56 protein-coding genes (1 of these 56 running past the window's edge) are annotated in these 56,723 nt (G+C 68.6%); 33 read left to right on the forward strand and 23 right to left on the reverse strand.

The window, feature by feature from the left end; all coding sequences use genetic code 11:
• Positions 1-711: reverse transcriptase domain-containing protein (locus AOM45_RS29050; RefSeq protein ID WP_156249746.1), on the forward strand; the 711-nt coding region annotated here is incomplete at its 5' end.
• On the opposite strand, the gene AOM45_RS29055 is transcribed toward AOM45_RS29050, so the two are convergent.
• Entirely contained in the window at positions 644-1,465 is an 822-nt protein-coding gene (locus AOM45_RS29055) for a DUF5753 domain-containing protein (protein WP_156249747.1), read from the reverse strand. The genes AOM45_RS29050 and AOM45_RS29055 overlap by 68 nt on opposite strands.
• A 170-nt stretch (positions 1,466-1,635) precedes the next feature.
• Between AOM45_RS29055 and AOM45_RS29060 the strand changes: the two genes are divergently transcribed.
• Together AOM45_RS29060 and AOM45_RS29065 are read left to right on the forward strand one after the other, a co-directional pair.
• Complete coding sequence (locus AOM45_RS29060) at positions 1,636-2,025, forward strand: hypothetical protein (RefSeq protein WP_236703868.1); 390 nt, start codon at positions 1,636-1,638, stop codon at positions 2,023-2,025.
• Between the two features lie 21 nt (positions 2,026-2,046).
• Positions 2,047-4,086 carry a TerD family protein gene (locus AOM45_RS29065; protein WP_051784325.1) on the forward strand — a complete coding sequence of 680 codons (2,040 nt, stop codon included), beginning with the start codon at positions 2,047-2,049 and terminating at the stop codon, positions 4,084-4,086.
• 134 nt (positions 4,087-4,220) lie between these two features.
• Here AOM45_RS29065 and AOM45_RS29070 read toward each other — a convergent pair whose 3' ends face one another.
• On the reverse strand, positions 4,221-5,189 hold the full coding sequence (locus AOM45_RS29070) for a hypothetical protein (RefSeq protein ID WP_030471259.1): 969 nt from the start codon (positions 5,187-5,189) through the stop codon (positions 4,221-4,223).
• Between the two features lie 145 nt (positions 5,190-5,334).
• Here AOM45_RS29070 and AOM45_RS29075 point away from each other — a divergent pair, with 145 nt between their 5' ends.
• The 5 genes from AOM45_RS29075 to AOM45_RS29095 all read left to right on the forward strand — a co-directional run bounded on the left by AOM45_RS29075 (position 5,335) and on the right by AOM45_RS29095 (position 11,242).
• Positions 5,335-5,979 carry a dTMP kinase gene (locus AOM45_RS29075; protein WP_030471260.1) on the forward strand — a complete coding sequence of 215 codons (645 nt, stop codon included), beginning with the start codon at positions 5,335-5,337 and terminating at the stop codon, positions 5,977-5,979.
• A gap of 76 nt (positions 5,980-6,055) precedes the next feature.
• Positions 6,056-6,886 (forward strand): SAM-dependent methyltransferase, encoded by an 831-nt coding sequence (locus tag AOM45_RS29080; RefSeq protein ID WP_201780089.1) that lies wholly within the window; start codon positions 6,056-6,058, stop codon positions 6,884-6,886.
• 186 nt (positions 6,887-7,072) lie between these two features.
• Positions 7,073-7,750: an MtrAB system response regulator MtrA gene (gene mtrA, locus AOM45_RS29085; RefSeq protein WP_030471262.1), complete on the forward strand. Its 678-nt coding sequence runs from the start codon at positions 7,073-7,075 to the stop codon at positions 7,748-7,750.
• Between the two features lie 10 nt (positions 7,751-7,760).
• Positions 7,761-9,509, forward strand: coding sequence for an MtrAB system histidine kinase MtrB (gene mtrB, locus AOM45_RS29090; protein WP_051784326.1), 1,749 nt, complete (start codon positions 7,761-7,763; stop codon positions 9,507-9,509).
• Positions 9,506-11,242, forward strand: coding sequence for an LpqB family beta-propeller domain-containing protein (locus tag AOM45_RS29095; protein ID WP_030471264.1), 1,737 nt, complete (start codon positions 9,506-9,508; stop codon positions 11,240-11,242). Before mtrB ends, AOM45_RS29095 begins: the two co-directional genes overlap by 4 nt.
• 736 nt (positions 11,243-11,978) lie before the next feature.
• Here AOM45_RS29095 and AOM45_RS29100 read toward each other — a convergent pair.
• Positions 11,979-12,584, reverse strand: coding sequence for a ComF family protein (locus tag AOM45_RS29100; RefSeq protein WP_030471265.1), 606 nt, complete (start codon positions 12,582-12,584; stop codon positions 11,979-11,981).
• A gap of 942 nt (positions 12,585-13,526) precedes the next feature.
• Here AOM45_RS29100 and hpf point away from each other — a divergent pair.
• The gene (hpf, locus tag AOM45_RS29105; RefSeq protein ID WP_030471266.1) at positions 13,527-14,195 is read left to right on the forward strand and encodes a ribosome hibernation-promoting factor, HPF/YfiA family; all 669 of its coding nucleotides are present in this window, start codon (positions 13,527-13,529) and stop codon (positions 14,193-14,195) included.
• Between the two features lie 397 nt (positions 14,196-14,592).
• Positions 14,593-17,535, forward strand: coding sequence for a preprotein translocase subunit SecA (gene secA / locus AOM45_RS29110; RefSeq protein ID WP_030471267.1), 2,943 nt, complete (start codon positions 14,593-14,595; stop codon positions 17,533-17,535).
• A gap of 118 nt (positions 17,536-17,653) precedes the next feature.
• On the opposite strand, the gene AOM45_RS29115 is transcribed toward secA, so the two are convergent.
• Positions 17,654-18,070, reverse strand: a complete 417-nt coding sequence (locus AOM45_RS29115) for an Rv3235 family protein (protein WP_156094196.1) — start codon at positions 18,068-18,070, stop codon at positions 17,654-17,656.
• Between the two features lie 67 nt (positions 18,071-18,137).
• Here AOM45_RS29115 and AOM45_RS29120 point away from each other — a divergent pair, with 67 nt between their 5' ends.
• The gene (locus AOM45_RS29120; RefSeq protein WP_030471269.1) at positions 18,138-18,548 is read left to right on the forward strand and encodes an HAD-IA family hydrolase; all 411 of its coding nucleotides are present in this window, start codon (positions 18,138-18,140) and stop codon (positions 18,546-18,548) included.
• An 84-nt stretch (positions 18,549-18,632) separates the two neighbouring features.
• The gene (locus tag AOM45_RS51155) at positions 18,633-18,938 is read left to right on the forward strand and encodes a hypothetical protein (protein WP_156094197.1); all 306 of its coding nucleotides are present in this window, start codon (positions 18,633-18,635) and stop codon (positions 18,936-18,938) included.
• Here AOM45_RS51155 and AOM45_RS29125 read toward each other — a convergent pair.
• Complete coding sequence (locus AOM45_RS29125) at positions 18,920-19,678, reverse strand: TrmH family RNA methyltransferase (protein ID WP_030471270.1); 759 nt, start codon at positions 19,676-19,678, stop codon at positions 18,920-18,922. The two genes, AOM45_RS51155 and AOM45_RS29125, sit on opposite strands and share 19 nt — an antisense overlap.
• Positions 19,679-19,783: 105 nt before the next feature.
• Between AOM45_RS29125 and AOM45_RS29130 the strand changes: the two genes are divergently transcribed.
• Genes AOM45_RS29130 through AOM45_RS29140 form a run of 3 tightly spaced genes read left to right on the forward strand, consistent with a single transcriptional unit; the run spans position 19,784 to position 22,341 of the window.
• On the forward strand, positions 19,784-20,449 hold the full coding sequence (locus AOM45_RS29130; protein WP_030471271.1) for a phosphotransferase: 666 nt from the start codon (positions 19,784-19,786) through the stop codon (positions 20,447-20,449).
• Positions 20,450-20,458: 9 nt separating this feature from the next.
• Complete coding sequence (locus AOM45_RS29135) at positions 20,459-21,853, forward strand: WS/DGAT/MGAT family O-acyltransferase (RefSeq protein WP_030471272.1); 1,395 nt, start codon at positions 20,459-20,461, stop codon at positions 21,851-21,853.
• The gene (locus tag AOM45_RS29140) at positions 21,850-22,341 is read left to right on the forward strand and encodes a DUF6912 family protein (RefSeq protein ID WP_030471273.1); all 492 of its coding nucleotides are present in this window, start codon (positions 21,850-21,852) and stop codon (positions 22,339-22,341) included. The genes AOM45_RS29135 and AOM45_RS29140 overlap by 4 nt, the downstream gene beginning before the upstream one ends.
• Positions 22,342-22,497: 156 nt before the next feature.
• Here the strand turns inward: AOM45_RS29140 and AOM45_RS29145 are convergent, their stop codons facing one another.
• The gene (locus AOM45_RS29145; protein WP_030471274.1) at positions 22,498-22,884 is read right to left on the reverse strand and encodes a VOC family protein; all 387 of its coding nucleotides are present in this window, start codon (positions 22,882-22,884) and stop codon (positions 22,498-22,500) included.
• Positions 22,885-22,920: 36 nt separating this feature from the next.
• On the opposite strand from AOM45_RS29145, the gene pruA reads away from it, so the two are divergent.
• The gene (gene pruA, locus AOM45_RS29150; RefSeq protein WP_030471275.1) at positions 22,921-24,549 is read left to right on the forward strand and encodes an L-glutamate gamma-semialdehyde dehydrogenase; all 1,629 of its coding nucleotides are present in this window, start codon (positions 22,921-22,923) and stop codon (positions 24,547-24,549) included.
• On the opposite strand, the gene AOM45_RS29155 is transcribed toward pruA, so the two are convergent.
• The 4 genes from AOM45_RS29155 to aroA are packed head-to-tail and all read right to left on the reverse strand — an operon-like array spanning position 24,546 to position 28,034.
• Positions 24,546-25,274: an NAD-dependent epimerase/dehydratase family protein gene (locus AOM45_RS29155; RefSeq protein ID WP_030471276.1), complete on the reverse strand. Its 729-nt coding sequence runs from the start codon at positions 25,272-25,274 to the stop codon at positions 24,546-24,548. The two genes, pruA and AOM45_RS29155, sit on opposite strands and share 4 nt — an antisense overlap.
• Before the next feature lie 22 nt (positions 25,275-25,296).
• The gene (locus tag AOM45_RS29160) at positions 25,297-25,752 is read right to left on the reverse strand and encodes a hypothetical protein (protein WP_030471277.1); all 456 of its coding nucleotides are present in this window, start codon (positions 25,750-25,752) and stop codon (positions 25,297-25,299) included.
• Positions 25,753-25,764: 12 nt separating this feature from the next.
• Positions 25,765-26,763 (reverse strand): ribosome small subunit-dependent GTPase A, encoded by a 999-nt coding sequence (gene rsgA / locus AOM45_RS29165; RefSeq protein ID WP_030471278.1) that lies wholly within the window; start codon positions 26,761-26,763, stop codon positions 25,765-25,767.
• A 2-nt stretch (positions 26,764-26,765) separates the two neighbouring features.
• Positions 26,766-28,034, reverse strand: a complete 1,269-nt coding sequence (aroA, locus tag AOM45_RS29170; protein ID WP_030471279.1) for a 3-phosphoshikimate 1-carboxyvinyltransferase — start codon at positions 28,032-28,034, stop codon at positions 26,766-26,768.
• Between the two features lie 85 nt (positions 28,035-28,119).
• Here aroA and AOM45_RS29175 point away from each other — a divergent pair, with 85 nt between their 5' ends.
• On the forward strand, positions 28,120-28,866 hold the full coding sequence (locus AOM45_RS29175; protein WP_030471280.1) for an SOS response-associated peptidase: 747 nt from the start codon (positions 28,120-28,122) through the stop codon (positions 28,864-28,866).
• Complete coding sequence (locus AOM45_RS29180) at positions 28,863-29,474, forward strand: alpha/beta hydrolase family protein (protein WP_030471281.1); 612 nt, start codon at positions 28,863-28,865, stop codon at positions 29,472-29,474. The genes AOM45_RS29175 and AOM45_RS29180 overlap by 4 nt, the downstream gene beginning before the upstream one ends.
• Here the strand turns inward: AOM45_RS29180 and AOM45_RS29185 are convergent.
• The gene (locus AOM45_RS29185) at positions 29,471-30,328 is read right to left on the reverse strand and encodes a DUF7916 family protein (protein ID WP_030471282.1); all 858 of its coding nucleotides are present in this window, start codon (positions 30,326-30,328) and stop codon (positions 29,471-29,473) included. The genes AOM45_RS29180 and AOM45_RS29185 overlap by 4 nt on opposite strands.
• A 64-nt stretch (positions 30,329-30,392) precedes the next feature.
• Between AOM45_RS29185 and AOM45_RS29190 the strand changes: the two genes are divergently transcribed.
• Both AOM45_RS29190 and AOM45_RS29195 read left to right on the forward strand, forming a co-directional pair.
• Entirely contained in the window at positions 30,393-30,935 is a 543-nt protein-coding gene (locus tag AOM45_RS29190) for a DinB family protein (RefSeq protein ID WP_030471283.1), read from the forward strand.
• Positions 30,936-31,061: 126 nt separating this feature from the next.
• Positions 31,062-31,574, forward strand: coding sequence for a hypothetical protein (locus tag AOM45_RS29195; RefSeq protein WP_030471284.1), 513 nt, complete (start codon positions 31,062-31,064; stop codon positions 31,572-31,574).
• Here the strand turns inward: AOM45_RS29195 and ybaK are convergent.
• Positions 31,571-32,047 (reverse strand): Cys-tRNA(Pro) deacylase, encoded by a 477-nt coding sequence (gene ybaK / locus AOM45_RS29200; protein WP_030471285.1) that lies wholly within the window; start codon positions 32,045-32,047, stop codon positions 31,571-31,573. The two genes, AOM45_RS29195 and ybaK, sit on opposite strands and share 4 nt — an antisense overlap.
• 50 nt (positions 32,048-32,097) lie before the next feature.
• Between ybaK and AOM45_RS29205 the strand changes: the two genes are divergently transcribed.
• Together AOM45_RS29205 and rsrA are read left to right on the forward strand one after the other, a co-directional pair.
• Positions 32,098-32,763 carry a sigma-70 family RNA polymerase sigma factor gene (locus AOM45_RS29205; protein WP_236703869.1) on the forward strand — a complete coding sequence of 222 codons (666 nt, stop codon included), beginning with the start codon at positions 32,098-32,100 and terminating at the stop codon, positions 32,761-32,763.
• Positions 32,760-33,020 carry a mycothiol system anti-sigma-R factor gene (gene rsrA / locus AOM45_RS29210; RefSeq protein WP_030471287.1) on the forward strand — a complete coding sequence of 87 codons (261 nt, stop codon included), beginning with the start codon at positions 32,760-32,762 and terminating at the stop codon, positions 33,018-33,020. Before AOM45_RS29205 ends, rsrA begins: the two co-directional genes overlap by 4 nt.
• Before the next feature lie 63 nt (positions 33,021-33,083).
• On the opposite strand, the gene AOM45_RS54040 is transcribed toward rsrA, so the two are convergent.
• Complete coding sequence (locus AOM45_RS54040) at positions 33,084-33,158, reverse strand: 50S ribosomal protein bL37 (RefSeq protein ID WP_369809028.1); 75 nt, start codon at positions 33,156-33,158, stop codon at positions 33,084-33,086.
• Positions 33,159-33,212: 54 nt separating this feature from the next.
• Between AOM45_RS54040 and AOM45_RS29215 the strand changes: the two genes are divergently transcribed.
• Positions 33,213-34,691, forward strand: coding sequence for a sensor histidine kinase (locus tag AOM45_RS29215; protein ID WP_030471288.1), 1,479 nt, complete (start codon positions 33,213-33,215; stop codon positions 34,689-34,691).
• Positions 34,692-34,833: 142 nt separating this feature from the next.
• Here AOM45_RS29215 and AOM45_RS29220 read toward each other — a convergent pair whose 3' ends face one another.
• Both AOM45_RS29220 and AOM45_RS29225 read right to left on the reverse strand, forming a co-directional pair.
• A complete protein-coding gene (locus AOM45_RS29220; protein WP_015104912.1) occupies positions 34,834-35,088 on the reverse strand; it encodes a WhiB family transcriptional regulator in 255 nt (84 codons plus the stop codon).
• 244 nt (positions 35,089-35,332) lie between these two features.
• On the reverse strand, positions 35,333-36,268 hold the full coding sequence (locus tag AOM45_RS29225) for a diacylglycerol/lipid kinase family protein (RefSeq protein ID WP_030471289.1): 936 nt from the start codon (positions 36,266-36,268) through the stop codon (positions 35,333-35,335).
• A gap of 249 nt (positions 36,269-36,517) precedes the next feature.
• Here AOM45_RS29225 and AOM45_RS29230 point away from each other — a divergent pair, with 249 nt between their 5' ends.
• From AOM45_RS29230 to AOM45_RS29240, 3 genes are all read left to right on the forward strand, one after another.
• Positions 36,518-36,946: a hypothetical protein gene (locus AOM45_RS29230; RefSeq protein ID WP_035912523.1), complete on the forward strand. Its 429-nt coding sequence runs from the start codon at positions 36,518-36,520 to the stop codon at positions 36,944-36,946.
• 82 nt (positions 36,947-37,028) lie between these two features.
• The gene (locus tag AOM45_RS29235; protein WP_030471291.1) at positions 37,029-37,736 is read left to right on the forward strand and encodes a S1 family peptidase; all 708 of its coding nucleotides are present in this window, start codon (positions 37,029-37,031) and stop codon (positions 37,734-37,736) included.
• Positions 37,737-37,902: 166 nt separating this feature from the next.
• Complete coding sequence (locus AOM45_RS29240) at positions 37,903-38,682, forward strand: SAM-dependent methyltransferase (protein ID WP_269083666.1); 780 nt, start codon at positions 37,903-37,905, stop codon at positions 38,680-38,682.
• Here AOM45_RS29240 and AOM45_RS29245 read toward each other — a convergent pair.
• Entirely contained in the window at positions 38,679-40,151 is a 1,473-nt protein-coding gene (locus AOM45_RS29245) for a glycoside hydrolase family 28 protein (RefSeq protein WP_030471293.1), read from the reverse strand. The genes AOM45_RS29240 and AOM45_RS29245 overlap by 4 nt on opposite strands.
• Before the next feature lie 144 nt (positions 40,152-40,295).
• Between AOM45_RS29245 and AOM45_RS51920 the strand changes: the two genes are divergently transcribed.
• Positions 40,296-40,799: a hypothetical protein gene (locus tag AOM45_RS51920; RefSeq protein ID WP_030471294.1), complete on the forward strand. Its 504-nt coding sequence runs from the start codon at positions 40,296-40,298 to the stop codon at positions 40,797-40,799.
• A gap of 63 nt (positions 40,800-40,862) precedes the next feature.
• Here AOM45_RS51920 and AOM45_RS29255 read toward each other — a convergent pair whose 3' ends face one another.
• The 3 genes from AOM45_RS29255 to AOM45_RS29265 form a co-directional block, all read right to left on the reverse strand.
• Positions 40,863-41,276, reverse strand: a complete 414-nt coding sequence (locus tag AOM45_RS29255; RefSeq protein ID WP_236703871.1) for a DUF5684 domain-containing protein — start codon at positions 41,274-41,276, stop codon at positions 40,863-40,865.
• Between the two features lie 127 nt (positions 41,277-41,403).
• Complete coding sequence (locus AOM45_RS29260) at positions 41,404-41,877, reverse strand: GNAT family N-acetyltransferase (protein WP_030471296.1); 474 nt, start codon at positions 41,875-41,877, stop codon at positions 41,404-41,406.
• Complete coding sequence (locus tag AOM45_RS29265; protein WP_030471297.1) at positions 41,877-42,473, reverse strand: histidine phosphatase family protein; 597 nt, start codon at positions 42,471-42,473, stop codon at positions 41,877-41,879. Before AOM45_RS29265 ends, AOM45_RS29260 begins: the two co-directional genes overlap by 1 nt.
• Before the next feature lie 68 nt (positions 42,474-42,541).
• Between AOM45_RS29265 and AOM45_RS51165 the strand changes: the two genes are divergently transcribed.
• Positions 42,542-42,703 carry a hypothetical protein gene (locus AOM45_RS51165; RefSeq protein WP_156094199.1) on the forward strand — a complete coding sequence of 54 codons (162 nt, stop codon included), beginning with the start codon at positions 42,542-42,544 and terminating at the stop codon, positions 42,701-42,703.
• A gap of 360 nt (positions 42,704-43,063) precedes the next feature.
• On the forward strand, positions 43,064-45,601 hold the full coding sequence (locus tag AOM45_RS29270) for an alpha/beta hydrolase family protein (protein ID WP_051784327.1): 2,538 nt from the start codon (positions 43,064-43,066) through the stop codon (positions 45,599-45,601).
• A 38-nt stretch (positions 45,602-45,639) separates the two neighbouring features.
• Here AOM45_RS29270 and fxsT read toward each other — a convergent pair whose 3' ends face one another.
• Both fxsT and sodN read right to left on the reverse strand, forming a co-directional pair.
• Complete coding sequence (gene fxsT / locus AOM45_RS29275; RefSeq protein WP_162185728.1) at positions 45,640-48,000, reverse strand: FxSxx-COOH system tetratricopeptide repeat protein; 2,361 nt, start codon at positions 47,998-48,000, stop codon at positions 45,640-45,642.
• A 131-nt stretch (positions 48,001-48,131) separates the two neighbouring features.
• On the reverse strand, positions 48,132-48,539 hold the full coding sequence (gene sodN / locus AOM45_RS29280; RefSeq protein WP_030471300.1) for a superoxide dismutase, Ni: 408 nt from the start codon (positions 48,537-48,539) through the stop codon (positions 48,132-48,134).
• 73 nt (positions 48,540-48,612) lie between these two features.
• On the opposite strand from sodN, the gene AOM45_RS29285 reads away from it, so the two are divergent.
• On the forward strand, positions 48,613-48,915 hold the full coding sequence (locus AOM45_RS29285; RefSeq protein ID WP_030471301.1) for a S24 family peptidase: 303 nt from the start codon (positions 48,613-48,615) through the stop codon (positions 48,913-48,915).
• On the opposite strand, the gene AOM45_RS29290 is transcribed toward AOM45_RS29285, so the two are convergent.
• The gene (locus AOM45_RS29290) at positions 48,905-49,504 is read right to left on the reverse strand and encodes a dTDP-4-dehydrorhamnose 3,5-epimerase family protein (RefSeq protein ID WP_030471302.1); all 600 of its coding nucleotides are present in this window, start codon (positions 49,502-49,504) and stop codon (positions 48,905-48,907) included. The genes AOM45_RS29285 and AOM45_RS29290 overlap by 11 nt on opposite strands.
• Before the next feature lie 383 nt (positions 49,505-49,887).
• On the opposite strand from AOM45_RS29290, the gene AOM45_RS29295 reads away from it, so the two are divergent.
• Complete coding sequence (locus AOM45_RS29295; protein WP_030471303.1) at positions 49,888-51,036, forward strand: NAD(P)-dependent malic enzyme; 1,149 nt, start codon at positions 49,888-49,890, stop codon at positions 51,034-51,036.
• 235 nt (positions 51,037-51,271) lie between these two features.
• A complete protein-coding gene (locus tag AOM45_RS29300) occupies positions 51,272-54,436 on the forward strand; it encodes a bifunctional diguanylate cyclase/phosphodiesterase (protein ID WP_030471304.1) in 3,165 nt (1,054 codons plus the stop codon).
• A gap of 43 nt (positions 54,437-54,479) precedes the next feature.
• Here the strand turns inward: AOM45_RS29300 and AOM45_RS29305 are convergent, their stop codons facing one another.
• Positions 54,480-56,030 (reverse strand): bis-aminopropyl spermidine synthase family protein, encoded by a 1,551-nt coding sequence (locus AOM45_RS29305; protein ID WP_051784329.1) that lies wholly within the window; start codon positions 56,028-56,030, stop codon positions 54,480-54,482.
• 132 nt (positions 56,031-56,162) lie between these two features.
• Here AOM45_RS29305 and AOM45_RS29310 point away from each other — a divergent pair, with 132 nt between their 5' ends.
• On the forward strand, positions 56,163-56,723 hold the 5' portion of the coding sequence (locus AOM45_RS29310; RefSeq protein ID WP_030471306.1) for an ABC transporter ATP-binding protein. The gene runs 522 nt beyond the window's last position; only the first 561 of its 1,083 coding nucleotides appear in the window; it begins with the start codon at positions 56,163-56,165; the stop codon falls past the right edge of the window.

Raw genomic sequence — 56,723 nt, forward strand, 5'->3', positions numbered from 1 at the left:
GCGGACGGCCGCCTTGTGCAACGGGATCGCGGCACCCCGCAAGGGTCCGCGGTCTCACCGGTGCTGGCGAATCTGTTCCTGCACTACGCGTTCGACGCGTGGATGGCACGGGAGTTCCCGACCGTCCCGTTCGAACGGTACGTCGATGACGCCGTCGTGCACTGCGCCAGCAAGGCCCAGGCCGAAACTGTGGCCAGGGCGATAGCGCAGCGGATGGAACAGGTCGGGCTGCGACTGCACCCCGACAAGACGAAGATCGTGTACTGCCAGGACGGCAAGCGGCGAGGCTCGCACGAGCACACGTCGTTCACATTCCTGGGATTCACGTTCCGGCAGCGGCGGGCGCGGGGCAAGAACGGGAACTTCAACAGGTTCTTGCCCGCGATCAGCAAGGACGCCCTGAACAAGATCAACGCGGAAGTGCGGTCCTGGCGGCTGCACCGACGTACCGGTCACTCCTTCGCCGACCTCGCAGGCAGGATCAACCCTGTCGTGCGAGGCTGGATGCAGTACTACGGAGCGTTCTACCGCTCCGCCCTGTATCAACTCCTGTCGCGCATCAACGCCTACCTGATGCGCTGGATCCGTAAGAAGTACAAACGGTTGCGGGCCAAGAAGAAATCCTTCCAGTGCTGGTGGGGAATCACGCAGCGACACCCCCGCATGTTCGCGCACTGGACCTGGGTAACTTCGGTCCCGCGCGTCTGGTGACCAGAGTGACAAGAGCCCGGTGACGGGAGACTGTCACGCCGGGATCTGTGGGAGCCCAGGGGTGAAACTCCCCTGGGCTACCCGACCTCAGGGCCAACGCATCTAGGTGCTTGAAGATCGACTTGCAGTGCTTGACCCCAGGCAGGTCCTGCACGAACACCATGGCGAGGTCTGACTCTGTATAGGCGACGGGGCTGCGCTTCTCCCACTCCCACAGCACATATGGACCTGTGAAGGCTCCGGCCGCGCCACTTGCAGCGGACACGATTCGGATGACGTGGGTGTGGAAGAGCAGCTTCATGAGCTGGTCTTCCATGACCTCGTCACTGCCCACCTTGAGTCGCAGAGCGTTTTCATGGATGTAGAAGGTGCACTGCGGGCGATCTGGCCGCCGGAGAATGGCCTGTCGTTCCATCCGGAAACGGACGTGAGCCTCGATCTCGTCCGGGGCGATCGTTCCGCAAGCCTCGATGAGCGCTGTCGCGTACTCCTCGGACTGAAGCAGGCCAGGAATGCTCGTCATGTTGTAGGAAGTGATCTTGTCAGCGCTCGACTCGGCCATCGTGACTGTCCGCAGGTTGGTCGGGACTTGCACGAAGTAGTTGTCGAACGCCAACCGGTAGCGGTTGAGGAAGTCCTCGATGAAGGTCTGCGGGCGCCCGCACCTGCCGAGGTACTGGACGATGTCGATCTCGCTCGCCCGCACCTTGCCGTGCTCGATGTTGGAGACCTTCCCCGGATCCCACCCGAGCATCCGGGCGATCTTCCGCGAGCGGAAGGTCGTGAAGCGCTCTCGCACCTGTCGCAGCTCATCACCCAGGTCACGGCTGTACGGAGTGGACGGATCGCCGTTCATGGACTCGACGTTAGGCGATGGAGGAAAAACAACAGCGTGCCCAAACGGGTGGAATTACGCTGCGAACCGTGAACGAGTTCGGCTTCACGACGGAGATGCACGACGTGTGGTCGTGCGATGCCATCGTGCCGTTGATCGACGGTAAGCCGCTCACCGAACTGATCGACGCTTTTGAGACACGGGCCAACATGAAGCCCGCCGGCGAGATGTACGGCGGCTTCACCTCCGAGGCGCGAGACGCCCACTCGTTCCGGCCCGGCAAGAGTCGGGTCGTGCTCGCCTGCTCGTGCGGCGACACCGGGTGCTGGCCGTTGCTCGCGGACATCGGCGTCGACGGCGACACGATCGTCTGGAACGGGTTCCGCCAGCCGCGCCGCAAGGACCGCGACTACAGCGGCTTCGGGCCGTTCCGGTTCGACCGCGCGCAGTACGGGAAAGCCCTTTCGGAACTCGTTTGACGTGCGGGTTTTACTGGCCTGGTGCGGACGACCATCATCAAGAAGACCCTGCGCGTGCCCCTGTCGGACGGCGCCGCGGGCGATGGCGGCACGACCGCCAGACAGCTCGACGCCGCGCTGCTGAAGGTGGGCTTCAAGGCCTCGCGCGAGCTGCTCGAACACGTTTCCGGCACCGCTGACGCCGTGGAGTACTCCCACGAGATCGTCCGGGCGGTCAAGGAGCTCGTCGGCGCGCAGGCCCAGCACAACCCGTACTTCAAGGACTTCCCGCGCAACGTGCCGGACACCGTCGAGTTCTGGCTGGAGTGCATCGGGGACGTCGCCGAGTTCACCGGCAACCTCCTCGACCTGCCGAAGTACGGCCGCGTCCAGCACACGTACGACGAGATGCTCGCAGCGCACGACGAGCTGATCCCGTCGCTCAAGGACCGCGTCACCGTCCTGCACCTCGGCGGCACCCTCGACGACGAGATCACCCGCCTGTACCTGGAGCTCGCCGCGAGCCCGATTCCGCTCGGCGAGGCCGACCGGGCGTTGCTCGGGGAGCTCGCCACGCAGCGCCTCGACCTCGCCCCGGGAGACGTGCCGACCAGGGAGAACCGCGCGATTCTCAACGCCGCACGCCTCGTCGCGCAGCGGCCGCTGACGGGGATCGACACGGTGACGGACGTGCTGCGCCTGGCGAGCGAGGCGTCCGGGGGTGACGTCACGCTCCGGGAGCCCACCCGCTTCCGGTCCTTTCGCAGGGCCGAGCGCCGGGCGTTGCTCGCCGCGTTGAACGAGGTGGCGCCGAGCAAGTTCGGCGACGTCCACCAGCACCGCGAGGCGTGGAAGCGGTTGGGGGAGCGGCTGCACCCGCACGAGTACCCGTTCGAGCACGCTCAGGACGTGTTCGCGGTGGCGCGCAAGGAGAAGACCGTCCGGTCGTTCGCGGGTCAGGTGGAGGTCGCGTTCGCGGAGGGCGACGCCGACCTCGCGCTGCGCATCCTCGCGAAGGCACCCGGCATGTTGTTGCGCCAGGTGGACCGGTTGGTCAGGCACGGCGCCTCGAACGTCGAGGAAGCCGTCCGAGCCGCCGCGCCCGACGTGTCCGGCCGCGTGCTGGTGTCGGTGCTGGAACACCTGGCGAACCGCGAAAAGCCCGATGCGGCAAGGGTGTTCGCGAACCGGGGCCGCAAGGTGTGGATCGAGGACGACACCCGACCGCCGCTCGACCCCGCGGCCGTCGCCGCGATCACCGCGGTCGTCGAGGACGAACTGGTGCGCAGACTGCCGGACTTCTCCGAGCTGGTCGTCGACCCGGAGGTCCTCGACGTCGTCGTGCCGATGTCCGGCACGGCCACCGAGGACGGCTTCGGGGTGCTGCCGCGCGGGTCGAAGCTGTGGTTCGAAGGTGATGTCCTGCGGTTCTTCGTGCACTGGCGGCAGCGCGCCAAGCGGACCGACTACGACCTGTCCGCGGCGTTGCTCGACGAGAACTTCGAGTTCAAGGGGCACGTGTCGTGGACGTGGCTGAAACGCAAGGGCGCCTACTACTCGGGTGACGTCACGGAGGCCGCGGACGGTGCCACAGAGTTCATCGATCTGCACGCAGACGCGCTGCACGCGAAGTACGTGGTGCCGCAGGTGAACATCTACTCGGGGGAGGGGTTCGACGACGTCGCCGAGTCGATGTTCGGGTTCATGAGCCGCGACCTGGACCAGATGGGCAAGCCGTTCGAGCCGAGCACGGTGCGGGCGCGTTCAGCCATGCGCGGCAAGGGAAAGGTCGCGTTGCCGATGATGTTCGAACGGGAGGGCGACAGCTGGTACGGCACCTGGCTGCACCTCTACCTGCGCGGCACGTCGTGGGGCAACCGGGTCGAGCAGAACCGCGACCTGGTGAAGCTGATCGCCTCGGCGGCGTTGCACCGCAAGTACTTCACCGTGCGCAAGCTGGCGGAGCTGTTCGAGCACAAGGGTTCCACATCGGACGCTCCGACCATCCACATCGGACTTTCGCAGTCGGAGACCGGCGGTGTCACCACTGTCGCCCAACTGGGAAACATGCTGTCGGACTGAGGGTTTCGCTGCTACCGTTGCAGACGCGAGGCCATGAGAGAGCTTCCTGCTAATTCTGGGCCCGGTCTGGCCTTCGGGCCGCCGGTTTTAGCCTTCTCGCTTTCCTCGCACCCAAACTTGCGCCGTGGGCTGGGCTAACTCCATTCGACGGCGATGCCCGCGATCCCCGGCCCCACGTCGCCGAAGTACGCGCTGACGACCCCGCCGAGCCCGCACACCAGCTCCTCGACGTCGACCGGCGTGGCGTCGGCCGAGGCGCGGAACTGCTTCATGCAGCGCGCGGGCATCGCGCGCCGGTGGAACGACAGCTGCACGAGGTACGAGCCGCACATCTCGCGGAACGTCCGGTGGTGCCCCTGCGTCGCGCTGCCGGTGTCGTCGACGATCGTGAAGCTGAAGACGTGCTCCTCACCGGCCGCGAGCCGCCGGTCGAACAGCATTTCCACGGCCAGCTTGCGGGAAGCGCTTTCCCGGCGCAGGCGCCCCTGCCGGCAGCCTTCGCCTGCTCTGACCAAGGCGTTCTCGATCAACGATCCCTCGTCGCCGTGGTGCACCGCCAGGTACCTGTCCGGGCCCTGACGCACCGCGCGCACGACCAGCCGTGTGGTGATGGAGCGCTGTTCGCGGTGCATGCCGATCTGGACCGTGTCGTGCACGGACAGCACTTCGAGCTCCGCGTTGCCGCGCGCGGCCTCCGGGACGGAGTCGAACGACGCGAGCAGTGGTGCGGGCTCCGGCCAGGTCGCCACCGGTCGTGGTGCGTAGGTGTTGGCCGTACGCGGTCCGATGAGGTCCAACAAGGACGACGGCGGTAGGCGCAGCACGGACTCCAGCGCGCGCACCGTGCTGATGGCGCGCGGCACCTCGGGATGGCGCAGACCTCGTTGCCAGTAGGAGAGCGTCGACTGGCCTACCTGGACACCGAGTTGTTCGAGGTGAGCGCGCAGCCTGGCGAGCGAGAGGCCACGGTGGGCGATCGCCTCGCGCAGTGCGCGGTGGAACGGCCCGTAGCGCAGCGTCTCGGCGAGCGGGGTCGGCAGACCCCCGGTCGGGTGACCGATCGGTTCGTCGACCGATCCGGCGTGCCCGGATTCCGCGGCCACCGCGGCACCTACCCTTCACACACGCGCCGTGTGACTGTTCACCGTAGTCACTCGTTCTGGTGATCGAAAGATCGGATTTCGCCCGTGTGGGGGACGTGGAACGGCCGTGTGAGTGGCGGAACGGTGTGGAGTTAGGGTTCGCGGCGTGGGAAAGCTCGTCGTGATCGAAGGCCTGGACGGGGCCGGCAAGCGCACGCTCGCCAACGGATTGACCGAGGCGCTGAGTGCGCAGGGCAGGACCGTGGCCACTCACGCGTTCCCGCGCTACGGCCAGAGCGTGCACGCTGACCTGGTCCGCGACGGCCTGTACGGCAGGCTCGGCGACCTCAGCGACTCCGTGTACGGCATGGCCGTGCTCTACGCGCTGGACCGGCGCGGGGCGGCCGACGAGATCCGCAAGGACCTCGAAGAGCACGACGTGGTCCTGCTCGACCGCTACGTCGCCTCCAGTGCCGCGTACAGCGCCGCTCGCCTCCACCAGGACGAGAACGGCGAGTTCGTCCGGTGGGTGTACGAGTTGGAGATCGAGCGCTTCGGGCTGCCCGTTCCCGATCTTCACCTGCTGCTGCGCGTGCCCGTGGAGGTCGCGGCCGAACGAGCCGCGCAACGCGAGCAGGACGACGACTCGCGCGCGAGGGACCTCTACGAGTCCGACGGCTCGTTGCAGGCTCGGTGCGGAATCGTTTACGACGGATTGGCGAAGATCAACTGGCTGGCCCCGTGGCAAGTGGTCGACGGGCGGTCAAACGTGAACTTTTCTTCCCTTCTGGGACGACTCTTCACTCCTTGAGTGGTCGCTCACGTGCGTACCAGTTGACACGATCGTGTGTCCGGTACGTCACTGTGAGTGAATAGGAGATCACGATTTGAAGCGTGTTCTGCAGCGCCCCCCGGTCGGTGTAGCTCGTACGGCTGTCCTGATCGCTGCCGCCCGCGCACAGGAACAAGGTCATCTCCGCCGCCTCTTCGACGACCCCCTGGCCGCAGGACTCGTGGAGGCCGCCGGCTCCGCGAGCGACCTGAACGGCGTCCGCACCCTCGCAGGCGACCACTTCGTCCTGCGCACCCGGTACTTCGACGACGAGCTCCTCGCCGCGGCCAAACCCCAGGTCGTGATCATGGCGGCGGGCCTCGACACCAGGGCGTTCCGGCTGCAGTGGCCGCCGGGTACGACAGTCTTCGAGCTCGACCTGCCCGAGCTCGTCGCGTTCAAGGAAGACGCCCTGCACGACTTACGTGCTCAACCCCTGTGCGAACGGATCGTCGTCCCGTGCGACCTGCGCGACGACTGGGCGACAGCGCTGATCCGCGCGGGGTTCGACCCGAAGAGGCCCACGGCATGGTTGCTGGAGGGCCTCTTCATGTTTCTGCCGCCGGACGCCGGTGAGCAGGTCATGTACCTGGTGAGCGCGCTGTCCGCCCGCGGCAGCACGCTCGCGCTCGAACACGTCAACCGCGAGTTCCGCGAGTTGCCGCAGATGAGAGCCGTGCACGAGCGGTTCGGCACGATGAACGCGCGCTGGCAGTCCGACGTGGAGGACCCGGTCGAGTGGCTCGGCGGCCACGGCTGGCACGCCACCGTGACGCACCAGATCGACCTCGCCGCACGGCACGGCCGCGCGGTCCCGGCGATCACCGATCCGCGGAAGGTGGGTGACGCGCGCATCTGGCTGGCCTCCGCCGTCCGCACGGCCTGACAAACACCAGGTAACGAAAGGTGACCGTCGCGCGGATAACCCGGCGACGAGCAGGCCGAATCGGGCGAGGTGGGGCACGTGGAGCGAGGGTTCCAGCCGGTAACCGAACGACCGCACATCGCCACCAGCGGCAACGGAACATGGGCGGTGCGCGAACGCGCGACCGGCAGTGCGACGATATTGAGTATGAAGGCACGCGTGCTCGTCGTCGATGACGACCCCGCCCTGGCGGAGATGCTGACGATCGTGTTGCGCGGGGAGGGCTTCGACACCGCGGTGGTCGCCGACGGTGCCCGTGCCCTGCCCGCGCTGCGCGAGCTCAAGCCCGACCTCGTGCTGCTCGACCTGATGTTGCCGGGCATGAACGGCATCGACGTCTGCAAGGCGATCAGGTCCGAGTCGGGCGTGCCGATCGTGATGCTCACCGCGAAGAGCGACACGGTCGACGTGGTGCTGGGCCTCGAGTCCGGCGCGGACGACTACGTCGTCAAGCCGTTCAAGCCGAAGGAGCTGGTGGCCCGCATCCGGGCGCGCCTGCGCCGCACCGAGGCCGAGCCGTCCGAGGTGCTGCAGATCGGCGATCTCACCATCGACGTCCCCGGCCACGAGGTGCTGCGCGAGGGCAGGCCGATCCAGCTCACGCCGCTGGAGTTCGACCTCCTCGTCGCGCTGGCCCGCAAGCCGCGTCAGGTGTTCACCCGCGAGGTGCTGCTGGAGCAGGTGTGGGGTTACCGCCACGCCGCCGACACGCGCCTGGTGAACGTGCATGTGCAGCGGCTGCGTTCCAAGGTCGAACGGGACCCGGAGCACCCCGAGGTGGTGTTGACTGTCCGCGGTGTCGGGTACAAGGCCGGCCCTCCGTGACAGGTGGCGTATGAAGTTCGTTGGACCGGTCGTCGCGAAGGCGCAGTTCCTCGTCGAGGAAGCGCGGAAGCGATGGGCCGCGTTTGGTGATCTGTGGCGTCGTTCGCTGCAGTTGCGCGTGGTCGTGTCCACGCTCGCGCTGTCGTCCGCCGTGGTGTTCGTGCTGGGCATGGTGCTGCAGATGCAGATCACCAACCAGCTGCTGAACACCAAGGACGAGGCCGCGGTGCGTCAGGCCATGGCCTCGCGCAACCTCATCCAGTCCGACCTGGTCGGCCTGAACCCCGGCCCGGACAGCGTGCAGACGCGGTTCACGAGCGCGATCAACAAGCTCGCCGTCGGTGGCACCGGAACCGACGCCACGACGGCGGGCGCCGGCGCGTTCGAACCCGTGCTGGCAGACGGGCTGGGCTCGAGCGGTGCCGGGCGCGTGCCGTCCGTCGGTCCGCTGGAGGACGTTCCGCGCGCCCTGCGCGAGATGGTCGAGAACGGCGACGAGGGCACCCAGATCCACACGGTGCAGCGCGGCAACACGCCGACCACGTTGTTCGTCGTGGGCCTGCCGATGAGCACGTCCGCCCGCTCGATGCAGCTGTACCTGATCTTCCCGCTGACCTCCGAGCAGCGCACCGCAGAGGTGGTGCAGTCGACGCTCGTGGTCGGCGGCATCGTGCTGCTGATCCTGCTCGCGCTGATCGCGAACCTCGTGACGCGCCAGGTCGTGCGCCCGGTGCGGCAGGCCGCGGAGGTCGCGGAACGGTTCGCGGACGGCACCCTGCACGAACGCATGCACGTCGTCGGCGAGGACGACGTGGCACGCCTGGCCGAGTCATTCAACGAGATGGCCGAGTCGATCCAGGCCCAGTTCAAGCAGCTGGAGGAGTTCGGCCAGCTGCAACGCCGGTTCACCTCGGACGTCTCGCACGAGCTGCGCACACCGCTGACGACGGTGCGCATGGCCGCGGACGTCCTGCACGCCTCGCGTGAACAGTTCCCCGCCGGCCTCGCGCGCTCGACCGAGCTGCTGGTCGACGAGCTCGACAGGTTCGAGTCGCTGCTGGGCGACCTGCTGGAGATCTCGCGGCTGGACGCCGGTGTCGAGGAGCTGACCGCCGAGCAGGTCGACATCCGCGTGCTCGCACGCCGAGCGCACGACTCCGTTCGTGCGATCTCGACGAGCGCGGGCTCGCCGGTCGTGCTGGACCTGCCGGACACCGAGCTGACCGCGGAGCTGGATTCCCGCCGCGTGGAACGGATTCTGCGCAACCTGCTCGCGAACGCCATCGACCACGGCGAGGGCCAGCCGGTCGAGCTGACCATGCGCGGCAACGAGAACGCGGTCGCGATCACCGTGCGAGACCACGGAGTCGGTCTGCGGCAAGGGGAAGCCGAGCTGGTCTTCAGCCGCTTCTGGCGCGCCGACCCGTCCCGCAACCGCCGCACCGGCGGCACGGGCCTGGGCCTGTCGATCTCGCTGGAGGACGCCCGGCTGCACGGCGGCTGGCTGGAGGCGTGGGGCGAGCCCGGCCACGGCGCCGTGTTCCGCCTGACGTTGCCCCGCAGGCACGGCGAGGAACTGCGCGAGAGCCCGTTGCCGCTCGCGCCCGCGATCGAGCTCGCACCCGTTGCGGTGGTGGAGGAACCGGTCGTGCACACCGAACCGGACGAGGTGGAGCTGACGCCGGAGGAGATCACCTGGCAGCCCGCCGAGCCCGTGGACGGGCCCGCCAAGGACGAGGTTTCGGAGGAAGTGCGGTGAAACGGCTGGCTGTGCTGGCGCTCGTCCTCGTGACCCTGTCCGGGTGCGCCGCGATCCCGACGAACACGCAGCCGAAGCCGATCGGCCCCAAGGACAGCAAGACGACGAACACCGTCACCGCTCCCGAGCCGCGGCAGAACCTCGACCCGATCACGCTCGTCCGCGACTTCATCGACGCGACCTCGAACCCCGACCGCGACTTCGCGGCCGCCCGCGCCTACCTGACACCGGACGCCGACAAGAAGTGGGACACCAAGAACCCCACGATCATCGAGAGCGCGTTCGCGACCGTGCCGACGCCACTGGGGCCGCAGGACAAGACGACAACCGTGCTGCTGCAGGGCAAGTACGTCGGCCGCCTGGGCAACGACAACTCGTTCGTGCCGCGGCTCGACGACCTCAAGCAGATGCTGAAGCTCGAGCGCAACAACGAGAACCAGTGGCGGATCTCCGAACCGCCGCCGGGCGTGTACATGCCGCAGAACCTGTTCAACAGCAACTACCGCCGCGTGACGCTTTACTTCTACAACCGCGAGTTCAGCGTCCTCGTGCCGGACCCGCGCTACGTCGTCATCCCGCCGGCCACGAGCATCCCGACGCGCGTGACGGAGCTGCTGATCAAGGGCCCCGGCGACGCGGTGCGCGACACGTTGGTGAGCGCTCTGGGTCCGGACACCGACGTCTTCTCGGAGACGAAGGAGGCCGACGACGGCGCGCTGGAGGTCAACCTCACCAAGGTGGGCAAGGACCTCACGCCCGAGAAGAGCAAGCAGATCGTGGCCCAGGTCGTGAAGTCGTACTCCGGCGTCACGACGTCCCGCGTGCGCGTCCTGGTCGACGGCCAGCAGATCCTCCCGGATCAACGCGACTACCGGCCGTCCGACGTCTCGGCCACCGCGGGCGAGTCGTTGCTGGCCCTGAACGCGAACCTCCAGGGCATGCTCGTGGTGGACGGCTCGATCCGCTCCCTCACCGACGGCAACCCGATCAAGGGCCCAGCAGGCACCGGCGCGTACGGCGCGGTGTCGGCGGCCCAGTCCCTGGACGGCTCACGTCTCGCCGTGGTGTACCGAGCGGGCGGCGGAATGCGTCTGCGCGTCGGCGAGCTGGAGCAGGAACTGTCCGAAGTGGACCAGCGCGCAACTACTCTGTCGAGACCGACCTGGCTGCTCTCCAGCGGCCCGAAGGAACCGGGAGCCGAGGTGTGGACGGTCGTGGACGGCGCCTCCGTGTCCCGCGTGACCCGTTCCGACAACGGCAGCTGGACGGCCAAGGGCGTCAACATCACCGAGATCTCCCCGTTCGGCGCCATCAGCGAACTGCGCCTGTCCCGCGACGGCACCCGCGCGGCCCTGGTGATCGCCGGTCGGTTGTACGTGGCCTCCGTGGTGCGCCACGACCAGGACGTGGCCCTGCGCTCGCCCCGGCAGATCCAACCGTCGACGCTCGGGTCGTCCGTGGTGTCGATCGACTGGCTGTCGCAGGACGTGCTGGTGGTTTCGTCTTCGTTGACCGCGTTGCCGGTGACCAAGGTGTACGCGGACGGGTACAAGTTGGACCGGTACAGCCAGTCGAACCTCACCGTGCCGGTGGGGTCGGTGGCCGCGGCGCCGGCTCGGCAGGTGCAGGTGATCGACCCTTCCGGGTTGTGGTCGGCTTCGGACATCACTGATGTCTGGAGGGCCAGCGGGATTCGGGTTTCGGCTGGGGCGTTGGTGTTTTATCCGGGGTGATTTGGGGGGCGCGTCGGGTCCGTGGGTGGCGCTCTGGTTGGCGGCGTTCCCGGCTGAGTTGGCGGGTTTCTGTTGGGGTGCGGTGGCGCGCTGGTTGCGTAGCGTTCCCCGGTTGCGTTGGCGGGTTCCTGTTGGGGGCGCGCCTGTTCCGTGGCGTTCCCCAGGTTGCGTTGGCGGGTTCCGGTTGCGGTCGCGCCTGTTCCGTGGCGTTCCCCGGGTTGCGTTGGCGGCTGGCGGGTGCGTGTGTTTTCCTGGGAGGCTCTGCCCCCAGACCCCCGGCAATCTGATCAGGGGGTTAGCGCCGTTCGCGGGTTGATGGCACGCCTGTTGCTTACGGCGGCTGCCTGTTGCGTAGGTGCTTGCGTTGGCGGTGGGGTCCCGTCACGAGTCGCACCAGGAGCGAGCCACGATTGAGGAGGGATGTCAACTCGACGAAAAGCGTGTCGAGTTGACATCCCTCCTCAATCGCAGCAAGAGCTGTGGCGCGACTCGTGACGGGACCCCACCGCCGGGCCCGCTTGCTCTGGGCGTGGGGAGGGCTCGCCACCCTGGGCCCGGCGCGGCCCGTCGCGGTCCGTCGCGTCCCATTGCCGCGTCCAACCCTCGGCGTTTCAACCCACCGCGTCTCAGTCCTGGCGTTTCAACCAGCGGGTCCCACTCCGGCGTCTCAACTTGCCGCGTCCCCTCCCGGCGCCTCAACTTGCCGCGTCCGCACCCCAGACATCCCGGCCCCGCCCTAATGCGGCCTCGCAGACGTCAGCGCCACCACCGCGTGCGTCCGCACCCCGGCCCGCCGCAACGCCCGCACACAAGCCGCAGCCGTCGCCCCGGTGGTGATCACGTCGTCCAGCAGGACCGTCGTCCCCGGTGGAGGCCGCCCGCAAACCTCGACCCGCCCCTCCAAGTTCCGACGCCGCGCCCCAGCGCTCAACCCGACGGAATCGACCACCCCAGGGGCGAGCCGCAGCACCGGCGCCACCGCCGCGATCTCCACGGCGCGTGCCACCCTCAGCATGTGGTCGCCCCCGCGCACCCTCGCGGCGCTCACACGGGACGGTGCCGGCACCAGCGTCCACGGCGCGGGGCCCACCGAGACCAGTGCGGCCGCCACCATCGCGCCGAACCACGCTGAGAGGGCTCGTGCGCCCCGTTCCTTGAAGGCGAGCACGAGTTCCCTTGCGGCGCCGTGATAGGCGGCGAGCGTCCACACTGGCGGGCCGACACCTGGGACTCTGATGGCGTTGGGTGGTCCGAAGCCGTCGAGGCACGCCGCGCAGCACGTGGCGCCGCGGCGGCCGCAGCCGGCGCAGGAGGTCGGCAGGAGCAGGTCGAGTGCTGTCATGCACCCAGGATGGCGGCGGGGTCCGACAAAAATGGGACGAGGACTTTCGGCACCGCCCACAAGGGTGAAGTTCGTGTTGCGTTGTCGATCACCAGCACGTCCGGGGCGCGCCGGAAACCCCTGCTCGGCAGCACTTCTGTGACGACGTCCCAAGATCCGGTTACTCGTTTCGACCCGTTTGTCCCAGCGACTGTTGAGGCGAGGTTTCAGAACTGAGACGTCCGCACGTTGGTCGCCGCGACGCCACCGCAGCGTCCGCCACCCACGAGCGCACCCACCACCCCAGACCCTCCGAGGACGCCCCACGGAAGTTAACGACTATTCACATCTGGATCTGACCAGCGGTTATTACCGCAATAGCCGTCGACGGTGATCAACGGTCTTGTCCGGCATTGGGCGAAATCAGCCGTTCAGCCCGGCGTGACTGGGTCGTGATCGGGCGGTGGAACCGATCGGTTCGCTCGCAAGAAGTGCCGTTCGGCCCCGTGAAGTGGATCGGAATCGATCTCTTCGAAGTTTCGGGAACATGACGCGCGGGTCGGCCGTTGGCTGGGTATGAGGCCGCGACTGGGACCGTTCGACGCAGCGAAGCTGCCGTCGAGTGCCGGTTCGCGGCTGCGCCGTACGGGTGAGCGGGATGCCGGTGGACCTGGTTCGGGGCACGCTCGGGACACGACTCGCAACGCGCTGTCGTCGCGCTGCGTAGTCACCAAAAAATCTGCGCGTTCCCCCGGCAAGGGGGCTTACGCGACGGTGAATCCCAAGCTAACGTGCACCGCTATCAGCGTTCCCGGCCCGCGGGGAGGAGGCGAACAGCCCATGACCCTGGCGCCGTGAGAGCTGAGGGAGACGACCCTCTGCGACACATCTGCGATCCATGATCGCCACGGCGCTCTGAATGCAGTCCAGCCATAGCTCGCAGCAAAGCGAGGGAGGTCGTGTATGGACATCGTCGTTAAGGGCCGCAACGTCGAGGTGCCCGATCACTACAGGGTGCACGTCGCCGAAAAGCTGGCCCGGCTTGAGCGCTACGACCGCAAGGTCATCCGCTTCGACGTGGAGCTTTTCCACGAGCCGAACCGCCGACAGTCGAAGAACTGCCAGCGGGTCGAAATCACCGGCAAGGGACGTGGACCTGTGGTCCGTTCCGAAGCCTGCGCGGGTGACTTCTACGCCGCGCTCGATTCTGCGGTCGCGAAGCTCGAGAACCGTCTGCGTCGGTCGCACGACCGCAGGCGCGTCCACCACGGGGCGCGGGCCCCGATCTCGGTGGCCGAAGCGACAAGCGGACTGGGGGAGATCCCGTCCGCCGGCGAAAGCATGACGTCGCGCCGCGCGAAGACCGCGGTGCTCGACGCACCCGAGGCCGACTACGAGGGCATGGCGGAAGTGCCCGCGCAGCGTTGGGAAGAGGGCCTCGAAGACAAGTTGCCCGGACGCGTCGTACGCGAAAAGGAGCACGCCGCCAAACCGATGACCGTCGACCAGGCCCTCTACGAGATGGAGCTGGTCGGACACGACTTCTACCTGTTCGCCGACACCGAATGCGGGCGCCCGAGTGTCGTCTACCGCCGGAAGGGATTCGACTACGGCGTGATCAGGCTGGCCTGATCCGCTGACCCCGTTCCTTCAACCGCCGCCGCCCCGCACCCCTCGCGTGCGGGGCGGCGGCGCGCGTCTGCCGCAGCGTGGTGTCTGAGCGCTGCGGGCCGTGTGCGCAGGTCGGCGGGGCGCGTCTACCGCCACCCGGCGCCATTCCTCGTCCGGACGTTCACCGTGAAGGTGAATCTCGTCCGACCAGGAACCTTCACGCGGGCCTCATGCGTTCACCACAGCAGTAGCCGAAGATGGCGGCACACCCCGCAGACGGCACCTGACCTGCCCATACCAGGTGAGGCGACCCAATCCGCCTGTGTCTGTGCACACATCTTGGCGACTTGCCTACGATGGGCAGGGGAAAGGCGTCCGACGTGGGCGCGCCGCGATACAGGTGATGAGGTCTATCCAGATGGTGCTGTCCCGACTGCTCCGCTCCGGCGAGGGCAAGATGCTCAAGCGCCTCCGCAACATCGCACACGCCATCAACGGGCTGGAAGATGACGTGGTCGACCTCTCCGACGCCGAGTTGCGCGCCAAGACCGACGAGTTCAAGAAACGCCACGCCGAGGGCGAGTCCCTCGACGAACTGCTGCCCGAGGCGTTCGCCGTCGCCCGCGAGGCCGCGAAGCGCACCCTGGGTCAGCGCCCCTACGACGTGCAGCTGATGGGTGGCGCCGCGCTGCACCTCGGGCAGATCTCCGAGATGCGCACCGGTGAGGGCAAGACCCTGACCTCGGTCATGCCGGTCTACCTCAACGCCATCGCCGGCAAGGGCGTGCACGTCATCACCACGAACGACTACCTGGCCAAGCGCGACGCGGACTGGATGGGCCGCGTGCACCGCTTCCTCGGCATGTCCGTCGGCGCGATCCTCTCCGAGATGACGCCCGAGCAGCGCCGCGTGGCGTACAACTCGGACATCACCTACGGGACGAACAACGAGTTCGGCTTCGACTACCTGCGCGACAACATGGCGTGGAGCCTGGACGAGTGCGTGCAGCGCGGTCACTACTTCGCGATCGTCGACGAGGTCGACTCGATCCTCATCGACGAGGCCCGCACGCCGCTGATCATCTCCGGTCCCGCCGAGCAGTCGGCGCGCTGGTACACGGAGTTCGCTCGCCTCGCGCCGCGGATGCGCGGCATCGACGTCACGACGCTCTCGCAGAAGGAGCGCCTCGAGGTCGTCGAGGAGAAGTCGAAGTCGTACCACTACCAGTACGACGAGAAGAAGCGCACGATCGCCGTCACCGAGCTCGGTGTCGAGTTCATCGAGGACCAGCTCGGCATCGACAACCTGTACGAGGCCGCGAACACGCCGTTGGTGGGCTACCTGAACAACGCCCTCAAGGCGAAGGAGCTCTACAACCGCGACAAGGACTACATCGTCCGCAACGGTGAAGTCATGATCGTCGACGAGTTCACGGGCCGCGTGCTCGCCGGCCGCCGCTACAACGAGGGCATGCACCAGGCGATCGAGGCCAAGGAAGGCGTCGAGATCAAGGCGGAGAACCAGACTCTCGCCACGATCACGCTGCAGAACTACTTCCGCCTGTACGAGAAGCTCGGCGGCATGACCGGTACCGCCGAGACCGAGGCGGCCGAGTTCCACCAGACCTACAAGCTGGGTGTCGTCCCGATCCCGACGAACCGCCCGCCGCAGCGCAAGGACATGCCCGACCTCGTCTACAAGAGCGAGGAGGCCAAGTTCGACGCGGTGGCCGACGACATCGCCGAGAAGCACGAGAAGGGCCAGCCGGTCCTGATCGGCACGACGAGCGTCGAGCGCTCCGAGTACCTGTCGAAGCTGTTGCTGCGCAGGGGCATCCCGCACGAGGTGCTGAACGCGAAGCACCACGACCGCGAGGCGCTGATCATCGCGAAGGCCGGTCGCAAGGGCGCCGTCACGGTCGCCACGAACATGGCCGGTCGCGGTACGGACATCGTGCTGGGCGGCAACCCGGACATCATCGCCGACCACGAGCTGCGCGAGCGCGGCCTCGACCCGGTCGAGACGCCGGAGGAGTACGAAGAGGCCTGGGCCAAGGTCGTCGAGGAGCTGACGATCCAGGGCAAGGCGGAGGCCGACGAGGTCCGCGAGGCCGGTGGTCTCTACGTGCTCGGCACCGAGCGCCACGAGTCGCGCCGCATCGACAACCAGCTCCGCGGTCGTACCGGCCGTCAGGGCGACCCCGGTGAGTCGCGCTTCTACCTGTCGCTGCAGGACGAGCTGATGCGCCGCTTCAACGCGTCCATGGTCGAGATGGTCATGACGCGCCTGAACGTGCCGGACGACGTGCCGATCGAGCACAAGATGGTCACCCGCGCCATCCGCAGCGCGCAGACCCAGGTCGAGCAGCAGAACTTCGAGATCCGCAAGAACGTCCTCAAGTACGACGAGGTCATGAACCGCCAGCGCACGGTGATCTACGCCGAGCGCCACCGCGTTCTCGCCGGCGAAGACCTGAAGGAACAGGTCGAGCACATGATCCAGAGCGTCGTCGAGGAGTACGTCAACGGCGCCACGGCCGACGGCTACGCCGAGGACTGGGACTTCGAGAAGCTCTGGACGGCTCTCAAGACGCTGTACCCGGTGACGCTGGACGCGAAGGCGCTCCTCGAGTCCGACGAGGACATCACGCGCGAGTACCTGCGCGACCTGCTCGTCGAGGACGCGATGAACGCCTACCGCGCCCGCGAGGCCGACATCGACGGCCGCGTCGGCGAGGGTGCGACCCGCGAGCTGGAGCGCCGCGTCCTGCTGTCCGTGCTGGACCGCAAGTGGCGTGAGCACCTCTACGAGATGGACTACTTGAAGGAGGGCATCGGCCTGCGCGCCATGGCGCAGCGCGATCCCCTCATCGAGTACCAGCGCGAGGGCTTCGACATGTTCAACGCGATGCTCGACGCGTTGAAGGAAGAGGTCGTCGGCTTCCTGTTCAACCTCCAGGTCGAAGCGGCCGAGCCGGAGCCCGCCGAGCCCGAGGTCCCCGTGACCCTGAGCGCGGCGCCGCAGGCCCTTCCCCAGGTGCAGCCGCAGGGCGGTGGCGCCCGTGCCCGCGCTCGGGCAGCGGCCGCCGCGCAGCAGCAGGCCCAGCAGCAGGCCGAGGCGCCCGCAGGCCCGGCGATGGCCCAGCTGGCCAGCGGCAACGCGATCCCGCCCGCCCTGCGCGGCAAGGGTCTCGGTGGTCCCGGCCAGCAGCACCTGAGCTACAGCGGCCCGGCTGAGGACGGCGGCGTCGAGCAGCACGGCGAGCCCAACGGCGCCGGCGGCCAGCAGGGCGGTGGCACCCGCAAGGAGCGCCGCGAGGCAGCCCGTCAGGCGGCGAAGAACCAGCGCAAGAGCCGCTGACCGCTCACTTTTCTGTTACGCGGGGCCCCTGCGTTTCCGACAGGGAAACGCGGGGCCCTTTCGTGCGCTCCAAGCGAACGAAAGCTCCCCGCGTGCGCTTCAAAAATGCGAAACCGGCTCACTCCAGGACGGTGAACGCGGTGAAGTGCCAGCGGTCGTCGTCGTGCTCGGCGCGTGCCGCGACTGCCAGCACCCGCTCGTCCCTGCGGATGGTCACGGCGATCTCGGCGGCGAACTGCGACGGGTGGCAGACCCGAGGTGGCCGCAGCATGCGGGTCGTTCGCGAGCGGACCAGCAGACCCAGCCGGGTCGCCAGCACAGGCGTGGCCACCTCGCGCAACAACCGCCCCGGCCGGCGTCCGTCCAGCACCTCCAGGACCACGCCGACCAACCGGACGGCGTCGAGCGCGGGCGACGGCGGATCCGGCACCGGCACCCGGACCGGCAGGGGACGTGGCCGCAGGCGTGGCCGGGGAATGACCACCGCACCGGCCGGGGGCTCGTAGGCGGGCAGGCGCCGGACAACTGGAGGCATGCCGAACCAGGCGCGCCGACGCGGTGATCAGGACATCCGGCACCCGAAAGTGGGTACCGTCCAGGACGTGCTGAAAGCCCTGGTGCTCGACTACGGCGGCGTCCTGACCGATCCCGGCGAGGACAACCCGGCGGAACCGCCGTTGCTCACCGCCCTCAGGAAGGCCAAGGAACACGGCCTGAAGACGGCCCTGCTGTCCAACGCGGACGGTTGGTGGCAGCCACCGGCGGCGTTCGCGGGCCTCTTCGACGCCGCGATCCTCTCCGGCGAGGTCGGCCTGGCGAAGCCGGAGATCGAGATCTACCTGCTGACCGCCGCGAAGCTGGACCTCGAACCGGCGGAGTGCGTCTTCGTCGACGACCTCGCGATCAACGTCAGGGGCGCTGCGGAGGCGGGCATGGTCGGTGTCCACCATCGGTCGACACGGTCCACCCTCGAGGAACTGGAGATCCTGCTAGCGGTCGCGCTCCGCGATTGAGGGTTCACCCCGCAGCGTAATTGCTCGCAATTCGGCCGCGCACTACCGTCCATTGTGCACGCAGTCGAATGCATAGGGGAGAAAATGCGAAGAATTGTCGCTTGCGTTGCAGTCGCCATTGCAGCCACGGCAATTGCAGCACCCGCACAAGCGTACGAACGTGGTTGCTACGAGGAATTCCTGAGGGACGGGCGCAGTGTCGAGGTCTACTGCGACCAGGGCAGGCCGGGCCGCTTCCGCGCGGTCGCCCACTGTTCGAACGGCCTGGGGTTCTGGGACCAGTACGGCAGCATCGGCCGGGTCAGGGGCTCGTCGTCGGTCGCGATGTGCACGTCACTGCTGGGGTTCCCCCGCGTCGACGGCTACCACGTCTACTGGATGTCCGACTGAGCGCGCCGCACGAGCTCGAAGCAGAGCACGGCCGCCGCTGAAGCGACGTTGAGCGATTCCACGCCCGCCGCCATCGGAATCGAGAGCCACGACGTGATGTGCGGACGCACGTCGTCGGTGATTCCCGACGTCTCGCTGCCGAGCACGAAAGCGGCGCGTTCGCCGAACGTGGCGGAATAAATCGTGTCCGACGCGTGGGAATCCAACGCGTAAAGCGGGTAGCCGGACGCTCGCAACAAAGCCGAGGCCTCCGCCGCGGTGCCGCAGCGCAGCACGGGCGCGCGGAAAGCCACCCCGGCGGAGGCCTTCACCACGAGCGGGTCGATCGAGGCGACGCCACGCCGCGGCACGACGATGCCGTCGATGCCCGCGGCCGTCGCCGTCCGCAGGATCATGCCGACGTTCGCGGGCGTCGTGATGCCGTCGAGCACCAGCACGGACCGAAGCGCGCCTTCTTCCAGTGCCAGCGCGAGTGGCTTCATGCGCGGCGCCACGACGTCGGCGAGCACACCCTGGTCCTGCTTGCCGTTGCCCGCCAGCACCTTCACCCGCTGAGCCGTCGCACGCTGCACCTGCACGCCACGCGAGCGCGCCGCGTCGAGGATCTCGCGCGCCGCCGAGCCGCGGGCGGTGTCGGCGAGCACCACCTTGTCGACCGACAGCGCCGGGTCGTCGAGCGCCTCCAGCACGGGCTTGCGGCCGTAGACGGTGACGAAGCGGTCCTTGGGCGAGATCTCCACGGGAAGAGGGTGACAGAGCCCCGCACGCCCGTCTCAAACGGGTGAAGAGCTCGACTAGAGCCGTTCGGCCCTTGTGCTTTGGATCATATGCATGATGATCGTCACATGACGGCAGGTATGCGCAGCGTCGCGCAACGTCAACACCTCGCGAGCGGCCAGGACTCGGACGTGTTCATCCGGTCCGACGGGCTGCTCGTCAAGCGCACCCGCACCGGCCGCGACCTGCGGCGCGAGGCCGAGATGATGACGTACCTGAGCGGCCACGGCATCCCCGTGCCGCGCGTGCACGAGGCGAGTGCCGAAGAGCTCGTCATGCAGTACGTGCCCGGCCCGCGGATGTCCGAGGAGATCGGCCGCAAGCCGTGGCTCGCCGGTCAGCTCGGCCGCGAGCTCGCCGATCTGCACCACCGCCTCGACGTCATCGCGGCGCCGGACTTCCTGAGCGGCGAGGGAAACCTGCTGCACCTCGACCTGCACCCCGGCAACGTCGTCCTCGGCCCGGAAGGCCCTGTCGTGCTCGACTGGGCGTCCGCGACGAAGGGCGATCGCCGGCTCGACGTCGCGCTCAGCTGGGTCTCGCTCGCCGTCGCCCGTCTCGCGCCGGTCATGAAGCTGACGCGGTGGCGGTTCCTCAGGTCGTTCATGGCCGATGTGGACCCGAGGGTGATCGAGGCGATCCCGGAGGCCGCGCGCATCCGCCTCGAACGTCACGACCGTGATCCCGCCGAGCGTGCCGCACTTCAGAAGCTGATGGATCGCAAACGCCACTAGGCTGGGTGCATGCCGGACCGACTGTCAGCGCTGGACGCCTCGTTCCTGTACCTGGAGGACTCCACGACGCCGATGCACGTCGGTGGCGTGGCGGTGTTCCGCCGGCCCAAGGCCGGTTTCGACTACGACAAGCTCGTCGACCTCATCGAGCAACGACTGAGCCTCGTGCCGCGCTACCGGCAGAAGGTCGTGCACGTCCCGGGACGCATCGCCCGCCCCGTCTGGGTCGACGACCCGGACTTCGACGTCACGTACCACGTGCGCAGGTCGGCGTTGCCCAAGCCGGGCAACGACACCCAGCTGCACGACCTGGTCGCGCGCCTGATGTCGCGGCCGCTCGACCACTCCCGTCCGCTGTGGGAGATCTACCTGGTCGAGGGCCTCGCGAAGAACCAGACCGCGGTCATCACCAAGACCCACCAGGCCATGATCGACGGCATCGCGTCGCTGGAGATCGGCCAGGTCATGCTGGACGTGTCGCCGTCGCCGCGCACCAACGTCGAGAACCTCTGGATGCCGCAGCCGGAGCCCGGCGCGTTGCAGCTCGTGGCGGACGCGGTCACCGACATCGTGCACAGCCCCGGTGAGCTCGTCGAGAACGTCCGCAGCGCCGCGCTCGACACCGTCGCCACGGTCGAGAAGGTCTTCAACGCGTTCGGCGTCCTCGCGTCCGCCGTGCGCACCGCCGCCACCCCGGCACCCGGTTCCCCGCTGAACGTCCGCATCACCTCGCCGCAGCGCCGGTTCGCCGTCGCCCGCGCCCAGCTCGACGACCTGCGCGCCATCCGCAAGGCCCACGGCGGCACCGTCAACGACGTGGTGCTGGCCGCGTTGAGCGGTGCTCTGCGCAACTGGTTGCTCAGCCGCGGCGAGAACGTCACCGGCAGCACCACGATCCGTGCGATGGCACCTCTCTCGGTGCGCGACGCGGACCCGGACTCGGGCAACAACGTGAGCGCCCACCTCGTGGACCTGCCGGTGGGCGAACCGAACCCGGTCGTGCGCCTCCACCACGTGTCACACGCGATGCGAGCACACAAGGAATCGGGCCAGTCCGTCGCGGCCGACGCGCTGGTCAGGGTCTCCGGCTTCGCGCCGCCGACGCTGCACGCCCTCGGCGCCCGCGCGGCGTCGTCGTTCAGTCGCCGCCTGTTCAACGTGATCGTCACCAACGTTCCCGGCCCGCAGGTGCCGTTGTACGCGGCGGGCGCGAGAATGACCGAGATCTTCCCCGTTGTCCCGCTCGCCAAGAACCAGGCGCTGGCCATCGGGGTCACGTCGTACGACGGCGGTGTTTACTTCGGGCTGAACGGCGACCGCGACGCCATGTCCGATGTGGACGTTCTCGCGACCATGGTCGAGGAGTCGGTGGAGGAACTGATGGGGACGGCGAGCGCGTCATGAGGGTCTACATCCCGGCCACGGTGTCGATGCTGCGGACGTTCGTCGACAGCGGCGAACTGACTCCGATCGGCGGCACGGCGTTCGCCCTGACGCCCGCACTGCGCGAGTCCTACGCGGCGGGCGACACGGAGGAACTGGAGTACGCGGCCATGCTGGACGCGGCCCGCGCTTCGCTGCGACTGCTCGCGGGCGACGAGAAGGCCGAGCCGCGGCGCGCGGTGGTCGCCGTCGACCTGGACGAGGTGACGTTGCGCCCCGACCTGGACTTCTCGGTGGTGAAGGTCGCGGGCTCGGTGACGATGAAGGCCGTCGCGTCGGTGCACCTCGACACCGCCGAGGCCGAAGAGGACGTGCGGGCGGCGGCGGACGTGGTGGACGCGGCGGATCTCGGCGACCCGGATGCGGAGTTCGCGCTGGGGAGCGCTGAGGACCACGAGCTGGCCTGGTACGCGCCGCAGGAACTCGCGTTCGTGCTGGAGCTCATGTAGGCGTCGGCGCTCACCACACACGGCGTCGGCTGGGTTCCGCCTCTCTGGTCGGTTTGGCGCGAACGTGACATCGGTGCCGCTAGATGGCCCGGACGTGCTTTTCGCGCCGAACCGGAGCCGGAGCGGGCAGGAGTTCTCCGCGCCGACCCGCGTTGCTCACATGCCCTCCGCGGGCTCCCACAGCTCGATCCGGTTCCCCTCCGGATCCACGCACCACCCGAACCGCCCGAACTCCGAGTCCTCGGTGTCCGGCAGCACCTCCACCCCGCGCGCCTTCAGCTTCGCCATCAGCGTCGGCAGGTCGTCGACCCGCAGGTTCAGCATCGTGCGCTGGTGCGGTTCGCCGATGTACTCGGTGTCGTGGGCGAACAACGCCATCGTCGTCGTGCCCGGATGCGCATCCGTCGCGGTGTCGAGCCAGTGGAAGGTGACGGTGCCCTTTTCGCTCATCGGCACCCCGAGGTTGTCGCGGTACCAGGCGGCCAGGCGCACGGGATCTCTGGAACGCAGGAAAACCCCGCCGATGCCAGTCACCCGCGCCACCCGACGGACCCTACTACTGCGTGCCACGATGGGGGAATGGACGCCGTCACGTCTGCACCCGAACCGGTCAACGAGCCCGTGCGCACTTACGCTCCCGGCAGCGCCGAACGCACCAGTCTGCAGGCACGCATCGCCGAGCTCGAGGACACCACGCACGAGCTGACGATGACCATCGGCGGTCAGCAGCGCATGGGTGGTGGTGACCGCGTTGACGTCGTTCAGCCGCATGACCACCGGCACGTGCTCGGCGTGACGGCGCAGGCGACCAACTCCGACGTCGCGGATGCCATGCGGGCCGCTCAGCACGCCGCGCCCGAGTGGCAGGAGCTGCCGTTCGACGAACGCGCTGCGGTCCTCCTGCGCGCGGCGGACCTGCTCGCCGGGCCGTGGCGGGACACCCTCAACGCCGCCACGATTCTCGGGCAGTCGAAGTCCGTGCAGCAGGCCGAGATCGACTCGGCGTGCGAGCTGATCGACTTCCTGCGGTTCAACGTCCACTTCGGCCGCCGCGTCCTCGAGGAGCAGCCGGTCAGCAGCCCCGGCGTGTGGAATCGCATGGACCACCGGCCGCTCGACGGGTTCGTCGTGGCGATCACGCCGTTCAACTTCACCGCCATCGCGGGGAATCTGTCGCTGGCGCCCGCGTTGATGGGGAACACCGTGGTGTGGAAGCCGTCGCCGACGCAGCAGCTCGCCGCGCACTACACGATGCGGCTGCTCGAAGAGGCCGGTCTGCCGCCGGGCGTGATCAACCTCGTCACCGGTGACGGCCACGCGGTCAGCCAGGTGGCGTTGCGGGACAGGTTCTTCGCCGGTCTGCACTTCACCGGGTCGACGCGGACGTTCAAGGCGTTGTGGCAGACCATGGCGAGCAACCTCGACAACTACCGCGCCTACCCGCGCGTCGTCGGCGAGACCGGGGGCAAGGACTTCGTGCTGGCGCACCCGTCCGCCGACCCGCAGGCGCTCGTCACCGGGCTCGTGCGCGGTGCTTTCGAGTACCAGGGCCAGAAGTGCTCGGCCGCCTCACGTGCCTACGTCGCACGGTCGTTGTGGGACGGCGGGGTGCGGGAACGTCTGCTCGACATCACGAAGTCCCTGTCCTACGGCGACGTCACGGACCTGTCGGCGTTCGGCGGCGCGGTGATCGACCACCGCGCGTTCGCCAAGCACAAGGAGGCGCTGCTGATGGCCTCGGCGTCCACTTCGGTCGAGGTGCTCGCCGGCGGCTCGTGCGACGACTCGGTCGGCTACTTCGTCGACCCGACGGTGCTGCTCGGCACCGATCCGCACCACGACATCTTCACGACGGAGTACTTCGGGCCGATCCTCGCCGTGCACGTCTACGAGGACGCCGACTTCCCGACGATCATGGAGACCATCGACACCTCCACCCCGTACGCGCTGACCGGTGCCGTCTTCGCTCGCGACCGCGCTGCCGTCGAGCAGGCGCACAAAGCCCTGCGGTTCGCGGCGGGCAACTTCTACGTCAACGACAAGCCGACGGGCGCCGTCGTCGGGCAGCAGCCGTTCGGCGGGTCGCGCGGGTCGGGCACCAACGACAAGGCGGGCTCGATCTACAACCTGCAGCGCTGGACGAGCCCGCGCGCCATCAAGGAAACCCTGGTGCCGCCGACGGACCACAAGTACCCGCACATGGGTTAGCGGCGTGGTCGCCAGCCGGTGGCCTCGGTGAGTTTCGTGCTCACGACCCGTTGTGAACGGGAGAACACCTCGAACGACGCGGCGAACCTGCCCAGCACCGCCGGCAACCGCGTGATCCCGAGGTCCCGCTTCCGCACCGGCGTCCCGACGTTGTAGATCCCCGGTGGCGCGTCCAGGACCGCGACAGCTGCGGCCGCCGCGTCACCGGGGTGCACGACGTTCATCCACCCGTCGCCGACGAGCACGGGCGGCGACTGCGCCTCGCCGCCGAGCAGCAGGCCCATCCGCAGGAACACCCCGCCGGGGTGCGCGAGCACGTTGTGCTGCGCCTGCACCGAACTGGCCACGTGCCCGACCGGCGCGAGCGGCGCGTCCTCGTCGAGCTCGCGGTCACCGCCGTCCGCGTAGACGAACGAGATGCCCTCCTGCACGATCCGCCCGACGCCGGCCTGCCGTGCCGCCTCGACGACCGCCGCGCTGCCGAGAGTGCGGATGCGGTTGTTCTCCGCCCAGGCACTGGCCAGGACGGCCTTGGCGCTCAACGGGATGCGCGTGGCGAGGTTGATGACGGCGTCGCAGCCGGTCATCGCGGCAGCGAGCTGCCCGGCGTCGAACAGCGAGGTGGTGCGCCGGTCCAGCACCCCGACCTCGTGTCCGGCCGCCCGCAGCAGCGGTACTGCTTCCCGTCCGAGCACACCCGTCGCACCGATCACGAAGACCTTCATGACCAGTGGACGAGACAGCGCGTCAGGACGTGACGGGCAACCTCTCCAGCGCCTTGGCCGCGAGCCCCTGACTGACCTGCCCGACGGCGTTGGGGTCGTGACTGCGCTGGACCACGCGCAGCCTGATCAGCTGCCCGTCCCGCACCTCGACGACGGCGTCGCACGTCACCTCGCCGGACGCGTTGGTGCACAGGCGCGTCATCGGGTGGTCGTTGACGACCGCGCCGTAGCCGCCGGAGGACAGGAGTTTCTCCGACACGTCCGCGAACTTCCCGCTCTGCAACGTCAGCTGCACCGCCACCGAGTCGAACGGGTAGTCGCACGCCCGCTCGGACTTCGCCGGTGTGCCGGAGAGCGCACCCGCGTCGCCCGAGGCGAGCAGGGTGCACGGGTCGACGCTCTCGAACTTCGGCGCGGCGGGTTGTTCGGTCGTGCAGGCGGTCAGGGCGAAGAGCAGCAGCAGGGTGACTCGGAGCACCAGAAAGACCTCTCAGTCCGCGTGTTCGTCCAGCCCGGCACGGGACGCCAGCAGGCGCCGCAACGACGCCAGCCGGCCGGGCGCGTCCGGCACCAGCTCGTCCAGCATGCAGCCGGGGTCCTCGGGCGCGCCGAGGTGGCCGCAGCCGGGCGGGCACTCCTCCGCGGCCTCGGCGAAGTCCGGGAACGCCTTCACGATGTCGTCCGGCGTGATGTGCGCGAGGCCGAACGAACGGATGCCCGGCGTGTCCACCACCCAGCCGCCGTCGGGCAGCCGCAGCGCCACGGCCTGGGTCGAGGTGTGGCGGCCCTTGCCCACACCGGACACCACGCCGACCGCGCGGTTCGCGTCCGGAACCAGCCTGTTGACCAACGTGGACTTGCCGACACCGGAGTGTCCGATCAGGCACGACACCGTGTCCTTGAGCCGCTCGCGCAGCACGGCCGGCTCCTCGTCGAACCGCGTCACGATCACCGGCACGTCGAGCTCGGTGTAGAGCGCCAGCAGCTCGTCGGCGGACGCGAGGTCCGACTTCGTCAGGCACAGCACCGGTTCCAGGCCGCCGGCGTACGCGGCGACCAGGCACCGGTCGATGAACCCCGTGCGCGGCGGCGGGTCGGCCAGCGCGACGACCATGATCAGCTGGGAGGCGTTGGCGACGACGACCCGTTCGAACGGGTCGGTGTCGTCCGCGGTCCGGCGCAGCACCGAGGTCCGTTCTTCGACGCGCACGATGCGGGCCAGCGTGTCCGGCTGGCCCGACGTGTCACCGACGATGCCGACCTGGTCGCCCACCACCACGGGCGTGCGGCCCAGTTCGCGCGCACGCATCGCCGTGACGACGACGCCGGACTCCAACGCGCACGTCCAGCGTCCCCGGTCCACGCCGATCACCATCGCGCTCTCGGCGTCGGCGTGTTCGGGCCGCCTCTTGCTGCGCGGCCTCGTCCCCTTGCCGGGGCGCACGCGCACGTCGGACTCGTCGAGCTTGCGCCAGTCCCGCTTGCTCACCTCTACGCGCCCCCGCCGAGCATGGCGTTCCACATCCCCGGGAAGTCGGGGATCGTCTTGGTCGTGCTGCCGATGTCGTCGACCTCGACGCCCGGCACGACCAGGCCGATGATCGCGCCCGCGGTCGCCATCCGGTGGTCGGCGTAGGCCTTCCACACGCCGCCGTGCAGCGGAGCGGGGTCGATGATCAGGCCGTCCTCGGTCTCGGACGCGGTGCCGCCCAACGCGTTGATCTCGTTCACGAGCGCCGCGATCCGGTCCGTCTCGTGGCCGCGGATGTGCGCGACACCGCGGATGACCGTCCGTCCCTCGGCCAGCGCGGCCAACGCGGCGACGGTCGGCGTCAGCTCGCTCTCGTCGTGCAGGTCGATGTCCACACCGGACAGTCGCGACGGCCCGCGCACGGTCAGGCCGCGCTCGGACACCTCGACGGCGCAACCCATGCGCTCCAGGATGCCGCGCACCGCGTCACCGGGCTGGGTGGTCGTGGCCGGCCAATGAGGAATCGTCACCTCGCCACCGGTCACCGCGGCCGCCGCCAGGAACACCGTCGCGTTCGACAGGTCCGGCTCCACGTGCCACGTGCGGGCGGCGATGGTGCCCGGCTCGACGTGCCACGCGGTGGTCCCGTCGGTCTCGACCTGCACGCCGACCGAGCGCAGCGTCTGCACCGTCATGTCGATGTGCGGCAACGAAGGCACCGGCTTGCCCGCGTGGCGCACCGTCACGCCCTTGTCGTAGCGCGCGGCGGACAGCAGCAGCCCGGACACGAACTGCGAGGAGCCCGAAGCGTCAATCGTCACCTCGCCGCCGGGCACCGAACCCGTGCCGCGCAACGTGAACGGCAGCGCGTCGCCCTCGACGTCCGCGCCCAGCGACCGCAACGCACCCAGCACGGTGCTCATCGGCCGCGTGCGGGCGTGCGGGTCGCCGTCGAACCGGATCTCGCCCTCCGCGAGCGCCGCGGCGGGCGGCAGGAACCGCATGACCGTGCCCGCGAGGCCGCAGTCGACGTCGGCCGGGCCGTGCAACGGTCCGGGCGTGACGTCCCAGCCGCCGTCCTCGCGATCGGCGAACCCGACGCCGAGGGAGGACAGGGCGACAGCCATCAGCACCGTGTCGCGGCTGCGCAACGGTGCGTGCACCGTCGACGGCCCGTCGGCCAGTGCCGCGAGCACCAGGACGCGGTTCGTGATCGACTTCGAGCCGGGCACCGGCACCGTCGAGTGGACTGGGCCGGACGCGCTGGGGGCTGACCAGTGCTGAGTCATGCCGCAATGATCCCGCACGCCAACTGGGGTGGCTCGCACAGGTGTTCCCGACGTGCGACGATGACGACTTCGGAGGTGATCGGTTTTGTGCGGTAGGTACGCCTCCACCAAGGACCCGGCGCTGCTGGCGGCCGAGTTCGACGCGGTGGACGGGACCGGCGGCGAAGCTCCGGGCGCGGACTACAACGTCGCTCCCACCAAGCACGTCATGGCCGTGGTCGAGCGCAAACCTCCCCAAGAGGAGTCTGACGCCGCCGAGGGCGAGGTGGAGCGCAGCATTCGCGTCATGCGCTGGGGCCTGGTCCCGCACTGGGCCAAGGACCTCTCCGGCGCGGCCAAGATGATCAACGCCCGCGCCGAGAGCGTGCTGGAGAAGCCCGCGTACAAGCAGTCCGCGATGAAGCGCCGCTGCATCATCCCCGCCGCCGGTTGGTACGAATGGCAGCCGGGCGAGGGGCGCAAACAGCCGTACTTCATGACGCTGGGCGACGACACTTCACTGGCCATGGCCGGCATCTGGTCGGTGTGGTGGAAGGACGACGTGCCCACCGTCACGTGCGCGGTGCTCACTACGGGCGCCATCGGCGCGCTGACCCGGGTGCACCACCGCATGCCGTTGCTGCTGCCCCAGGACCGCTGGTCGGCGTGGCTCGACCCCACCTCCCTGGACCCGAGCGAGCTCCTGGCTCCGGATCCCTCGATCGTCGAGGCGCTCGAACTGCGCCCCGTGTCGACGGCGGTGAACAGCGTGAAGAACAACAACGCCTCCCTGATGGAACGCGTCTCGCTCGAGGACGAGAAGCCCGCACCCAGTTTGTTCGAGACGTCGTGACGACGTTGTTGGTGGACACGCCGCACGGGCCCGCGAGGGCCTCGCTGCACTGTGCCCACGAACCGCGTGCGGCGCTGCTGCTGGGCCACGGCGCCGGTGGTGGTGTCGAGGCACCGGACCTGGTCGCCGCCTGCCACGCCGCGAACGCCGTCGGCGTGCACGTGGCCCTGGTCGAGCAGCCGTATCGCGTGGCGGGCCGTCGTGCTCCCGCGCCGGCCAAGCAGCTCGACACGGCCTGGCTGTCCGTGGTCGACGACCTGGGCGAACGCTGGTTCGACGGCCTGCCCCTGGTGTTCGGGGGCCGGTCGTCGGGTGCCCGCGTGGCCTGCCGCACGTCCGTCGAGGGGCAGGCCGTGGCGGTGCTGTGCCTCGCGTTCCCGGTGCACCCGCCGGGCAAGCCGGAGAAGTCCCGCCTGGCCGAGCTCGACGGCGTCGAGGTGGCCACGCTCGTGGTGCAGGGCGAGAACGACCCGTTCGGCCAGCCTCCGCGCGGTCACCACCGCGAAGTCGTCCTGCTGAAGGGCGACCATTCGCTGAAGGCGTCGGTTGCGGACGTGGGCCGGTTCGTGGGCGAGTGGCTGGACCGCGTGCTCAGACCGTTGGACTAACGCGCCATCCGCACCCACGTGTGCCTGCGTCCCCGCACGGCGACCGAGTAGGCGTAGAGCAGCTCGGGGTCGCCCATGCCCGGCAGGAAGCAGTCGCCGATGTGGTGCGCGTCCACGCCGATCTCCTTGGCGAGCAGGGCCAGCTGCGGCACGACGTCGGTGTGCGCGCCCTCCTGCGAGGTGCCGATCGCGCCCATGACCACGGCGCCCTTCTCGTGCACGGCCCGCACCGCCTCGGTGGCGGCTTCGCGGGTGACGCCGGGCAGCGTGCCGGGGATCGGGAGGATCACGCCGTCCGCGCCGGCGTCGACGAGGTTCGCGAGCTTGGCCGCGGTGATGGGCTCGGGGTGGCCCGCGTGGTGCATCTTGCCGACCCACAACGCGGCTTCCGTGCGGATCTGTTCGGTGGCGCGGGCCATGCCGTCGAGCGAGCCGTCCGTGCTCGGGTTGGCGGTCAGCACGATCAGCGCCGCGCCCGCGTCGGCGAGCCGCTGGGCGTTGTCCTGAGTGGCTTTGCGCAGCTCGGGAACGGTGCCGGGCTCCAGGTTGACGCCGATCGGCCTGCCGATCCGCTCCGCCAACTCGGTCAGGCTGCCGAGCTCTCCCAGGCCGGGGAAGCGGAACGTGGTGCCGTCCCAGACCCGGTCGATCATGTTCAGCACGATCACGTCGGCGCCGAACGCGGCCATCAGCTCGGCGTTGTGCACGCCCGTCCGCCCGTCGAACGACAGCGCGGCGCGGTCGGCGAACACCTCGGCGACCATCGTCCGGCCCTCCGACGCCGCCACGGCACGGGAGAGGTCCGGCCCGCGGAGTGCGGCGAGCCCGGTGCGGTCGAGGTCGAGGATGCGCACGTCTGCCTCCGAATTGGTCTAAACCATGTGGTGGCACTCTACGTCTTCGACTGTGATCGCGCTCATGACGAACCTCGATGAGCACGGCCGTCCGGAACCTCCGCTGGACGCCGACGAGCTCGGGACCCTGACGGGTTTCCTGGACTGGCAACGAGCCACGCTCGCCTGGAAGACCGCGGGCCTCACCGCCGAGCAGCTGAACGTGACCACCGCGAAGTCGTCGATGACCCTCGGCGGCCTCCTCAAGCACATCGCGTACGTGGAGCAGCAGTGGTTCCACGTCGTCCTGCTCGGCAGCGAGCCGCTGGAGCCGTGGGCGAGCGTGGACTGGAAGGCCGACCACGACTGGGACTGGCACTCGGCCGCCCAGGACACGCCGGAGCAGCTCAACGCCCTCTGGCAGGACGAGGTGGACCGGGCGCGCAAGGCCGTCGCGGAAGCCCTCGAAACCGGCGACCTGGGCCAGCTCTCGAAGCGTCCGGGGTGGAGGGACGGACCCCACGTGAGCCTGCGCTGGATTCTGGTCCACATGGTCGAGGAGTACGCCCGCCACAACGGCCACGCCGACTTGCTCCGCGAGGCGATCGACGGCCAAACGGGCGAATAGCGCCAATCGAGACGGAAATCATCCTGTAGGACTACATTCGTTGTTCGAGCAACCGAATGCGGATCGGCGGCGTCACCTGTGGGCGTAGGGGAAATCGCAGATCGTCACGAATTCGGGGATTAACGAATGAGCAACTACCGCACGATCACGACCGCAGCAGCACTGGCCGGAGCCGCGGTCCTGGGCGTCGTGGCGACCTCGGCGGCACAGGCCGGTCAGGCCGAGGGACAGGGGCCGTGGTGCACCGGCAGCGATCTGGCGATCGGTGTCTACGACATGCGGTCGCCGTCGCCTTCGACCACCAAGGCGCACGTGATCCGGTTCGTCGCCGCGGAGGGCGCTTCCTGCACGATCGGGGGCACGGTGAGCAACGTGCGCTTCCTCGACCAGCAGGGCAACGACATGAACGCCTCCCAGAACGGAGGCCAGCCTCCGTACACCGAGATGGTGGTCGGCGGGGGCCGCCATGCCGTCACCTATGTGGCATCGAGCCTTCAGGGGCCTCAGCTCAGCCCCGCGTTCGTCCGTTTCAACCTGCCCGGCCAGGGCAGGACGGGTGATCTGGTCACCATCGCGTGGCCGACGTCCGGTATCGGCGCGAACGTCCGGATGGGCGGCATCCAGGCGCCGGTCAGCTAGGCGCTGATTCGCGCGACCACCGCATTGGTGAGTCGCACCAGATCGGCAGGCGTGATCTCGACTTCGAGACCACGCCTGCCGGCGCTGCAGAAAATCGTCTCGAAATTCGAAACCGATTCGTCGAGCACGACCGGCAGTCGTTTCTTCTGTCCGAGCGGCGAAATTCCGCCGGCGACGTAACCCGTCGCGCGTTCGGCATCGGCGACGACGGCCATCTTGGCCTTCTTGCCCTTCAACGCCGCCGCGAGACCCTTCAGGTCGAGCTGCGCGGTCACCGGCACGACGCCGACCGCGAGCTTGCCGTCCACCTCGCACACGAGCGTCTTGAACACGCGCTCCGGCACCAGCCCGAGCGCCTCGGCCGCCTCCAGCCCGTACGACTCGTGGCGGGGGTCGTGCTCGTACGAGTGCAAGGTGTGCGCCACCCGCTGCTTGTCCAGCAGCGCTGTGGCGGGAGTCCCACGTCCGGCCATGCGGAATTACTACCAGCACCTCCGTTGTTACCCAGGACGTGGTGACGAACATGCTCGAGCGGCCCCGCGTAGAGTCAGTACCGACCCAGAACCTGTGGGAAGGGAGCGCGGTGCCCGCCACCGGCACGACGGAGACGACGGCGGAGCGAGCCGCGCGTTTCGAGCGCGATGCGATGCCGATGCTCGACCAGCTGTACTCGGCCGCCCTGCGCATGACGCGCAACCCGGCTGATGCCGAGGACCTGGTGCAGGAGACGTACCTCAAGGCCTACTCGGCGTTCGCGTCCTTCTCGGAGGGCACGAACCTCAAGGCCTGGCTGTACCGGATCCTGACGAACACCTACATCAACGGCTACCGCAAGAAGCAGCGCCAGCCGATCCAGCAGCCGACCGAAGAGATCACTGACTGGCAGCTGGCGCAGGCGGAGAGCCACACCTCGTCCGGGCTGCGCAGCGCCGAGGTCGAGGCACTCGACAACCTGCCCGACAGCGACGTCAAGGAAGCATTGCAGCGGTTGCCGGAGGAGTTCCGGATCGCGGTCTACCTCGCCGATGTCGAAGGCTTCGCGTACAAGGAGATCGCAGACATCATGGGCACCCCGATCGGCACGGTGATGTCCCGGTTGCACCGGGGCCGTCGCCAGCTCCGCGACATGCTGGCGGACGTCGCCCGCGATCGCGGTTTCCTCCGAGGCAACAACGGAGAAGCGTCATGAACTGCGGCGAACCCCACGACACCGACTGCTCAGAGGTCCTGTCCGAGGTCTGGCTCTTCCTGGACCAGGAGTGCGACCAGACGCGGCGCGCGGCACTGCAGACGCACCTCGACGAGTGCCATCCGTGCCTGGAGCAGTTCGGGCTGGAGGAGCACCTGAAGGCGTTGCTCGCGCGCAAGTGCGGCGGGGATCACGCCCCTGCCGACCTGAAGGCGCGCATCCGCGCCACGATCGTGGAGATCCGCACCGAGGGCTGATAGACCCCCGGAGAGACAAAAAGGCCTGGTCACCGTCATGGTGTCCAGGCCTTTTCGCAGCACTCAGGCGTTGGGGCGCTTGCCTCGGTTGGCGCCGCCCTTTTTGCGGTCGCGGCGCTTGCGAGCACGCTTCGACATGGGTGTCTCCTAGGATCAGAACTGCTTCACCCACCATTTTCGCATGGAGGAGTTCTGAGCACGCTCACAGACCTGCTGGCCGAGCACACCAAGCTCTCCGGCGCCGCCGTCGACCACCTCCAGCTGGTCGTCGCCGAGTGGCAGCTCCTCTCCGACCTGTCGTTCGCGGACTTCCTCATGTACGTCCCGCTGGACGAGCAGACGTTCCTCTGCGTGGCCCAGGCGCGTCCGACGACGGCGCCGACCGCGCACCCCGAGGACGTCGTCGGCAGCGAGGTCGACACCGAGGAGCACCCGCAGCTGCGCCGGGCCATCGACGAACAGCGGATCTGCCGCGAGGAGGACCCGCGCTGGCACCTGGGCGTGCCCGTGCGCCGCGAGACCATCCCGGTGCGGCTGGGCACGCAGGTCATCGCGGTGCTGAGCCGCAGCACGAACCTGGCTGTGCCGCGCGTGCCGTCGCCGTTGGAGATCTCGTACCTCGGCAGTGCGGCCGACCTGTGCCAGATGATCGCGGACGGCACGTTCCCCGCGCCCGAACCGTCGCCGGACGTGCACACCAGCCCGCGCGTCGGTGACGGCCTGATCAGGCTCGACCCGTCCGGCGCGGTGGTCTTCGCCTCACCGAACGCGTTGTCGGCGTATCACCGCATGGGGCACGCTTCGGATCTCGTGGGCGTGCACCTGGCGCCGTTGACCCGCAGCCTCATCGGTGACCCGTTCGACGCCACCGAGGTCGCCCAGCGCATCCGGCAGGCACTGGACGGTCAGCCGTCCATGCGCATGGAAGCCGAGTCACGACGTGGTGCCGCGGTGCTGTTCCGATCCTTGCCCCTTCGGCCGCGCGGGCAGGCGGCCGGTGCGATCGTGCTGTGCCGCGACGTCACCGAGGTGCGCCGGCGCGACCGTGCGTTGATGTCCAAGGACGCCACGATCCGCGAGATCCACCACCGGGTGAAGAACAACCTGCAGACCGTCGCTGCCCTGCTGAGGTTGCAAAGTCGCAGGTTGACGAACCCGGAGGCGAAGGAGGCGCTCGCCGAGTCCGTCCGTCGTGTGACTTCCATCGCACTGGTTCACGAGACGTTGTCGATGTCCGTCGACGAGCGGGTGGACCTCGACGACGTGGTCGACAAGGTGATCCCGATGATGAGCGACGTCGCCGTCACCGAGACCCAGGTGAAGGTGCGTCGCGAGGGTGGTTTCGGGATCGTGCCCGCGGAGATCGCCACCCCGCTGGTGATGGTGCTGACCGAGCTCGTGCAGAACGCCTTCGAGCACGCCTACGCCCCTGGCCAGCGCGGAGAGGTCGTCGTGCACTCCGAGCGGTCCGCCAAGTGGCTCGACGTGTCGATCACCGACGACGGCAAGGGGCTTCCGCCCGGTTTCTCCCTGGAGCGCACGGATCGTCTCGGTCTGCAGATCGTTCGGACCCTCGTCGATTCCGAATTGAGAGGCTCGTTGAGCTTGCGGCGCAGGCCCCGAGGCGGTACAGAGGCGGTCCTGCGCGTACCGCTGAGGGGGCGGCGCTAAACTAACGCCGTGCACACGTGGCGACCAGCCTCAGCGGTCTCACGTGGTCATGCGGGAGGGTGTGCAAACAGAGAAGAAGCCCGACACCTGGCACGGTGTCGGGCTTCTTCCTATATGTGTGTGTTCGCGGCTAACTGCCTGCTCAGGCGTTGCTGCGGGCCCGCGTGCGGGCGTTGCGGCGCTTGAGAGCGCGGCGCTCGTCCTCGCTCATCCCGCCCCACACGCCGGCGTCCTGGCCGCTCTCGAGCGCCCACGCGAGGCAGTCGGAGACGACGGGGCAGCGGCGGCAGACGGTCTTCGCCTCGGCGATCTGAAGCAGCGCGGGACCACTGTTCCCAACGGGGAAGAACAGCTCGGGGTCCTCGTCGCGGCAGATCGCGCGGTGGCGCCAGTCCATTGGAACTACTCCTCAGCTAGGCGCGCACAAAGGCACGCCGGTTGTCAGCGGTCGTTTTGGGGTGCTTGTGAATGCTTTCACGAACGGCTGGGATGTCAAGGGGTAAGCACTGACCCGGTGAGTGAACTCACCCAAAAGATCGACAGCGTTCACCTGGTGTTTCACGCTCTGCTGTCACTCGACTGCAGTACATCCCGGGTGGGTACCGAGACAGTCACGAACTGATCACGGACTGTCAAGTTGCTTATACGGCAACAGTCAACGCGTCAGGCACTGCCCGGAACTCCACAGCAGTCGTCGTGCCGAGGAAATCACCGTCGACCTGGAGGTTGGCGGGCTCCTCGCACTTCACTCTGACATAACCCACGTCGTCGCGCCGAACGAGATTTCCGCTCCGGGGGTTCCCGGTGGCGAGGACCTGGGCGACGTAGCGCCCGACGGTGGGCACGCGCAGCGTCTTCAGCGCGCTCAGACCCAGGCCTCCGTCGAACGACGTGCTGGGGTTGAGCTGGATCGCCCTGTCGCCGAAGTACGTCCACGGGTCGGTGTTCGACACGAACACCATGCCGACGTCGTCGAACGGCGCCTCGTCCGGGATCTCGACGGTGAAGTGCTGCGGCTTGCGCACGTTCTGCGCGTACGCCTTCAGCGCGACGGACAGGTACAGCGCGGGACTCGCGTTGCGGCCCTTCGCGCGCTTCTTCTCGACACCGGCCACGACGTCGGCGTCGAGGCCCATGCCGGCGTTGAACGTGAACCAGCGGCCGCCCTCGATGACGTCCGCGAAGACCTGTCCGAGACCGATCCGGCGCTTGGTGCCGTGCTCGATCGCCTGGAGCAGGACGTGCGTGGCCTCGACGGGGTCGCGCGGAATGCCGAGCGCGCCCGCGAAGACGTTGGCCGATCCGCCGGGCACGACGCCCAGCATCGGCTTGTTGGGGCGGGGGCCTCCGCGCAGGATGCCGTTGACCACCTCGTTGACCGTGCCGTCGCCGCCGTGGGCGATGACCAGGTCGAACCCGTCCTCCGCCGCCTTGCTCGCGGCATCGGCCGCGTGGCCGCGGTACGAGGTCTCGATGATCTCCAGCTTCACGTCGCTGGCCAGTGCGTGCGCCAACACGTCACGACCGGCCGGCGTCGTTGTAGTCGCCTGCGGGTTCACCACGAGAAGAGCGCGCACTACTTGAGAGTAAGACAGTGCGTGACTGTCAGCCGCGCGCATGTCCTCCCTCAGGGTGGCTCCAGCCTCACGAAAGTGGCGCAAATCTCCCTTCCGTAGCACCGAGTGCGCCTCGCAGACGAGTGCACCCCGGACGACCGCCGGCTCGCTGAAGGCCCCTTGATCTTCCCCCGCGGGACGTGCTCAGTGAGCCCTCCAACCGGGTGGCCTACGATCCGTGACCAGTACAGAACGTGAGGAACGGTTCTCGTGAGCAGTGACAACGCCGCGACCCCTGCACCGCCGCGCGCGGTGCTCGTCGCCTCCGCACTCACCTTCCTGCAGGGCCTGGGCGGCATCGCGCTGGCCGTGGCGCTCGTCGTGCGGGTCGTCCAGGGTGCGCCTTCCGGCGGCCCGATCCTCGGTGCCGCCGGAGTGCTCGTGCTCTGGTTCGGCGGGGTGATCCTGGCGTCGGTCATGTTGTTCCGCGGCCACCACAGCGCGCGCACGCCCGTGATCGTCACGCAGCTGCTGCTGCTCGGCTGTGCCTGGTACGCGTACGGACCGTCGGAGCAGCAGCTGCTCGGGTCGTTGGGTGGCATCTACTGCGTTGTCGTGCTCGTGCTGCTGTTCACCCGCGACGGCCGTCAGTGGGCCATGGGTTTCGCGGATGTGAACGAAGGTGACAAAGCCGACTAACGGAGGGTGGTCACGGTCACACGTTCGAGTGAAGCTGTGCGTGGTTGTTTAACCACTCCCTGCACTCACGAGGTGACCAACCATGCGTGTTCTGACCGCGATCGCGGGCGCCTTCCTGGCGGCGCTCTCCCTCGCTCCTGTCGCGTCGGCTGCTCCGGAAGAGCCGGGCATGTCGCCGATGATCATCGGTGGCAGCTACGCGTCGAACTTCCCGTACGCGGCACGTCTTTTCGTGAACGGACGCGAGAACTGCTCCGCCACGAAGATCGCGCCTCAGTGGATCCTGACCGCTGAGCACTGCGTGGCGTCGGCCGGCACGTACACGTTCCGGGCGGGCAGCCTGGACCAGACGTCCGGTGGCCAGCTCGTCACCGGTGACCGGATCGTCAAGCACTCCTCGGCCGACCTGGCCCTGGTGCACGTGACCACGTCGATGTCGGCGCCGTTCTCCCCGCTGGTCAACCCCGTCTCGGTCGGCCAGACCGTGCAGCTCTACGGCTGGGGCGCCACCTGCACCAACCAGCCGGAGATCAACTGCCAGTCGCGCTACCTGAAGGTCGCGAACACCCGCGTCACGTCCACGAACGGCCGTGACTACCGCGGTGGCCAGGCCATCTCGGTGACCAGGGTGGACGGCATCGCGGCCGGCGGTGACTCCGGTGGCCCGATGTTCGTCAACGGCCGCCAGGTCGGCGTCGCGTCCACGTCGGACCGTTCGACGCGCTCCAACTACACCAGCCTCAACAACACCAGCTACCGCAACTGGATCCGCACGACCGCGGGAGTCTGATCCGAAGGTACGCTCCCGCGTACCTGCTGAAGCACCTGTGTCATCACCCTGCGTGTTCACTAATGGTGGATGGACACGAACGGAGTAGCCGGTTACCGTGCTGCCAGCGTTCGCGCCGCTCGGGAGCAGCAGGGTGAGGTGCGCAGTGCAGGACGGCCCGAAGCGGGTGACGACAAACGGCGGTTCAGAACGCCCAAATTTGGCTCGCCTGTTCGACTACTACCTCGGCGGAGCGCACAACTTCGCGGTCGACCGCGCGTTGGCCGAGGAGAGCATCAAACGGTTCCCGGTCGCCGAGATGGCCAGGACGATCAGGTCGTTCTCCCGCCGCGTGGTGCGCCTGTGCGTGGAGGAGATGGGCATCCGCCAGTTCCTCGACCTGGGCAGCGGCATCCCGACCGCCGGCAACGTCCACGAGGTCGCCCAGTCGATCGACCCGGCGTGCAACATCGTCTACGTCGACCACGACCCGGTGGCCGTCGCGCACGCCCGCACGATGCTGCGGGACAACCTCAACGCCGCCATCGTGCAGGCCGACGTGTCCGACGTCGGCGCGGTGCTGCGCCACCCGGAGACGCGCCGTCTCATCGACTTCACCCAGCCGACCGCGGTGCTGATGGTCGGCATCCTCCCGTACGTCGCGGACGAGCCGGCGGGCGTCATCGCGCGGTACCGGGCCGCTCTGTGCGAGGGCAGCGTTCTGGCGTTGACGCACCTCACGAAGGACGTCGAGCCGGACCTCGTCGACCGGCTGCTCGTGATGTCCGAACACCTCGGCAGCACGCTGACCCCGCGGTCCAAACAGGACGTCGAGGAGTTCGTCTGCGGCCTGAAGCTGCTGGAACCGGGACTGGTGCTCGCCGCCCACTGGAGGGCGGACGGCGAACTCCCCGGCACCTCGGCCGCCGCCGACGCCTCGACCTACGGCGCGGTCGGCGTCGTCTAACTCGTCTTGGCCCGCAACGCCTGACCGGTCGTCGTCGTGCTGTCCGTGACGGACACACCGTTGCTCTTGCGCCACAACAGGTCGTTCGCTCCGGTGCTGCGTTCCACCTTCACGCCGTTGAGCGAGATTCCGGAAACGCCGTCGGTCGTGAACGCCGGACGTCCGTCGCTCTTGTCGAACTCGATGGTGCTGTTGAGGAACTTCACGTCGGTCGCGTTGCGGATCCAGAACCCGAACGCCGGCCGCACGCCGAAGATCCGCGGCGGGTACTCACCCGACACCTCCGGCGGGTTCTTCGAGGCGTCGGATTCCTTGTGACCGCCCGGAACGGTCAGCTTCACGTTGTCGAACGTCAGTCCGGTGATCTTCGAGTCGGCGCGGCCGGAGATCGTCGACGCGTACTCGGGGTCGCCGGGGATGTCGCGCGGCGCGGTCAGGTTCGTGCCGGTGATGTTCCGGTAGGTGATGTTGCGGATCCTGCCGGTGGGCGGGTTGCCAGGGCAGCGGCCGCGTTTGCCGATGTGGATGAAGATCGGCGAGCCCGTCTTGGTGAGCTGGATGTTGTTGTACAGAACGTCTTCGATCACCGCGCCGTCCATGGAGACCATGCCCAGCCCTGCCTTGGAAGCGCCGGTGACCTTGAGGTTGCGGAACTGGATGTTCTTGAAGCTGCCGCAGGTCTCCGAGCCGAACTGGATGGCGTTGTTCTCCGTCGACTGGATCGTGGAGTCGCGGACGACGTTGTTCTCGCTCAGGAACGTCTTCCCGGTGGCGTAGTCGCTCTTGAACGCCACCGCGTCGTCGCTGGCGACGATCGTGGAGTTCGACAGCTCGACGTTGGAGCTGTTGATGAAGTTGATGCCGTCGCGGTCCTCCGGCGAGTCGACAGTGATGCGGTCGAGCTTCATCCCGTTGCAGCCGTTGGTGATGATCGCGAAGTGGCCGGCCTCCCGGAACGTCACGTCGGTGATGCTGACGTTCCTGCAGAACTTGAGCGACAGCATCTTGTCGCCCTTGCCCGCCGGGATGTTCTCGCCGGTCTCCAGCTTGTTGGCGCCGTCGATCACGCCCTTGCCGGTGAAGCTGACGTTCTCGACGTTCTCGCCCCACAGCAACGCGTTGCGGAAGTGGCTGTGCCCGAAGTCCTGGTACTTCGAGTTGGGGTTGGGCTCGGGCGCGTCGATGCCGCTGCCGGAGGCCACGATCCGCGCGCCCTGCTGGAGGTTGATCGTGACGTTGCTCTTCAGGTGGATCGAGCGGCTCAGGTACGTGCCGGGCGGGATCTCGACGACGCCGCCGCTGGCTGCTGACGCGGCGGCGATGGCCTTGTCGATGGCGACCGAGTCGACCGCCTTGCCGTCGCCCTTCGCGCCGTAGTCCTTGACGTTGAAGCTGGCCGCCTTCGCCACGCCCACCGGTGCCACGACCACCGCTAGTGCGACGAACGCGCCGGTCAGTCGACGCCTCATCGTTGAGAGGTCCTTCCTCGTCCTGCGTCGAGGGCGGCGGCAGCCCGGCGTCTGAAACGTTCTGAAAACGATTTCATCGCTGACCATAGTGAAGGCCGGGCGGGAAGTACAGGGGTGTCTTGCTCGCGTCGGTAGGTTCGACACGTGGAGTACGCGGCGTCTGGCGAGTTCTTCCGTCTTCCCGGTCTGCCCGATGTTTTCGCCGAGTTCGACCGGCCCGTTCTCGTGCTGGTGCACCCGGAGGTGGGCTCGGTCTGCCTGTTCGGCACCGGTGGGGTCGACGGATCGCCCTGGACGGTGGACGCCGAGTACGTGGACCAGATCGGGGCCGAGGTGAACCGGGTGGCGCTCGTGCGCACTCATCGCCCGGTGGAGTCGCGCGTGGTCGACCGTGACCCGGTCGGGTTGCTGCGGAGCGCGCTTTCCTCGTTGCTCGGGAACGAACTCGGTACGCGCGCCGTGGTGGATGCCGCTGTCGTGCATCCGGCCGTCGTGCGGATCGACGGTGCGCCGGTCGACTGCCTGGCGCTGGAGGCCGGCGGGTGCCGCGGGCTCGTGGCCGAGCACGGGGACGTCGTCGTGACGGTGGTTCTCGCGGTCGAGCCGGTCGGCCGCGTCGAGCTCATGACTGTGCCTGGTACGGCGTGAAGGCCGGGCCCGAAGTACAGGGGTTGTCTTCTGGCCCGGCCTTTCAGCTGCTGCGGCTCAGCCTCAGTACGCGGCCTGCTGGCCACCGAGCGCGGCCGGGCCGCGGTACTGGGCGCCACCGAACGCGAGGATCGCGTAGCCGATGAGGCTGAACAGCCACAGGCCGACGACGCCGAAGACGGAGTCCTTGGCGAAGGACTTCGCGATGTCGATGGACACGATCAGCGCCATGACGATGTTCACGATCGGGATCAGGAACAGGATCAGCCACCAGCCCGGACGGCCCGCGACCTTCAGCCAGACGTAGATGTTGTAGATGGGGATGATCGCCGCCCAGCCCGGCTGACCGGCCTTGACGAAGACCTTCCACATCACGACGACGGCGAAGACGATGAACGCCAGGTAGATGATCGTGCCGACGATGCCGATGCCGGCGGCGGCGGACGAGTCGATGCCTGTGGTCGGGTCAGTGCCCACGGTCTTTCCTTCTTTCCACGCTTACTTTGGTGCCGGGGGATCGGCGAGCGGGGACGCTGCCAGCACCGTGCACCCGTCCTGTGTGGAATTCCCGTTTCGTGAGCCTTTCGAGACCATCCGTCAACCTTCAGAGTGAAGAGGCCAGCTTTTGCAGCGCCTCATCGGCCACTCGCATCACAGTCCACTCGTCCATCGGGACGGCACCGAGGGACTTGTAGAAACCGATGCTCGGCTCGTTCCAGTTGAGGACCCACCACTGGAACCTCGTGTAGCCCTTGGCCACGCACTCCTGGGCAAGTGTTTCCAGGAGCTTCTTGCCCAGGCCGTTGCCGCGTTGCTCCGGCGTGACGTAGAGGTCCTCGAGGTAGATGCCGTGCACGCCGTCCCACGTCGAGAAGTTGAGGAACCACAAGGCGATGCCGACGACCTCACCGTCCACTTCGGCCACGTGGCCGAACAGCGCGGGGTTCTCGGTGAACAGCGCGGTGTGCAACTGTTCCGAGGTGAGGTGGCACTGCTCCGGCGCCCGTTCGTACAGGGCGAGCTCGTGCACCAGCTTGACGACCGCGTCGACGTCGCGCGGTTCCACCCGTCGGATCATCAGATCTCCCAAGCAGGCACGTTGAGCCTGCGCACCTGCGGGTCGCCCCGCTCGTCTCCCAGCTGGCAGATGCCGGCCGGGTCCAGTCCGAAGTGGACACCCTGGTCGGGTGCCAGTCCCAGCCACGCCGCGATCAGCACGCGGCTGAAGTGCCCGTGCCCCACCAGCACCACATCGCCGCCGGGCAGGATCTTGCGCACCTCGCCGAGCACCTTGCGGGCCCGGTCCTGCACCTCCGCGTGCGTCTCACCGCCCGGCATGGGATGCGTCCACACCGTCCAGCCGGGAACGCGCTCGCGGATCTGCGGCGTGGTGATGCCCTCGTAGTCGCCGTAGTCCCACTCGGCGAGCTCCTCGGTCATCGCGTTGACCTCGAGCCCGGCCAGCGCGGCCGTCCTGGTCGCCCGTTGCCGTGGACTCGTCAGCACGAGCGCCGGCGCCTGGTCCGTCCCCCTCAGCCGGGCGAGCACAGCGCCCGCCCGGCGTGCCTGCTGCTCGCCCTCGGGCGTCAGTTCGATGTCAGTGCGTCCCGTGTGCCTGCCGCTCTCGGACCACTCGGTCTGGCCGTGGCGCAGCAGGTAGAGGTGGGTGCTCACCTGTTCGATCCTAAGGAGTGACGGGCACCACGTTTGGAGGAGTACGCGAACGAGGTACCCCGGTCGCCATGACCGCCGAGCACCCCGACCACGGCGCCCCCGACGACGTAGACGCGCAGGAGATCCGCGAGGCCTTCGGTGTCCGCGTCGCGCGCATCCGGGCGGACCTGACCTCGACGTGGAACAAACTGCGTCAGGCCGAGCGCGACACCGAGACCAGAGAACGGTGATTCTTCTGCGAGCTTGAGGGGGTTCTCGGACTGACGGCGACGTGTTGCCGTCCGACGGTGGTGAGCGCGGCGTCGTCCACGAGACCCTGCGCCGGTCCCGTCATCGCCTCAATTCACAGATGCTGAGCCGAACGGCGTAATACTCCCGGCTGGTTGTCGTTTTGATTGGTGATTTCCGGCCAAAACGACGTGCTGCGCGCTGTGCGGCGTCGCTAGAACGGAGTGGATCGTCCTTTTGAGGGGGACCCACACATGCGTCGCTCAGTCGCGCTTTTGATACCAGTTCTGATAGCCGCGGTCGTACCGGCTCTACCAGCGTCGGCCGCACCTTCCGGACCCGGCTGGACCGTCTCCGGTGACGTGATCCGGTGGACCGCTTCCACGCCGATGCCGTCCTCGGACGCGGGCGTGGAGTTCTGGGAGGGGGACCGGTTCCTCGGCCTCGCCAGGGAGTCCGCGGACCTGCGCACCTTCACGTTGTCGGCACCGCTGAAGAATCGCGATGCGCTCCAGGTGCGTTCGGCGGGGCGCCGGCTGGACGTGGCCGAGCCTTCCGCCGCCGGCCTGTCCGCACCTGCCGAGCTGCCCGCGTTGCTGCCACAGGCGACGGTCGATCCCGGCACTCCGGGGCCGTACGCCACGACCACCGGGGAGTACTCGCTCGACTCGGTCGTGCTGCCCGAGTACGCGGCGCCGATCGAGATGGACGGCGTCGTCGTCGCGCCGAAGGGTGCGCCGGGCAAACGGCCGCTGGTCCTGTTCCTGCACGGCAGGCACTACACCTGCTACAACCCGGCGGGCCAGATCCAGCTGACCTGGCCGTGCGCGTCCGGGTACACGGCCGTGCCGAGTCACCGCGGCTACCTGAAGGCGCAGCAGCTGCTGGCTTCGCAGGGGTACGTGACGGTGTCGATCTCCGCGAACGGCATCAACGCCCAGGACGCGTTGACCGCGGACGCCGGCGCGCAGGGACGTTCGTCGTTGGTGCGCCACCACCTGGCGAAGTGGGCCGACTGGTCCGCCGGCCGCGGCACGGTTCCCGACGCGGTGAAGGCCGCGCCGGCAGCCGACCTGTCGAAGGTGCTGCTGGTGGGCCACTCCCGCGGTGGCGAGGGCGTCAACCGCGCCGCCACCGACAGCCTGACCCCGCCGCCGGGCGACACCGGTTTCAGCGGGCCGGTGCGCTGGCACATCCGCGGTGACGTGCTGATCGGTCCCACGATCTTCGGCCACAACCCGGCGCCGGACGTGCCGTCGGTGACGTTCCTGCCCGGCTGCGACGGTGACGTCTCGGACCTGCAGGGCCAGATGTTCCTGGACCAGACGCGCGGCCTGAGCCGTGGCGCCGCCCTGCACAGCGCGCTGTACGTGGTCGGTGCGAACCACAACTTCTTCAACAGCGAATGGACTCCCGGCCAGGCGGTGGCGCCGGCGAACGACGACTTCTGGCCGGGCCAGACGCCCGACGCCGTGTGCGCGCCGGGAACTGCGACCCGGCTGACCGCGGACCAGCAGCAGACGATGGGCGCCACCTACGTCGCGGCGTCGGCCCGCCTGTTCCTGGCACGTGACGAGTCCGTGCTGCCGCTGCTCGACGGCTCAGGCGTCCGCGCCCCGTCCGCCGACCCGGCCCGCGTCCTCTCGCACGCCATCGGTGGCGACCGGAAGTCGTTCGTCGTGCCCGACAGCGCGACCGCGACCTCCGGCAGCGCCAAGGTCTGCCAGCAGACGTCGCGGGATGCTGCCGTCGCGTGCGGCGGCTCGCGCTCCCCGCACTTCGTCGGCTTCCGCGGCGCGTCGTCGCAACCCGAACGCTTGTCGGTGGCGCTGAAGTGGTCGGCCGCGGGCGAGACCGGCGCGGTGAAGCCGGCGTCACCCGTGTCGCTGAAGGGTTCCCGCAACCTCGCGCTGCGCCTGGCCGTCCCGCCGAACGCACCCGCGTCCACGTTCGGCGTCTCGGTGACAGACCAAAGTGGACAGAAGCACGCGCTGGGTTCGGTCACGCTGACCGGCCTGCCCGCCACCGACCGCCTGAGCGCACAGTGGGCCCAGGAGGTGCGCGTCCCGCTGCCCGCCGGCCTGGACCACCTGGCAGCGCTGGAACTGACCCCGGAGTCCGCGTCCGGCCAGGCCTGGCTGATCGACGCCTACGGCTGGGACAAGGGCCTGGTCCCCGTGGTGCCAACGCGTCTGAGCCGCGTCGACGCCACCTTCACGTCGGTCGACGAGGGCAACTCCGGCAGCAAGACCTACAACATCGCGGTGACGGCCACCGGCGGCGGCACGCGAGTCGTCCGGCTCTTCTACAACGAGCCGGACAACACCCCCGCCACGAAACTCGTGACGCTGAAGCCGGGCGAGAACCGCACCGAGGTGCCGGTGACCGTCGCCGGCAACACCAGGTGGGGCCCCGACACCCGTCATCCCGTTGCGGTGCAGGCGATCTCCAACGCCGTCGTGGGCGCCGCGGTCGGCGGCCTGGTGGTCCGCAACGACGACGCGCCGCCGCAGCTGACGGTCACTCCGGTGGCCGACAGCGTGAAGGAGGGCGGCGAACTGAAGTGGACCGTGACCCTGTCGGAGGCCGCCGACACGACGATCGCGGTCGTGGGCTCGCCGGCGTCGGTGAGTGGCACGGAACTGTCCACAACGGACGTCGACGCGGAGTGGCTCCTCCGGTTCTCCGGCGAGGAACCGCTGCCGTCGCGGCCGTTGTCGTCCACGCGGCTCAGGGTGTACGCGATCGTTCTGGCGGGGCAGACGTCCGCCGAGTTCTCGGTGCCGACCGTTGGTGACGCCGAGACGGAGGGGGAGGAGTCGGTTCGGCTGAAGTTCGAGCCGTTGGCGCCTGGTGGTGCCGGGTTCGAGGTGACCGGCAAGGTGACGGATCCGGCTTAGTTCGTTGAGGGGCAAGGGAAACGGTGCCGCTTCCTGGATCAGGGGGCGGCACCGTTGCCGTTTCGTTCTAGGAACTCTCGGACTCGAGCGAAGAGCTCTTGAGCTTCCTGGACGTTGCCCAGCGCGAGGTGGATGTTGCTGAGGTGCGCCAGACAGGTGGCGACCTCGGGGTGATCGGTTCCGTAGAGGTCCTCGTAGATCGCCAGTGCCTGTTCGGCCAGGGGCAGGGCCTCGTCGAGGCGGCGCACTGCGAACAGGGCGACGGCGAGGTTGCTCCGCGCGGTGGCGACCCACGGGTGATGAGGTCCGTAGGCGGTTTCCATGAGGACCAGAGCCCGCTCGTGCAGGCTCAGCGCTTCCTCGTGCCGGCCGATGTAGGTGAGGGTGTGGCCGAGTTTGGCCATGTTCATGGCGGCAGTGGTGTCGTTCGGGTCAGCGACGGCCTCGTGGATGGCCAGGGATCGCTCGAGCAGCGGAAGTGCTTCGTCGTGGCGTCCCTGCTTGGACACGATGTGGCCGAGGTTGCTCAGGATGCCGGAGACGTTGGGGCTGGAGGGGCCGTCGTTCGCTTCCGTGATGGCGAGCGCACGTCTGAACATGGCTTCGGCGTCGGAGTCGAGGCCCATGTCGCCGAGAACGAGCGCGAGGTTGTGCAGGCGAACGCCGACGTGGATGCTTTGTGGCCCGTGTTCCGCCTCGTCGATCGCCAGGGCTTGTTCGATCAGCGGGCGGGCTTCGGCGTGGCGGCCGGTGATGCGGAGGAACGAGGCCGCCTTGTCGAGCAGGAACGACCTGTGCCTCGTCGCGGACGCGTCCGCGACGCCGGCAGCGACGAGGACGTGAGGGAGCAGGGCTCGCCAGGAGGGCCAGTTCTCCGGCGCATCCGCGAGTTCGTGGGGCACACCGGCCGACAGGAGCTTCTGCACCGATGAGTTCGAATCTTCTCCGCTGGCCTGGCGCGCCTTCAGCGACTGCTGGAGGAGCCGGTGGGCGATGGTCATCTCCGAGCCGACGCGCCTGACGAAGAACCAGTCGGCCAGTGCGCCGACCGTCTCCACCCAGTCCAGCGGATCGCGTGCCGCGTCCGCCAGGGGCTGGGGGAGCTGATCGGAATGCCGGGTGAACAGGTCGAGCGGTACCGGCTCCGGTGCCATCCAGGCGAGCATGTTCAGCAACTGGACCGCGGCGGGACTCTGCTCAGCCAGCGCGGCGAGCGACAGGTCCCACAGCGTTGTCAGCGTTTCCTGCCGGTCGATCAGCCGGCCGCGGCCGATGAGGTCTGCCGCTCGCCGGTGGAACAGCGCGATGTACTCGTCCGCGGGCAGGCCGGTCGTCTCCAGGTAGGCAGCTGCTTGCTCGATGGCCAGCGGCAGATCTCCCAGCAGCTCCGCCAAGGCCGCGATCTGTTCGTCCGACGCGGTGGGCACCCGCAGCCTGAGCAACGCGACGCTCTCCTCGCGAGAGAGCACGTCGAGGTCGAGGACCGTGCCCAGCGCGCCGAACCCGTTGCGGCGCGTGGTGATCACGACCTGACCCGCACCTGACGGAAGATAAGGCCGCAGTGCCGCGGGATCTTCCGCGTTGTCGAAGACCAGCATCCATCGCGGCCGGACACGCAGGTCCGCGAGGACCGGCGCGATCGTGAACGGGTCGACGTCGAGGCCGAGGGCGGCGCCGAGCTGGGAGAGGTGGTCGGGAATCAACGCGGGCTGCTCGGCGGGGATCCACCACACCACATCGAAGTCGCTCGCGTGGCGGTGGGCGTACTCGACGGCCAGCTGCGTCTTGCCCACGCCGCCCATGCCGTGCAACGAATGCACCGCCACGGTCCGGCCGGCGTGCATCACCCCGCGCATCCGCTCGAGCGACTCGGCGCGCCCGGTGAAGTTCGGGTTGCGCGGCGGCACGTTCCACACGGGCGGCAGCGCGCCGGGAAAGCTCGGCGCGGACCGTCCAGGAAAGCCGGGTCGCGAAGACGGCTTCAGCCGGCCCGTCACCGCACCTTGAACGGCTCGAAGCAGCCGGGCGCGGGAGGCGCTCTCGTCGACGCCGAACAGGTCCACCGAGACGATGGATTCCAGCAACCCCGGCCGAGGGCAGTCCTCGACCCGCAGGACCAGCAACTTCCGGCCGGCTCCGCTGGGGTCTTCACGCCACGCGGCCTGCCACTCTGCCGCTCCGTAGACGGACCGCAGGTAAGCGGTCGACAGCACCGCGATCGTGCGCTCAGAACCCTGCACGCCGCGGTGCATCAGGTCCACGAAGCTGGTGCCGGGCACGATGTCCCACTCCTGCACGAGGACCTGGTGACCCTCGGCTTCGAGTTCCCAGGCGATCCACTCGGCCCATGCTTTGTCGACGCCGGTGTAGGACACGAAGAAGTCCCATGAATCAGCCAACCGGAATCCACCCCTCAAAGCGTGTGCATCAGATCACATCGCACGTCACCCGAGCGGAGTTACCCAAACGAACGAACGGCGCCGCTCCCTGCCCAGGGGAGCGGCGCCGTTCGAGAAGTCCGAAGAAGGGCTCAGCCCTGCTTGGTCTCCCAGAAAATCTTGTCGATCTGCGCGATCAGGTCCAGCAGCTGCTGGCCCGACGCCGGGTCCATCGACCCCTTGGTGCCCGCCGCGCCCGCGGCCTTGGTGGCGCGGTTGAACAGGTCGTGCAGCTCGGGGTACTTCTCGAAGTGCGGCGGCTTGAAGTAGTCCGTCCACAGCACCCACAGGTGGTGCTTGACGAGCTCGCTGCGCTGCTCCTTGATCAGGACGGCGCGCTCCCGGAACTCCGGGTCCTCGTTGGCCTGGTACTTCTCCTGAACCGCCTTGATCGACTCGGCCTCGATGCGGGCCTGCGCCGGGTCGTAGACGCCGCAGGGCAGGTCGCAGTGCGCGGTTGCCTCGACGCGCGGGCGGAGAATGCGCGACACGAGTCGCATCGTTCCTCCCAGAGTGAAAACAGTGGATGCTCCGACAAGAAGGACCCTACTCCGGCTGACCGAAGGGTGATCGTTGAGACCGCGTCTCTCCACCGTGCTCGTGCGGGGGCCCTCGATGGTGCCTGCCCTCCGTGACGAGGACATCGTGCTGGTCAGGTGGGGTGCGATGCCCGAAGCCGGGCAGGTGGTCCTGGTCAGGTGGGCGAGCAGGCCGGGGCAACTGTCGATCAAGCGGGCCTCTCACCCTGTGGACGGCGGGTGGCACGTCGTGGGAGACAACCCCTATGCGAGCACCGACTCCGAGCAGCTCGGGCCGGCCGAGGTGCTCGGAGTCGTCAAGGCTCGACTGTGGCCGAGGCCTCGGCTCAGGCTTTGAGGGACGCGTACAGGGCCAGGCAGTCCTCGTAGCGCGGGAGCACGCCGGCCTCGTAGGCCTCGGCCAGGGTCGGGGCCGCGGTGTCCTTCTCCGACAACAGGAATTCCAGCTCCCTGGGCCACGGCAGGTCCAGCGCCGGGTCGAGCGGGGTCAGGCCGTGCTCGCCGGACGGGTTGTAGACGGTGGAGCAGAGGTAGTTCATGGTCGTGTCGTCTTCCAGCGCGATCATCGCGTGGCCGAGCCCCTCGGCGAGGTAGACGGCGTTGCACTTCGTCGAGTCGACGAGCACCGCCTCCCACTGGCCGAACGTGGGGGAGCCGACGCGGATGTCCACGATCATGTCGATGAACGAGCCGCGCGGGCAGAAGACGTACTTCGCCTGGGACGGCGGGACGTCCGCGTAGTGGATGCCGCGGATGGTTCCCGCGCGGGAGACGCTGTGGTTCGTCTGGGCGACCTTCAGCGGGTGGCCGACCGCCTCGACGAAGGCTGCCTCCTGGTACGGCGAGACGAACACGCCGCGGTCGTCGGGGAATGTCCGAGGTGTGAACTCGAACGCGCCGTCAATTTTCAGCGAACTCGCCTGCATGCCGTCACTCTAAGGCGTCAAAGTTTCTTGACCGATCGGGTGCTTCCTGCCTGCATAAACCGACCGGTCGGTGCAGAAAACCGGACGGACGTCTTGCTACATGCCCTCTGACCTGCGGAAAAAGTGTGATCCCCGCCGCAGACAGCGAAGCGGGACCCTGCCACACTTCCGTCACCCGCAGCACTCGGGCGGCTCACCGGCGCCAAATTCGCCGGCGACGTCGACCGACTTTCAAGGCCCCGTGTACCCGGCGTGACAACGCTGGGCCGGTGCGCCGTTTGGTGATGAGCCCATGTCCGGGGCTACTACGCCGCCCGCACCGCAGGAGGGACGCCGTGACAGCAGTGAACGAAGCCCGTACCGAGAACTCCGATCCGACGAAGCTGACGGACGAGGAGATCTTCAACGCGCACCTGGGCGGGAAGCTCGAGGTCGGCGCGACCGCCTCGCTCGCTGACCCGAAAGCGCTGTCCATCGCCTACACCCCCGGTGTCGCACGAGTGAGCAAGGCCATCGCGGAGGACGCCGCCCTCGCCGCGAAGTACACGTGGGCGCACCGCCTGGTCGTCGTCGTCAGCGACGGCACCGCGGTGCTCGGTCTCGGCGACATCGGCCCCAGCGCGTCCCTGCCCGTCATGGAGGGCAAGTCCGCGCTGTTCAAGACCTTCGGCGGTCTCGACTCCATCCCGCTCGTGCTCAACACGACGGACGTGGACGAGATCGTCGAGACCCTGGTGCGGCTGCGCCCGTCGTTCGGCGCGGTCAACCTGGAGGACGTCTCGGCGCCGCGCTGCTTCGAGCTGGAGCAGAAGCTGATCGAGGCGCTCGACTGCCCCGTCATGCACGACGACCAGCACGGCACCGCCGTCGTGTCGCTCGCCGCGCTCAACGGCGCCAACACGGTGCTCGGCAAGAACATCGGTGACCAGCGGGTGGTCATCTCCGGTGCGGGCGCCGCGGGCATCGCGATCGCCAAGATCCTGCTGGCCGCCGGTGTCGGCGAGATCACGCTGATCGACTCGCGCGGCATCGTGCGCACCGGTCGTTCCGGCCTCAACCCGATCAAGGAAGAGATCGCGGCGGTCACGAACCAGAGCAACCTCGACGGCGGCATCGACGTGGCTCTGCGCGGCGCGGACGTCTTCATCGGCGTCAGCTCGTCGAAGGTGTCCGAGGAACTGATCGCGAGCATGGCGGACGACTCGATCGTCTTCGCACTGTCCAACCCGGACCCCGAGGTGCACCCGGAGGTCGCGGCCAGGCACGCGGCGATCGTGGCGACCGGTCGCAGCGACTTCCCGAACCAGATCAACAACGTGCTCGCGTTCCCCGGCATTTTCCGCGGGGCGCTCGACGCGGGTGCGCGGCGGATCACCGAGGGCATGAAACTCGCGGCGGCGGACGCCATTCTCGCGGTCGCGAAGGATGATTTGGGTCCAGACCGAATTGTTCCGTCCGCACTGGACCCGCGCGTCGGACCCGAGGTCGCCGCAGCTGTGGCGCTTGCCGCGAGGGCCGACGGCGTCGCCTGACCCGCAGTCTGATCTCGTTCTGCATTTGCCACCCTTTGCATGTTCACGGGTACCGGAACCACGAACGTGGCTTTTCGTTAACCCGTCAAGGGGTGGGCGATGACGCTTCGAAGCGCTACCGTCCCTCTCCTCGGGTGTTCACTCGAGGAGAGGGTTCGTGTTTGCCGCCGTTCGGGTGCCGTTGTCGTGCCCACCCGAATTGCCGCGGGCGGTGGATGCGGGAGAGGGTGGGCAGGTGCCCAAGTGGGTAGGACGCGCGACGGTGGTGAACGGCCGTGCACGGACGGCTGCCAAGCCTCCGGTGACGCTGGACGGGCTGACCCTGCCCGACGCGCCGTCGTTGCTCGTCGACGTCAAGGGTGTCGTCATGCAGGCGAACCCCGCTGCTGTGGAGCTGGCCGGCGCGCAGGGAGCCGACGACCTCGTCGGGCACCCGCTGGGCGAGCTGCTCCTCGGCAACTCCGCCGACCTGAGGCTCCTGCGCGCTGACGGCACCGAGCTGCCGGTCCGCGTCGCCCGCCACGCGGTGCCGGGAACGGGTCTGCAGGCCGTCCTGCTGATCGACGTCTCGGATCTCGCCGCCGCGGCGGACGCGTTGCGCGACGAACAGCGCCGGCTGCGCAAGGTCCAGCAGGTCGCGCAGCTGGGTTCGTGGGAGTACGACCCGGAGACCGGTCTGACCGTCTGGTCGGACACCCACTACGAGCTCCTCGGCCTCGAACGCGGCACGGTCGTGCCCGGTGCGCAGGCCGTGCTCGACGTCGTGCACCCCGACGACTACAACATGGTCGAGTCGTACTGGCACGGCCGCGAGATCACCGGTGACCCGATCGACATCGAGTACCGGATCGTGCGCCCGGACGGCCAGCTGCGGTGGATCCGCGGCGTCGCGGAGGCGCGGCTGTCCGACGAGGGCCAGCTCGACAAGATCACCGGGTACATCCGCGACATCACCGAGGCCAAGCGCGCGGCCACCGAGCTCGCCCAGGAAAGGGCGCGGCTGCTGGAGGCGCAGCGCATCGCCCGGATCGGCAGCTGGGCGTACGAGACCGGCACGCGCGCGGTGCACCGCAGCGAAGTGCTGATGGAGATGTACGCCGAGATCGGCATGACCCCGGACGACGACCTGCTCAGCGGCGTGCACCCCGATGACAGGGAAGCCGTCAAGGACCTCCGTCACCAGCTGCTGCACGCCCGTGACGACGCGCCGGTCGAGGTCGAGGTCCGCAGCGAGCTCGGCGAGCGCGTCTACATGTGCCGGGCACGTGCGGAGATCGACCCGTCGGGCCGCATCGAGCGCTACCACGGCACGATCCAGGACGTCACCGAGGCACGTGCGCTGGAACGTCAGATGCGTGAGGACCGCCGAAGACTGGCGGACGCGCAGCAGGCGGCCCGCCTCGGCATGTGGGAGTGGAACCCCGCCACCGGCGAGGTCGTGTGGTCGGACATGCTCCGCGAGCTCTTCGGCCTGCCCGCGGACCTCCCCGGCAGCTACCAGGCGTACCTCGACCTGGTGCACCCCGAGGACCGCGCCTGGGTCGACGACCTGTGCCGCCAGCTGGTGGTCGACGAGGTCGCCTCGCAGTTCGAGCACCGCGTGGTGCGCCACGACGGCTCGATCCGCATCTTCCGGTGCCACGGCATGATCGTCCACGACCCCCGCGGCAAGCAGCTCGCCGTCGGCACCGCCCAGGACGTCACCGAGCAGCGCGCCGCCGAGGCACGCATGAAGCGTTCCTCGCAGCGCTTCACCGACCTGGTCTCGGTCACGCCGGTCGGCATCGGTCTCTTCGACGAGGCCGAGCGCCTGGTCGACGCCAACGACGCGTTGTGCGACCTGCTCGGCATGGAACTGGAGCAGCTGCGCGGCGTGACAGCCGAACAGCTCACCCACCCCGAGGACACCTCGCCGGGCCTGCAGTGGGCCGCCGAGCGCACGCAGAAGATCCCGCAGCGCATCCTCGTCCGGCCCGACGGCGAGAAGGTCTACTGCGAGCTGCACATCGCCCTGTCCGTGCAGGACGACGGCCGCCGCTTCTGGCTGATCGTGTTCCTGGACATCACCGAACGCCGCCGCACCGCGGAAGCCCTGCGCCACCAGGCCACCCACGACGAGCTGACCGGCCTCCCGAACCGCGCGCTGGTGAAGGAGATGCTGAGCAAGCTGCTCGACGGCCCCGGCCGCTCCAAGGTCGCCGTCTTCTTCTGCGACATCGACAACTTCAAGCGCGTCAACGACTCCCTCGGCCACGACGCGGGCGACGAGCTGCTCGTGGCGCTGGCACGGCGGCTGGAGGGCGGCCTGCCGGAGGGCTGCACGGCCGCGCGCCTGTCCGGTGACGAGTACGTGATCATCTGCGAGGACATCGACTCGGTCGGCGGCGTCGACGCCCTGGCGACCCGAGTGGCCTCGTTGCTGCGCACCGCCGTTCCCGTGCACGGCCAGCTCGTCCGGGTCTCCGCCTCGATCGGCGCGGCCGTCCCGAACGGCTCCCGCGCCAACGGTGCGGACCTCCTGCGCTTCGCCGACGCCGCGATGTTCGAGGCGAAGCGCAACGGTGCCGGACGCGTGTCACTGGCCTCCGCCGCGCTGATCGCGTCCGCCGACCGCCAGGTGCACCTCGAAGGCCAGCTGCGGGACGCCCTGCAGCACGACGGCCTGGCCCTGCACTTCCAGCCGGTCGTGGGAGTGGACGGCGCGGTGCTGACGGCCGAAGCCTTGGTGCGCTGGCCGCATCCCGACCGCGGCCTGCTGCCACCAGACGTGTTCCTGCCCGTCGCCGAGCAGGGCGACCTGATGCGCGAACTGGACCGCTGGGTCCTGCGAACGGCGCTGAAGGAAGCCGCGACCTGGCCCGCGCCCGACGGTCGCCCGGTGTCGGTGGCGGTGAACCTGGCCGGCCTGGTGCCGGGCGATCCGGAGTTCGTCGACATCGTCTCGAACGCGATCATGGAGTCCGGCGTGCCGTGGGAACGCGTCGTCCTGGAGCTGGTCGAGACGGCGTTCGTCGACTTGCCTTCACGGGTGCGCCAGTCGATGGACGAGCTGGTGCAGCGCGGCGTGCAGTTCGCCGTGGACGACTTCGGCACCGGTTACTCGTCGCTCGCCCGACTGAAGGACCTGCCGGCGCAGATCATCAAGGTCGACCGGCGCTTCGTTTCCGGCGTGGGCAACGACTCCTCGGACTTCGCCGTGGCCCGCGCGGTCGTGGACATGGCCCGCGCGATGGGACGCAAGTGCGTGGCGGAGGGCGTCGAGACCGCGACGCAGTTCCACGTGCTGCGCGGGGTCGGGGTGGATGCTTACCAGGGGTGGCTGTTCTCGCGTCCGGTGCCGCCCAAGGAGTTCCGGGCGGTGCTGGCCCTCGGGCCATTGCACATCCCTCGGGCGGGTTAGTGGCGGACGAGGCGTGCCCGGCCTCGTCCACCACCGAACAGGCCTAGCCCTCCGGCCGCTCCACGTACCGAGCGCTGGCCGAGATCTCCGGCAGCAGCGCCGCGATCCGGTGCTTCGGCAGGTCGATCAACCTCAGCTCGAGGTCGTCCGGCGTCACCGAGGCGTTGTCGACGATCTCGGCCGCCTGCCGCTTGGTCAGCACGCCCTGCGACGCGGTGATCAACGCCTCGCGCCACACGTTGCGCAGCTTGCCGTGCGCCTTCATCAGCACTTCGCGGACCGTGCGGTCGCCCAGGGACAGCGTGCCGGTCAACACCTGGTCGGCGACGACGATGGTGGTCTTGGAATCGGGGTTGTTGCGCAGGAACTTGAGCGAGAACCGCGTCCCCACCAGGGATTGCAGCTCCTTCTGTCCCGCTTCGGACGACACCGACGGGTGGTTGTTCGGCACCAGGCACGCGAGCCGCGCCGGTGACGAGGCCAGCAACGTCCGCAGCAGCCAGGGGCCCGGATCTGCTGACAGGTCAACGGCCAGTGAGGCCGCGCCCTTGCCCACCGGCTCGGCCCAGCCCGGCTGGCGGGGCTTCGGCGGCGGTGAGGATTCGGGGCGTGGCGCCAGTTCCGAGAGTGCGGCGAGGGCTTCCTTCGACGGGCCCGCGGACTCCACGGACTGCGCGCCGTGCGTGTAGATGCGTGTGCCGCCGGACACCGCGCGCCGGCCGGTCGGGCGGCAGACGTACAGGTCGGCCGCCGAACCGATGGCCTGGGCGCCGTCGAAGCGGTGGAAGGCGGGCAGGATCGCCTCGAACACGAGGCCGAGCTTCTGCAGTTCCTGCTGCACCTTCAGGCCCAGCGCGGGCGTGCGGTCGGAGAAGCCGTAGGCCAGCAGCACACGGCCCGCGGCGATGTCCGACAGCGCCTCGACCGCGCGGCCGGCGAAGAGTCCCATGCCTTCCGGCGTGTAGGGCGGGTCGCTGAAGACCAGGTCGAAGGTTTCCAGAACGGACGCCGGCAGCCCGAAACGCATGTCGCAGTGCAACGTCCGGATGTCGAGTTCCCGGGAAGAAGCCCTGGAGTCGATGAACTCCAGCAGTCGCTCGTCGAGGTCCACGACCGTGATCGACACGTGCGGGTTGACCGCGGCCACGGCGAGCGAGGTCAGGTCGTGGTCGCCAAGGCACAGCAAACGCTTGCCCGCCAGGTCGTAGGTGGAGTCCAGCCACACCGCGCGGTTGAGCGCCGTCTCCGCGGTCGCCTGCACGTGGTCCAACGAGGACAGCGGCTGCGGCACGTCCGCGATGTCGACCAGGATCTGGCGCAGCACGTCTGTGTGGTCGCGCACACCGGCCACCGCGAACTCGGTGCGGTAGGCCGCCACCAGGCCGGGCGCGATGCGGTAACGATCACCTGAAGATTCGGCGTCGTCACCGATGGCCGTGAGCAGGTCCTGCACGGTGCGGCGGGGCACGGCGGGCAGGCGCACCAGCTCGGCCAGCGGATGCCAGTCCTCGCTGAGCAGGGACAACACCTCACGGAGCTTGCGGGCGTGCACTCCGCGCTCCGACACCAACTGCCGAACCTGGTCGATCGTCACAAGCGGTAGACCATACGGCCTGTCAGATGGTGGAACGCTGTGCCGGGGTACGCCGAACGAGTTAAGGTCACAGGGATCTGCATCCAGGGCGGCCCGAATCGGGGAGGCCGTCACGACCGGAGGGATCTTCGGGTGATCGAGTTCCGGGCCGTCACCAAGCGGTTCGAGGACGGGACCATCGCTGTCGACGAGCTCGACCTCACGGTCGAGGCGGGCACCATCACGGTGTTCGTCGGCCCCTCCGGCTGCGGCAAGACGACGTCGCTGCGCATGGTGAACCGCATGATCGACCCCACGTCGGGCACGATCCTGGTGGACGGCAAGGACGTCCTCACCGTCGACCCGCCGACCCTGCGGCGCGGCATCGGCTACGTGATCCAGCAGGCAGGGCTCTTCCCGCACCGCACCGTGCTGGACAACGTCGCGACCGTGCCCCTTCTGTCCGGTTGGGACAAACGCAAGGCACGCACCCGCGCGGCCGAGCTGCTGGAGCGCGTCGGGCTCGACCCGGCCTTCGGCAAGCGCTACCCGGCGCAGCTCTCGGGCGGTCAGCAGCAACGTGTCGGGGTCGCCCGCGCGCTCGCCGCCGACCCGCCGGTGTTGCTGATGGACGAGCCGTTCAGCGCGGTCGACCCGGTGGTCAGGGAAGACCTGCAGAACGAACTCCTTCGCCTGCAAGCGGAACTCGACAAG

This window comes from Lentzea aerocolonigenes (genome assembly GCF_000974445.1).
Lineage (GTDB): Bacteria > Actinomycetota > Actinomycetes > Mycobacteriales > Pseudonocardiaceae > Lentzea > Lentzea aerocolonigenes.

Coding starts and splice junctions, on each gene's coding strand:
- AOM45_RS29055 (WP_156249747.1), bottom strand. CDS start 1,465: ATGCTCGGGTGGGATCCGGGGAAGGTCTCCAACATCGAGCACGGCAAG.
- mtrA (WP_030471262.1), top strand. CDS start 7,073: ATGAAGGCACGCGTGCTCGTCGTCGATGACGACCCCGCCCTGGCGGAG.
- mtrB (WP_051784326.1), top strand. CDS start 7,761: ATGAAGTTCGTTGGACCGGTCGTCGCGAAGGCGCAGTTCCTCGTCGAG.
- AOM45_RS29100 (WP_030471265.1), bottom strand. CDS start 12,584: ATGACAGCACTCGACCTGCTCCTGCCGACCTCCTGCGCCGGCTGCGGC.
- hpf (WP_030471266.1), top strand. CDS start 13,527: ATGGACATCGTCGTTAAGGGCCGCAACGTCGAGGTGCCCGATCACTAC.
- secA (WP_030471267.1), top strand. CDS start 14,593: ATGGTGCTGTCCCGACTGCTCCGCTCCGGCGAGGGCAAGATGCTCAAG.
- AOM45_RS29115 (WP_156094196.1), bottom strand. CDS start 18,070: ATGCCTCCAGTTGTCCGGCGCCTGCCCGCCTACGAGCCCCCGGCCGGT.
- AOM45_RS51155 (WP_156094197.1), top strand. CDS start 18,633: ATGCGAAGAATTGTCGCTTGCGTTGCAGTCGCCATTGCAGCCACGGCA.
- AOM45_RS29130 (WP_030471271.1), top strand. CDS start 19,784: ATGACGGCAGGTATGCGCAGCGTCGCGCAACGTCAACACCTCGCGAGC.
- AOM45_RS29135 (WP_030471272.1), top strand. CDS start 20,459: ATGCCGGACCGACTGTCAGCGCTGGACGCCTCGTTCCTGTACCTGGAG.
- AOM45_RS29140 (WP_030471273.1), top strand. CDS start 21,850: ATGAGGGTCTACATCCCGGCCACGGTGTCGATGCTGCGGACGTTCGTC.
- pruA (WP_030471275.1), top strand. CDS start 22,921: ATGGACGCCGTCACGTCTGCACCCGAACCGGTCAACGAGCCCGTGCGC.
- AOM45_RS29155 (WP_030471276.1), bottom strand. CDS start 25,274: ATGAAGGTCTTCGTGATCGGTGCGACGGGTGTGCTCGGACGGGAAGCA.
- aroA (WP_030471279.1), bottom strand. CDS start 28,034: ATGACTCAGCACTGGTCAGCCCCCAGCGCGTCCGGCCCAGTCCACTCG.
- AOM45_RS29190 (WP_030471283.1), top strand. CDS start 30,393: ATGACGAACCTCGATGAGCACGGCCGTCCGGAACCTCCGCTGGACGCC.
- AOM45_RS29195 (WP_030471284.1), top strand. CDS start 31,062: ATGAGCAACTACCGCACGATCACGACCGCAGCAGCACTGGCCGGAGCC.
- ybaK (WP_030471285.1), bottom strand. CDS start 32,047: ATGGCCGGACGTGGGACTCCCGCCACAGCGCTGCTGGACAAGCAGCGG.
- AOM45_RS29205 (WP_236703869.1), top strand. CDS start 32,098: ATGCTCGAGCGGCCCCGCGTAGAGTCAGTACCGACCCAGAACCTGTGG.
- rsrA (WP_030471287.1), top strand. CDS start 32,760: ATGAACTGCGGCGAACCCCACGACACCGACTGCTCAGAGGTCCTGTCC.
- AOM45_RS29220 (WP_015104912.1), bottom strand. CDS start 35,088: ATGGACTGGCGCCACCGCGCGATCTGCCGCGACGAGGACCCCGAGCTG.
- AOM45_RS29235 (WP_030471291.1), top strand. CDS start 37,029: ATGCGTGTTCTGACCGCGATCGCGGGCGCCTTCCTGGCGGCGCTCTCC.
- AOM45_RS29245 (WP_030471293.1), bottom strand. CDS start 40,151: ATGAGGCGTCGACTGACCGGCGCGTTCGTCGCACTAGCGGTGGTCGTG.
- AOM45_RS29260 (WP_030471296.1), bottom strand. CDS start 41,877: ATGATCCGACGGGTGGAACCGCGCGACGTCGACGCGGTCGTCAAGCTG.
- AOM45_RS51165 (WP_156094199.1), top strand. CDS start 42,542: ATGACCGCCGAGCACCCCGACCACGGCGCCCCCGACGACGTAGACGCG.
- sodN (WP_030471300.1), bottom strand. CDS start 48,539: ATGCGACTCGTGTCGCGCATTCTCCGCCCGCGCGTCGAGGCAACCGCG.
- AOM45_RS29290 (WP_030471302.1), bottom strand. CDS start 49,504: ATGCAGGCGAGTTCGCTGAAAATTGACGGCGCGTTCGAGTTCACACCT.